Source organism: Mesorhizobium amorphae (assembly GCF_014843845.1).
Taxonomy (GTDB): domain Bacteria; phylum Pseudomonadota; class Alphaproteobacteria; order Rhizobiales; family Rhizobiaceae; genus Mesorhizobium; species Mesorhizobium amorphae_A.
Genome location: NZ_JHQS01000061.1, coordinates 165,017 through 222,687, shown reverse-complemented (window position 1 = coordinate 222,687; position 57,671 = coordinate 165,017). Strand labels below are relative to the sequence as shown.

The window sequence follows — 57,671 nt, the reverse complement described above, 5'->3', positions numbered from 1 at the left end:
TCGGCGAAATACGCGAGACGGCGGAGAGGTTCATTGGCATCGACGCCGTCCTTGTTCATGCCGACATCGGCACCGGCTATGAAGATCGCGATGCAGTGACCTCTACCTGGCTTCCCGATCTGATCGCGCGCCTGCTTCGCGTCGGCGGCATCGCGGTCAGCGGCACGCCGCTCGATCACCCGCTGTTGCAACGCCTCACGCCGCCGCCTTCGGTGCCTGCCGATCGTTATTTTATCTCCAGGCGCGTGTGAGCGGCCGAGACGACCGCAATCTTCACGGGCCAAATCGTCAGGGGATCGTATAGACTGCTATCTCCCGCTCTATGCCGCGCAGCGAGACCTCGTGGGGCACGGGCGTCAGCGCGTTCCTATGCAACAGATCGGCGGTGAGATTGTCGTCGACCACCGCACGAGTGGCGAAGATCGCCTGTGCGTTGGCAAGGTTCTGGACCCGCGAAGCAATGTTGACCGTCTGGCCGAAATAGTCCTGTCGCTCGTTCATGGACACGGCGATGCAGGGGCCGGCATGGACTCCGATCTTGAGCAGCAGATCCTCGCGCCCGCTTTTGTCATTGAGCGCACGCATGGCATCGCGCATCCTGAGGGCCGCAGCAATCGCACGATCAGGCGTCGCGAAGGTCGCCATCACCGCATCACCGATCGTCTTCACCACCGCGCCTGCCTCCGCCGCGACGATCTCGTGCAGAACCTGGAAATGCTCGCGCACGAGATCGAAGGCTGAAAGATCGCCTACCCGCTCGTAAAGCGCGGTCGATCCGCGCAGGTCGGTGAACAGGAAGGTTAGGCTGGTGATCTTCAGCCGCTGGTTGATGTCGAGCGTATCCGTGCGATAGAGATCGCGGAACGTCTGGTTAGTGAGCAGGCGCTTGGCGGTCAGGAACGGCCGGCGTTTGCCCAGGAAATCATGCAATGCCTGGCCGGCGATGAAGACCGTCGGCAGCACGCGGGTGTCGGTCCTGTTTTCCAGCGAAATGCGCAACGGGCCGGGTTGCATCTCCAGCGTCTGGTTCTGGACATGGTCGCGGTCGAAGACCAGAGAGAGGCTTCGGCGCTCCTTTGTTGGTTCGCCCTTGCCGTCGATGAACTGCGCTGAATGCGTGACCGGCTCGAAGACGATGATGAATTCGGACGGAAGCTGTATCTGCAGAACCGCCTTTTCACCGGGCGCAAGCTCGATATCCTCCAGCGAGAACGCTTCCATCTTTTTCGCGAAATCCTCTTCCGGCAGATCGACGCCGGACGCCCAGTAGATTTGGCGGAAATATTCCTTCAACGGCAGTTCGTGTGGATTGTGGGCGGCAATCCTGCGCACGCGGGGACTGACGGTGAATGTCACCTCGACCATCTCGTCGAGGGTCGGCGGATAGCCCTCGGAGCACAGCGCGCAGGTGTATTCGTCCTTCTGCAGGGTTTTCAGCGTGGCGTTGGTGTCGAGCACGCCGCCACAGCCGGGGCATAGAACATTCCAGGAAATGTCGAAGATGCCCACCCGCGCAGCATGGAGAAAGGCGCTTATGGCGCGCTCCTCGTCGAGGCCATGCTTGCTGGCGAAGGCTGGCGCATTGATGCGGCAAAGTTCGCGGTCCTTGCCCTCCGCGATGGTTCTCTTGATCGCGTCGATTGCCTGTGGATCGACATCGGTCGATTGCCGCAGAAGCGAGAACAGATCCTGAGCTTCGTTCATCGTGCAGGCTCCGGAAAATGCCCCCGAGGCGTGTTGACCGGACCTGTCTGGTCCGAGTGCTTCATCTTACTTCGAAACGGACCGTACGGCCATTCGAATGGATAAGCCTGGTGACAGTTCAATTTCCATTCGGCGGATTTTCACCAGCCGCAAGCGGCACTATGATGGGTCCATGGGGCATTCGTCTTTGGGGCTTTCTCCCGTGCCGACATCCAGCAACCCGCCATTTCCCGCGGCCCTGCGCCTTTTCTCGGTGGCGGTCATCATCGTCCTGATCGTCGGCGCCGGCCTGTTTTTCGCCCCTGCGCTGGTCAAACCGCGCTGGCCTTGGGCCGTCACGCCGTTCAATGCCCGCTTCCTCGGCGGCTTCTACACCGCCGAAATGGCCGTGATGGCCGCGCTGCTGGTCTGGAATCGCTGGTCGCCCGGCAGGCTCGTGCTGGTTATGGCCTTCATCTTCACCGTCATCGTGTCGGTGGCTTCGTTCGTCAATCTCGGCTATTTCAACTTCGAGCGCAAAGCGCCCTGGCTGTGGTTTTTGGTCTATCTTGCTTCGGTCGCGGTATCCGGGCTGTTCCTGTGGCGGGCCAGGGTCCGTCCTTCAGCAAAAGGCGTGACCTTAAACCCCGCATGGCGCGCCTACATGCCGGTGGAATCGGCGATCCTCGGGCTCTACGGCGTCGGCCTGTTGCTGTTTCCCCTGACATTCGGTGGCTTCTGGCCATGGCCGATCGATGCCTTTCACGCTCAGGTCTACAGCGCCATTTTCCTCGCCGGTGCAGGTGGTACATATCTCGTCTGGAGAAACGCGCCGCGTGAGGAACTGCTGGTGCTTGGCCTGGCGCAGTTTCTGGTTGGCCTGCTTGCCATCCTTGGCCTCGTCATCACCGACGCGGCGGTGCACCGGATCGACTGGACGGCGACCGGGACATTGTGCTGGCTCGCGCTTTTCGGCTGGATCGGCATCAGCGGTGCCTTCAAACTCTACGCCGCCTCCCGGTATTTTAGCTCGCAACCGGCATAGGGTGCAGAGACGGCTGGATTTTCAGGTGACGTCCGGTGCATCGTGCCGGACCGATTGCCTTCGCCGGGAACGCCATGACCAGCACGACCTCGCCATCCTCCGAGAAAATCCAGCCGCAGCTCCGGGCCGTCCGGCCGAGCGATGCGGAGGCGCTTTGCGCAATCTTCAATATGCCGGGCTTCCGGTGGGGCACGCTCAGGATGCCCTTCGAGATGGTGGAGCAGGTGGAGCGGCGCATCGCCAAATCCGGCCAGGAAACCACCTGGATCGTTGCCGAGCTGGACGGCAAGGTCGTCGGCCATGGCAACCTGGTCGTGCAGGGTTCGCCACGCCGTTCGCATATCGGCGAGATCAATATCGGCCTTGACGATGCCTTTGTCGGCAGGGGTGTCGGCTCTGCCATACTTGCCGCGCTGCTTGACGTGGCCGACAACTGGCGCGCCCTGAAGCGGGTCGAATTGACCGTCTATGCCGACAACGAACCGGCCGTCCGTCTCTACACAAGCCACGGCTTCGAGGTCGAAGGCCGGCATGTGAAGGCCGGTTTTACCGACGGGCAGTACCACGACCTCCTGAGCATGGCGCGGCTGCGGTTCTGATGACCGCCGTCTTTGACCCAACCCCTAGGCCTCCGGTGGAAATTCTGGCTGCGCTGTCGCTGCTCTGCCCGGAAGTCGTGCGTGACATCGAGCAGAACTGGAACGCACCGGTTTCCGATTACGCCCGCCATCTGTGGCGGCCGGTGGCAAGGCCTGCATCAGGCCCGGCGATCGCTGCCCGCTCGATCCTGCGCAAGGTCCTGCATCAGCGCCTTGGTGTGATCATGCAACCTGAAGAGATCGACAAGGCCCTCGAAGAATTCGAGCACAGACCGGTGATTCAGTCCGGCCTGCATTGCCTGCTTCTGATGGACCGGATCACCTTCGATGCCCTCCTGCTTGCCTGGCTCGGCGCGGTCGAAAACGGGCTGTCGGCCTTCATCTGCTTCATGGGAACGACAATGACCATGGAGACAATTGGCCGGGAGGGGCCGGGATGGCTCGATGTCGGCGACGATAAGGTCAATCTGTTTGGCATGGGGCGCCACAAACTGTGCCGAAAAAGCGCCTGCGCGGCCGGTCCCGTCACCCTAAACAAGCGCGCGCTCGAAGCGGTGGGCGACGAAACGGATGCCAGCCGCTGGCTGGGCATACTGCTTGCCAGCCAGGACAAAATGTTTGGAACCGCCGCCGATGCGCTGACAGCCCTCAACGAGGATCTGGTCGCCGATTGGGATCGCTCCGGCATGGCCCTGCCGGTTTTCATCGATGATCGGCTCGCCGCTTCTGCCGTGGCGCGGCATCTGGAATATGACGGCAGCCTTCTTTCCAGGCTGCTCCTTGAGCCAGCAAAGCGCGAGCGTCTCGAACGTGCCTTGCAAGAGGCCGCATCGAGCCCATTTGGCAGATTCCTGCCCAACGCCACGGCCCATTTCTGGGGCATCCGCGAGGAGCGCGTGCGCAAGCTCGTCCTCGAGAACGGGCAGTTGATCGAGCCTGACAGACCGCATGGTCTTTCCATCCCGTTCGAGGGGCCGCATCTCAAGCAGGCACTGTTGGACGGCGTGCTGCTGCCGAACTTGTTCCTGATGTTCCTCGTCCTTGCCATATTGCCGCGTGTGCGGGTTGTGGGCGGCCTGAGACAGATTGGTTATGTAGCGCTTTTCCACTCGATCCTGCTGGCTGTGCTAGATGAAAACACGCCGGAAGAGCGCGATCTGGCTGCGGAGCTGCAGGTAAGGGAAAATGCCTGGGGCGCCCGTGTCATCGATGAAAAGATCTCGGTCCGCGAGCAGCTTGCCGGCCTGCCGGAAGGGGCGCTCTTCCCGGACCTGCTCCGGCAATACCGTTTGCGGACATTTGCCGAGACGACCGACGACCTGAAACTGGTTCGCGAAAACGCCCGATGGCGCAAGATCGGCTAGGCAGAGATCAAGGCGACCTGAGCCTCGCATCAGGCCTTGTTTCAGGTCGATTTTCTGGTGCGCAACCGCAAGCGACGGCGATCTATCGGTGAGCCTCTGGCGTCTGGTCCGGCCGCTTCCTTACCCATTTGCGCTGCCGCTTGCTGGTCGACGGCTATCGGTTCATCCTTGTGTGAATACCCGGCCGTGAGGTGCGTAGCGAGATCACGCCGTCACGGCCCCTGGTGAGGTCTTGTTCGATGGACTGCTTGGGCTGCGGTTTCGAGGTTGAGGGCGGTTTCGCTTTCTGTCCGAGGTGTGGCAGGCGCCAGCCCGTGCCATGCGCCAGCTGCGGCTACTCCTGCGCACCTGATTTCGAATTCTGTCCGAAATGTGGGACAAGCGTCGGTGCGCCCGCAAAAGCCGTCGAACGGCCTGCTCCGACACCAAGCCGGACCATTGTGCCGCCTTCTCGAACTCCGTCGCTGCTTGCGAACATCGAAAGCGAAGATGGGCTGCATCCCGTCTCTGACGCCGATCGCCGGACGGTAACGGTTCTGTTCGCCGACCTTTGCGGCTTCACGACACTCAGCGAGCAACTCGACCCCGAGGTGATGCAAGCGCTGCAGAACGAACTGTTCAAGGAATTGACGGCGGCCGTGCGAAACTTTGGTGGTTTCGTCGACAAATTCATCGGCGATGCACTGCTCGCTTTGTTCGGTGCGCCGGTCGCGCACGAGGACGATCCGGAACGTGCGCTTCGCGCCGCCCTCGACATGATCGCCCGGACGGCGCGGCTCGGCGAAAGCGCCCCCCACTCCGGCACGCCTCTGTTGCTCCACATCGGCATAAACACTGGTCCGGTCGTTACTGGCGGATTGGGCATCGGCACCGCCAAATCCTATTCGGTGACCGGCGACACAGTGAATACGGCGCAACGCCTGCAATCGCTGGCCGCACCGGGTGAGGTGCTGGTCGGCGAGCTCACTCACAGGCTGACCCGGCATGCCTTCGCTTACGAGTCACTGGGTGATGTCGTGCTTCGCGGCAAGGCTGGCAGTGTGCTCGTCCATCGGCTGGATGCACCGCTTGCGGCGCCGCGTGCAGCGCGCGGGCTCGAGGCACTCGGCCTCAGCGCGCCGATGATAGGTCGTGATGCGGAGCTCAATAGAATGCTGGCGAGCCTTGACCAGGCGTGCGGCGGCTCAGCCCAACTTGTCCGCCTCGTCGGAGAAGCCGGTATCGGGAAATCGCGGCTGGTGAAGGAGTTTGTCGCCCGCGTCGGCGACGAGGATCGTTTTCGCAGCGTCGCCGTGCGGCGGGCCACGTGCTCACCGCTGGGCGAACAATCATTCGGCGCCTTGGGCGCAGTGGTGCGCAGCGCTGCCGGGATGATGCAAAACGACAATGGGGACGAAATGCGGGAGAAGCTCGCAGGCTTGCTTAACGATCTCGGCCTGCAGGGCGAGGAGGCGAAGCGGCTGATGCCTTTGCTCTACCATGTGCTTGGCCTTGGCGACCCCGAGGCCACCTTGCAGCATGTCGAGCCCGAGCAGCTGCGGCGGCAAATTCTCTACGCAGTCCGCACAATCATCGAACGGCGGCTTGCATTGTCGCCGCTGTTGATTGTCGTCGAAGACCTGCACTGGGCCGACGCCGTGTCGCTCGAGGCACTACGTTTCGTGATGGACAGGTTGGAACGCACGCGGTTGATGTTGCTGGTCACGCATCGTCCGGCGCCGGACAACGATCAGCTCGACTCAAGTCGGGTCAGTCACACAGCGCTTAGGCTTTCACCGCTCAACAGTGATGATGGACGCAGCCTGCTGGCGGCGTTTTTCGGCGAGAGCTGGGTAAACTCCGCAGGCGGGCTTCTCGACCAGATCCTCGAGCGCGCGGGCGGCAACCCCCTTTTTGTAGAGGAGATCGTTCGCGGCCTTATCGATCGTGGTGTACTGATGCGCGAGGGCCAGCGATGGCGGACTGTGGCAGGCGAAGTCGCAACCGGCATTCCCGCCACTATCCAGGCAATGTTGCTTGCTCGGGTCGACCGGCTGCCCCAAGAGGTGCGCCGGTTGGCCCAGGAAGCCGCGGTAATCGGCCCGCGCTTCGATGCCACACTTCTGAAAACCGTGACAGCCGACCCCGCCCGACTGGAAGCCGGCTGCGAACTGCTTTGCGATGCGGAAATCATCGAGGAAGTTGCCGGATCAGGCGCGGTCTCGTCGCAAACCTACCGCTTTACGCAAACATTGCTGCAGGACGTGATCTACCAGAATCTGCTCCTGCAACGCCGGACCGACATCCACGGGCGGGTCGGTGCTGCCTTGGAGCAACTGTGTGGCGACAAGCCGGAACGGCTCGAGGATTTGACCGTGCTCGGTCATCATTTCGCACAGAGCGCCGAGCGGGAGAGGGGCGCGCATTACCTGCAGGCGGCGGGCGATCGCGCTCGCATGATATACGCCAACGACGACGCCCTTCGTTTCTACGAGCGAGCACTGACAGCGCTGGGCGCGATCGGGCAAACACCGCTCAAACTGGCAATTGCAGAGCGCATTGCCGATCTGAGCGGCCCGCTAGGCCGCCGCGAGATCGCGCACCACCACTACGAGACAGTGTTGCAGGCATACCGCGAGTCAGCCAATCGTGTCGCGTCGGCGCGAGTTCTGCGGAAGATCGGTCGGCTGCTCTGGGACGTCGGCAAGCGGGACAAGGCAGAATCCCGCTATGCTGAAGCGACAGCGCTCCTCGATGGAGCGGATGCCCCGATCGAGCAGGCGAATCTCTGGCAAGAACGTGGCCGACAGGCGTTCCGTAGCGGAGATCACGCTCTCGCGGCAAAATGGGCAGACGCAGCGCTGGATTGCGTACGCTCTCTGACAACGGAGCATGTCTCCGAGGTAGGACGTGATGCCACTCTTGTGACCGCCGAGGCACTCAACACCAAGGCTGTTGCGCTGGCTCGCCTTGGGCGAAACCGTGAAGCCGTGCTTCAGGTTGAGCGTAGCATTGAATTGGCCGAAGCCGCCGGTCTGCTGGGCGCGGCCTGCCGCGGCTACACCAATCTCGGCGTGCTTTACACGACCATCGATCCGACACAGGCGATGGAGGTCTGTCGGCGCGGTCTTGAAGTGGCACGCCACATTGGTGATCTGGGATTCCAGGCGCGCCTCCTCGCCAATCTGGCGGTCGCTTGTTGTACTTTCACGGATCGCTGTCCAACGGAGGGCGTGCCTGCTGCCGAGAAGGCGATCGAGATCGACCGGGCGCTCGACCAGCGCGAGCACCTGCCGGTGCCGTTGATCGTGCTTGGGCAGATCCACCAGTGCAACGGCCGTCCGGAACTGGCGGTTGGTTTGTTCCACGAAGCACTGGACGTGGCCCGCGAAACGGGCGAGCCCCAACTGCTGTTTCCGTGCTATGATGGTCTTGCAACGCTTAATCTCGACCTCGACAATCTGGCCGAGGCCGAACGCTACTTTTCCCTGGCGCAGGATATATGCGCCCAGCACGGGCTCGACCCGGAAGCGCTTGTGGTGCTGCCTTTTCTCGACTAGCCGGGCTGGAGGTTGGAAATGTCCGAGCGTAGTGACTTGGTACCGCTTCAACCGGGTGACCGTGCGCCAAACTTGGTACTCGACGCCATTACCCAGGAAGGCAAGATCGCGCTTGACGACTTTCGCGGACAAAAACCGGTGCTGGTCGGCCTGTTTCGAGGTCTGCATTGTGCGTTTTGCCGGCGCCATATCGCAGCCCAGGCGCGACTTGATCCGGAGCTGCGCGAAAAGGGCGTGGAGAGCCTGACTGTCGTCAACACGCCGATCGAACGGGCGCGTCTCTATTTCCGCTACCACCCGATGCCGAATCTGCTTGCGGCCTCCGACCCTGAACGCGCTTCACATCGTGCTTTTGGACTGCCCAATCTCGAATTCACCCAAAACGAGACGAACTGGCCGTACAAGGTCTCGATGGCAGCGGTAAAGGATATGCTGGTCGACATACCAAGCGAGTTGCCCGGTCCTATGGATCCTATCTCGGCCGGCGAAATCCTCGACAAGAAGGACCATTACGAACTTACCGAAGCCGACGAGCAGATGATGGCAACGGGACACGGACAACTGGTCGGTCAGTTCCTGCTGGACCGGCAGGGGATCGTCCGCTGGAGCTTCACTGAGGTTCCAGAGGGTGGGCGATACATGTTTGGGGCGCCAAACCCGCAGGAGCTGATGTCAGCCGTGTCCCAAGTCGCCCAATAGACTTGGGAACGGGGTAAACGGGCGGGACACCGAACAAAAAGCGGAACCAGCGGATGCTCGATCTTGATCGGCGCCCAGAGATCGTCGGCATCGACGAACGCGATTAGGTTGGATCGCGCCGCTCGCCAACACCCGCATTGCGGGCGGCGGCCACATCGGCGTTTGCCCGCTCGATCAGTCGCACGGCGCGTGTCGATCTCCGCGTGACATCCGGTGATCGCGGCAGTCTGGTCGAGACACTGACAAGTTCACCGCTCTTCGAGCACGGCCTCGACAATGGCAACAAAGTCATCGAGCGAGCGATCCCCGCGAATCTCGATGCGCGGAAGGTCGATGGGATCGCCATCGAGGTCCGCCGGCCCGTGTCTGCCGCCGAAGCCGATCCGATAGCCGCACTCCTTGGCAAGCCGGCCAAGCCGTCGGTCGGTGACGGAGAAGGGTGCTGCGAACGCCATGGTTGGCCGGCCGGTCCACCGTTCGACGAACATGCGAGAGCGCAGGAGCTCGGCGGCCAGGTCAGAGGTCGACAGACCATCGATTGCGCGATGCGTCGCCATATGGCTGCCGAAGAACGCACCTTCGCCGGCGAGGCGTCGCACCGTCCCGGCGTCCATAAGCGGCGTCGGCGGACCGCTGTCGGCGTCCCACTGCGCACTTTTACCCACCAAGTCCGTCACCAGGAACACTTCCGCGGTCAGGTCGTTGGCGCGCAAGATCGGCCAGGCATGGTCGGCAAAGTTCTGGAAGCCGTCATCGAAGGTGATGAGCACTGGGCGGCCAGCGAAAGGCTCACCGTTGGCGATGAACCGTTCCAGCTGCTCGGACGCAATCGCGTGAAAGCCATTGGCGCGCAGCCATGCCATCTGGCTGCCGAATAGGGCGGGCGCGCACCGAAAACGGGCGAGCGCGGCCGGACCTTGATCGGCGACGCTGTGATACATGAGGACCGGGATATGCTGCCGCCGCTCGCTGCGTGCGACGTCGCGGCGCAAGGCCCGTGCCCCACCCCATACGACTTTTCGCGCGACCCCCATTTCGATGCGCGCGCGGATTGGCACATGATCAATCATCGGTTCCGTCGCCACCTCGCCTGGTGACAGGCGGCAGAAGCGGTCTATGCGATAGAGCTCCGTCTGGATCGATTGCTCGAGGACGAGGCCGTCGGTCGCTGCCAGCGTCTCCGAGATCGCTTGCGCACCGAATGTGTTCCAGTCGAAGCCCGTCCTCTCAGGATTGTCACGCAGCACGAATGCGTGTGCGCTGATGAAGCTGCCGCGAGGCGCCAACGCCTCAACGACTTTTTTGGCGATGCGCCGCAACTCGGCGAGATCGTCCAGGTAGTAGAACACTTCCGAACAGAAGATCAGATCCATCTCACCCGGCAGCGTATCCGCGGAGAAATCCAGTACGCCGAACTCGACATTCGGCTGGTCGCTGCATCGCGCTTCCGCCCGCCCGATGGCTATGGCGGAGATGTCGGTTGCGATCAAACGGCCCACTCGCGGCGCCAGCTGCCGCGTGAAGTGGCCCTCCGCGCAGGCCAGCTCAAGCGCCCGTCCGATGGGACCGGCAGGCAGAATTTCGAGTTGCCGCTCGTATTTTTCCTGCTCATAGGACGAACTGTAGTTCCAGGGATCCTCGGTCGCGAAATAGCGATTCCAGAACGAGGTGCGATCCTTGTCATGCCCATCCGCGGCCCTTGCAGGGCGCGACGCCGGAGGACGTTCCATAGGCTCGGCGCTCGACCGAACCAGGTCCCGCGCTTCCGCGGCCAATCGCGCGAGCTTGCCGAAGTGGCTGTCCCGACCAGACCGGCGTACAGGCCGCTCAGCGGGCACGACATTCTGGATCATTTCAATCCAATGACGCCTTGTCACTGTCCCGAGTGCGCCGAACTGCACGACAGCCTCGATCTGGCCATCCATCATCAGATAGGCATAAATTTGATCGATGCCTTCCGGGAGTTCGATCGAGGTCGGAGTGCGAGCGTCGACGCGAATTCCAAGTGTCCGCGCCAGCCTGCGCGGCGCGGCAAGATCGTCGGCCTCAAGAAGCATTTGCTCAAGGTGATACTGGACGCGGCGAGCCGCGACGGAGTTGTCCCAGACGTTGCCGAGTTCGATGATCAACTCGGTGAGGGAGCCGCTGAACCTGTCCCACCTGGCAGCCAATTGCGCCGGCGCCGATAGGCTCCCTACCATAAGGCCATCGACGGCTACCTTGGCGATCTCACGCGCCCACTTGCGTCCTGCCGGGAGCGCGCGCAGGGACTGCGGGTCGATCGAGCGCGAGCCGCTGCCGCAATCCGACGCGGCGTTCCACAACGCGAACCACGCGAGTGCTTCGGAAGCGGTGCGGCCGTTCGCCTCGATAGCTCCATTGGCGTGTGCCAATGCCGGGTGTTTGACCCTGGGATCAGGAGAAAAGCCGCGGGCGATCACGATTTCCGCATCTGCCAGCATCTGCGTCGAATTACGGGTGAGCGAGTTGGGGCTGGCCCGATAGAAGGCGAGCGGCTCGTCGACCATCACCCAATTCTTGCCTAGACGTGCGAGGCGCTGCCACAGATCCCAGTCTTCGCAGGTGCGCAGCGATACATCGAAACCGCCCAACTCGACAATTGTCTCCCGGTCGACGAGCAGCGCGTGAGTGCGGATGGCGCACCGGCGGGCGAATGTTTCGAAGGGCTGGATCGCAACCTCGGTTGAGATGGTCGACGGGGTGAGTTCGCCGTTGGGCATCACGCGCCGAGAGCCGCAATAGGCGGCCGCTGCATCGGGAGCGGTTTTCAGTGCGGCCAGCATTTTCGCAAGGAAGCTGGCATCGACCCAATCGTCCGCATCCAGAAACATGAGCCAGTGGCCGCGCGCTGTCGAAATCCCGCTATTGCGCGCGCCGGCGGCGCTATACGCGCAAGAGCTCAACGTCCGAAATCGGGCGTCGCGCTCCACATAACCGGCGATGATCGCGGGGGTGCGGTCCGTGGAGGCGTCGTCGACGATGATCGCCTCCCAATCCACTATTTCCTGATCGAGAAGGCAATCGAGTGCGCGCGCCAGCGTTACCTCGGCGTTGTGCGCAGGAACCACGATTGAAACCAAGGGATTATGCGCCACGCCGTCTTTACCCGCGCCTGAAGTATCCCGTGCACAACTGCAACCGCGTTACGCCGGAACAGGTGATTGATCATATGAGCGTTGACCCATTCGCACTACGAGCCTGGGATCCTGGTGCCGGGTGTTCCACGCCCAGCATCACGGATACCCAGTCCATAGAGCGGCCGGAGGCCTAGGCCGAGGTCGAAATGCCCTGCCCCCGGCGGCTAAATAAACACCGCCAAGTACCCGGCGCAACGGCCTCGCTTGGAACGATGAAGCCTTGCACCACAACATTGGCTTCTTCAAGGTAGGAGCAACGACCGACATAGACGTCGTTGCTTGCCGATTTGAGTGGAAGGTTACAGCACGATGCCACGCATGATTGGACGATTGGGAGCCAGGAAACTGGCGCGCCCGGCACGACATCCCGGATATCTGACTGCGAAGTTTGTCCTAGTTGCCAGTCCGATCGTCTTTGGGATCGCCCTGTTGTTGGCTGGTCCGGCACAGGCGCAGGCGCCGGCGACGGTCCCGCCTGAAAGGGTCAAACAGCTATTCGAGCTTCTCGACGATCCGTCGGTGAAGGCCTGGGTGGCCGAACAACGAAATCAGGGCGCCGGGTCAACGGAAGCGCCTGCCGAGGCAGGAGCTTCGCCGGCCGCCGCATCGTCCGACGCCGTGGTCGCACCAGGCCAGATGAATACGATGGCATCCTCGACGCTCGATCGGATCAAGCATCATATCGAAAGAATCGTGCGAACCTTGCCCTTGCTGCCAGGCCAGTTCGCGCGCGTTCGGGCAGAGACCATGGCGGATATGTCAAGCAAGGGGCCTGTCGGTGTACTTGTGCTGATTGCGATGTTCATCGCCGCCGGCCTGGCGCTCACTTGGGCAACGTACAAGTTGACCCGCCCATTTCGTCTTTGGATCATCGCGCAACCGAAGGATACGCCCATCGGGCGAGCCAAGAAGATTGGCGGCCGCACGCTTTATTCCAGCCTGCTGATCGTCTCGTTCGCGCTGGGCAGCGCCGGCGCGTTCATGTTGTTCGATTGGCCAATGCTCATCCGCGAGATTGTGCTGACATTTCTGATGGCTGCAGTCGCGACATGGGGTGTGCGCACGTACGTCGCAGCCCTGCTCGTCCCTTCCTTCATGCACGTCGAGAACGCCGTCGAGGTTCGTGCTTTGCCGGTCACCAACGAAACGGCTGACCATTGGTCCTATTGGATACCTCGGATCGTCGGCGTCTTCGCATTCATCGCCGCCGCGTTCATCCTTTTGCCGGGTCTCGGCATCGATCGGGACGGAATGATGGTCCTGTCGGTGGGCGCCGATTTCGTGCTGCTGCTGCTCCTGCTGCTTGCCGTTTGGCGCCGGCCAAGAACATGGCGGGACGGTGGGCACGGTCACACGGCAGCGACATGGTTGTTGACTGCTTATTTCGTCGTTCTGTTCCTACAGCGCATCGCCGGCCTGTATACATGGTTCTGGTTTACCTTCGCCGCATTCGTCCTGCCTTTGGCAATCGTGCTGACGCAGCGCGGGGTTAATTTCGTCCTGCGGCCGGGTTCGGAGGATGCTGGCCGGCCTACGATCCCGGCAGTGACGATCGCTGTCATCGATCGTGGAATCCGGATGATTTTGATCCTGGCGGCGGCTTACCTTCTCGCGCGTGTCTGGGGTCTGGACATGCAGTCCATGCGCGACAGCGATACGACCACCACGCTCATTTTGCGCGGCTTGATCAATGTCATGGTCATTGCGCTTGCCGCCGATTTCGGCTGGTCGATCATCAAAGCCTTGATCGAACGAAAGCTGGGCATCGAAATGCCGCACGCGGTCATCAGCGAGGAGGACGTCCCGACCCTCGATCCTCAGCAGGCGCGGCTGCGCACGCTCTTGCCGATCATCCAGAACATTCTGCTTGCAGTGATCGTCGTGATGGCGGTGCTGATGATGCTCGCTTCAGTGGGTATCCAGATCGGCCCGCTGATCGCCGGCGCCGGCGTCGTTGGCGTCGCCGTGGGTTTTGGCGCACAGACCATCGTCAAGGACGTGATCTCAGGCGTATTTTATCTACTCGATGATGCGTTTCGTGTCGGCGAATACATTACATCGGGCAGCTACAAGGGTACGGTGGAGAGCTTTTCGCTGCGCTCGGTCAAGCTGCGCCACCATCGTGGACCGCTCTTCACCGTACCGTTCGGCGAACTCGGGGCAGTCCAGAACCAGAGCCGTGACTGGGTTATCGATAAATTCAACATCACCGTTGGCTATGACACCGATATCGACTTCGCTCGCAGGCTGATCAAGCGAATCGGCCTCGAACTGGCGGAAGATCCCGAATTCAAACACTGGGTGCTCGAGCCGATCAAGATGCAGGGCGTACAGGAGTTCGGCGAGTACGGCATCGTATTGAGACTCAAGGCCACAACCCGACCAGGAGGCGCCTTTGGTATGAAACGCAAATTCTATGTACGCATCCGCCAAGTCTTCAAGGAGCAGGGCATCGAACTGCCGTTCCCGACTGTGCATGTTGAGGGGCTACAGAACCCACATGGGGCAGAGAATGCGCCGTTGCAGATCACACCCGCGTTAAAAATGGCCGTCGCGCAGTCGCACACCAATCGGCGCAGAAAAAAAGCCGGCACAACGGAGTAGAAAAGCTGCGACACCTGCCGGTCACGGCGCGGCTTGGCGGTCGCCCGTGGCAGGGATACTCTTTTATCTTCAAACGTTTAGGACGAAAAGTACCGTCACGAGCCTCGATGGTTTGCTCGGCATTGAACATCGGTACCACAACGCCTCCGGTAGCATTGTCCTGGATCACCGAGCTTTCGTTTTCTTCGGCAAGAGTCGGCGAATGTCAAAAACGGATGACGGCATCGGATGGCAGCACTGCTCTCTCAAGATCGGGGCGAATTGGAGGCAGGCAAAAAACTTGAAGACAGGCTTGAATGGCAAGCGCTCATGCCCGACGGCTTAAAGCTGAGGTCGATGCGCCGGGGCATTTCCGTTCGCGCATTTCTTCACCACTCGGGTGAGGATCATCTGGTTCCCGCTATTCCGCCTTATGAACAAGCCTGACCCGGCTTACAGAAGGGTTGTACTGACGCGGGCGTTGACGGTGACACCGGATGACCGCCGCGCTCGACAAGATCGCGAAAGCTTTCCAACCAGATCCGGGGGATCATGAAAACGATCGGCTTGCTCGTTCCCGCCGGTAAGGAAGGCTGATGGTCGTAGTATCCAGCCGGGTGCGAGGCAGCATGTGCGCCGCCAGACAAGCGAATTGCAATGCGTCTAACGAGTCTTCGCAACGCAATTGCGCTCCAGTAGTATAGCCTGGCATAGTATTGCTCATTTCGCTGGGGCAGATTGCGTCAAAATTGCCGATTAGATTATCCGGTTACGTTCACTATAGCGAATAGACATTAGAGTGACGCCAATCGTAACTTGCGCATTTGTTGCTAGCCCAAGAGACGCAAAAGGGGCGCACGAATCGCGCCTAGGCCAAAAGTCCGGCTTGCGGGCCGGGTATTTTGCTGACAAGTTGACCAGTTTCTAAATTAGCACTGTGGCAGCTGTTCAAATGAAGGGGCATAGGGATGGCCAAAGAATCTTCGAGTACCGCTTCTCCGGCAAATAAAGCGGACGGAAATCTGATAAGTAATGCAGAGGGAAACGGGCTGAACTTCATGGCGGGCCAGGCTCGCGAGGGCGGGGCCGCGGGCGATGCTGTAGGTGTCGACAAGATACGCGATCTGCTGTTCGGCAACCAGATGCAGGACTATGACCGCCGCTTTTCCAAGCTTGAAGAACGGGTCTTGCAGCGCTTCAAGGATGTCGAATCCGAGGCCAAGCGCAATCTTGAAATGTACGAGTCAAATGCGAAGAAGCAGGTTGATTCGCTTGCGACGCAATTGCGGCACGAAAAAGATGCACGAGCCGAGGCCGACAAGGAGATTGACCGGAATCTTCGCGAGCAAAATCAGGCACTTGAAAAGCAGGTGCGCGCGTTGTCGGATCAATTGAGCGAGCTTGAGCGCGAAGTTGCGGACCGGATAAATCGAAACGATCATTTGCTGCGTGAGGAAATCAAGCAAAAGAACGAAGGCGTTCAGATGCTGATAGAGAAGGTGTTTTCCGATCTCAGCAACGTCAAGACCGACCGAAATCTTTTGGCTGGCCTGTTTGTCGAGGTCGCAAAATGTCTGAATCAGGATCCCGTCGGCAGCAAGGGCAACTCGGAGCGTAGCTGGAAAGTGAGTTGATCGGAACTTGACGTCGACCGTCGACCCAATCAGCCTTCCTAAAAAAACAGCTTCGAACGATTCAGAGATTGATCGCGAAGCTCTGGCTCGTCTTTTGGTCGAAATTGCCCGGAACGTTGATCCGGACTATCATGCGCGTTTCGACGGAGTTCCAACCGCCGATCCTCGCATGGAAACGCTGCGCCAGTTGCTGGTCGGCCGCGAAATTTCGGAGCTTTCACGAGTTACGGACCTGCTCGATGAACCTGAGCAGCTTGCGGCTGCAGTGGGGGGCGTTCTTCCCAGTGCTGCCGCACGTGCGCCTCATGCACAACTCGGCGAGGCCCTTGCGCCAGCTGTCGAGAGGGCTGTGCAACGGTCCATCCAGAAGAGCCCGCGTACGCTTACTGATATATTGTACCCGGTATTTCTGCCGGCAATTCGCAAGTCGATCGGGGAAAAGATCGACCAGACCTTTCAGTCGCTGAATGAAACTTTAAGACATATATTTACCTGGCATGGACTAAAGTGGAGATTTGAATCTTGGAGAACAGGTGCAAGCTTTTCTGAGGTTGTTCTTAAGCATTCTCTTGTGTATCATGTAGAACATGTCTTTCTCATTCACCGCAATTCCGGGCTTTTGATAGCGCATGTAACAGCCGATAATGCAACTAGCGAAGACCCTCAACTCATTTCTTCGATGCTTAGTGCAATTCAAGATTTTGTAAAAGACTCATTTAACGAGAAAGAACAGAGCGGCCTGGACACTATCCGCTTTGGGGAGCTTCGTCTCTGGTCAGAAGTTGGACCGTTTGCGACCTTGGTTGCGGTGATCCGGGGGAATCCGCCAGAGGAATTACATGAAATAGTTCGCGATGTGTTGCTTCGCATCCATGATGAATGCTCACAGGCTTTAGAGCAGTTTGACGGCGACAGTTCGCAGTTGGTCGGCGTAGAGACGCAGTTGCAGACCTGCGTTGAACTGAAGCAGGAGGACTCAAACCAGGGATTTCCGTGGCTGGTGATGGCCGCAGTCCTGCTGATTTTGATTGCGGCAGGGGGTTGGTTCTTTCTTTCCTGGCAATCCGGGCAGCGCTGGCAGGCCTATGTGTCGCGATTGGGGACCCAGCCGGGCATCATCGTTGCCGAACAAAGGGTGCGCGATGGCCAATTCTATATTGCCGGCCTGAGAGACCCGCTTTCCGCCGACCCGCAGTCGCTGTTGTCCGGAACGCAGGTCGATCCCGCTCGCGTTCATTCACAGTGGCAATTCTATCAGAGCCTTGAGCCGGAGTTCGTGTTGAAGCGGCTGACCGCGTCGCTAGCGCCGCCGGCATCGGTACGACTTTCGGTCGTCGATAATCGCATCGTTGCCGAGGGCGAGGCTACTGCCGCGTGGATCGACCGTGCGCGGGCCGCCGCCCAGCAGCTTTCGGCGGGTGGGCCGGAATTCGATGTCGGCGGGGTCCGCAATGTGATGAGCCCCGAAGAACACGAGGCGGAACGCTGGCAGGCCTATGTGTCACGGCTGGGGACCCAGCCGGGCGTCATCGTTTCCGAACAAAAGATACGCGACGGCCAGTTCTATGTTGCTGGCCTGAGAGATCCGCTTGCGGCCGACCCGCAGTCGCTGTTGTCTGGGACGCAGGTCGATCCCGCCCGGGTTCATTCAGACTGGAAATTCTATCAGAGCCTTGAGCCGGAGTTCGTGTTGAAGCGGCTGACGGCGTCGCTGTATCCGCCGGATACAGTACGACTTTCGATCGTCAATGATCGCATCGTTGCCGAGGGCGAGGCTCCCGACACCTGGATAGATCGGGCGCGCGCAGCGGCCCGACAGCTTTCGGCAGGCGGACCGGAATTCGACATCTCCAAGGTTCGTGATGTGAGCCCCGAAGCACGCGCGGCGGAGCACTGGCAGTATTATGTGTCGCGACTTGAGGCCCAACCGGGAATCATCGTCGCCCAGCAAACGGCGAGGGGCGGACATTTCTACATTTCCGGCCTGAGAGACCCGCTTGCCGCCGACCCGCAGGCTCTGCTGTCTGGAACGGAGGTTGATCCTGCCCGCGTTCATTCCCAGTGGCAATTCTATCAGAGCCTTGATCCGAAGTTCGTGGTGAAGCGGCTGACGGCGTCGCTGACCCCGCCGAAATCGGTTCAGCTTTCGATCGTCCAGGGGCGCATCGTTGTCGTGGGTGAGGCTCCTGCCGCCTGGATCAACCGGGCGCGGGCCGCCGCCGAACAACTTTCGGAGGACGGAGTGGTTCTGGATGTCTCGCAGCTGAGTGAGCTGAACCTTCCAGAACTTAATCGTTTGAGAGAGGCCATCCAGGCGACCGATGTTTTCTTCTACTCCGGCAAAGTTGTCCCAGGACCGGAGCAGACGCCCGTGCTCGACAGATTGGCGGATCAAATAAAGGAATTCGCCCAAAGTGCCCGCAAGTCAGGCATAACAGCGCGGTTCATGCTGACCGGCCATTCGGACGGCACGGGCCGTGAGACGGCCAACGCGTCGATCAGCGCCGCTCGCGCCGAGACAGTTCGCGCGCTTCTCAACAAGCGCGGCGTCGCTCCGGAACTGCTGCTGGTTCGGGGCGCGGGAACTTTTGAGCCGGTGGTGCCTGAAAATAGTCAAACCGGGAGCTCCACCAATCGCCGGGTTTCGATTACGGTAAACCTAGACTAGTGCGGAGCCCAGGACGTTGCAAAAAAAGATCTGCATGCTAGGCGGGTTCGCTGTCGGAAAGACGAGCCTGGTACGCAGGTTTGTGCAAAGCATCTTTTCAGAAAACTACTTGACCACGGTGGGAGTGAAAATCGACAAGAAGAGCGTCGCACTCCCGGACAAAACCGTGGATCTGATATTGTGGGATCTGGCCGGCGAAGACGATATCGGCTCATTTCGCGTCAGCTATGTTCGAGGTGCAGCCGGGCTGGTGCTTGTCGTCGATGGAACCCGCGCCGCCACTCTTTCCGTGGCGCTCACGCTGCGCGAGCGGGCCGAGGCCGAATTCGGCGCTATGCCGTTTGTATTGTTATTCAACAAATCCGATCTGGCCGATCGGTGGGCAATATCGGATAGTGAGATTGACGAACTCAGGCAACGTGGATGGCAAATCTATCTAACAAGTGCGCTTTCTGGTGAATATGTTGATGATGCGTTTCGCCAGCTTGCTTCGATGGTCACTGAATAGACCATGCCTGGATTGCCAAGAGAAGTCAGAAGCTGGATTTACAATTTCTTCTACAATGAGCACTCTGTCGCATATCTGAAAATTGACGCCCAGCTTTGCCTAGCTGCGAAGGGCGGCAACGTTAAGCATTACGGACTCTCATCACTTCGCATTGGTAAGCCTGTTGCCGATCAGCTTGAATTCATGGAAGGTTTGCTGCCTTGCCCCGAGCTTCCATATCATATGGCCATGGTCGAACTGCCCAGCGGGCGTGTCGCGGACCTTCATCTTTTTGGCGACAATGCCTGCGTGTGGCTGCTCTTTCTTGACGCCACTGCCGAGCGCGACAATAGGCAGCGGCTTCAACAGAAGGCTTATGAAATGACGCTCCTGCAAGAGAGGGAGCGTCAACTCAACGAGAAATTACAATCGACAAACGAGGCGTTGAGGGAGAGCCAAGAGGGATTGTCGCGTGAATACCAGCGCGCCGAAACCCTGCTCCTCAACATTCTTCCGGCGTCGATCGCGGAGCGGTTAAAAGCACAGGAACAAATTGCAGACAACCACGCTGAGGTGAGTGTGCTTTTTGCCGACATCGTCGGTTTTACGGAAAGAGCGCGGAGCGTCGGAGCCGTGACGACGCTCGCTATTCTAAATTACTTCTTCAAGGCGGCGGATCTGCTCTCGGAACTATACGGCTGCGAAAAAATCAAGACAATCGGCGATTGTGTGATGGTGGTCGCCGGCCTGCCCACCGCGCGATCCGATCATGCGGAAGCCCTTGCGCACTATGCACTTGAACTGCGGAAGGCGGGTAAGCGCGAACGCTTCGCAGGAGAACCGCTAAGACTGAGAATTGGAATTCACTCAGGACCAATCGTCGCGGGCGTCATAGGCAATAGGCGGTTTGCCTATGACCTGTGGGGCGACACCGTTAATCTCGCCTCACGTATTCAAACTTCCGCGGAGCCCGATGAAATCCGTGTTTCGGATGCAACCCGCGAACTGCTTGGACCAAATTTTGCTTGCGACCCACTCGCGGAAACGGAATTGCGTGGTACAGGTCGTGTGCGAATGTGGCGACTCCGGGCCTGATCGGCCCGCATGGCGGCCCAACGGCCCTTCACTCCCAGCGCCGGGTATTGGGACGCGACCCAATCGAGGACAGCGACATTTTCTGTCAGCGTTTCCCCGCTATCCAGTACGAGGGCTGGAACATAACCGTTGTGCGTGACCGTCCCGGTCAGATACGCCGCCCAGTTTTCGCGTCAAACAGATGCGCTGAGGCACGGTCCATCTCGATCCGCACCGTCTCGCCCTGCTTCAACGCCAGCCGCTCGCGGAACAGGCAGGAGATCTCCTCGCCGGCGCAGTCGACCTTGGCAAAGATCTCCGAACCGGTCGCCTCCAGAAGCGTGACCGTGCCGGAGATGCCCTGGGCAGCCGCACGGATATGTTCGGGACGAATGCCGTAGATAAGTTCGCCGCCTGAAGCGTGCGCCGGGTGGATGCCTTCCGGCAGCGGCAGGGTCAATCCGCCGTTGCTGCGGAAGATGCCTTCCTCGATGCGGCCGGCAATGAAATTCATCGACGGCGAGCCGATGAAGCCGGCGACGAACAGATTGGCCGGACGGTCGTAGAGGTCGAGCGGCGCGCCGATCTGTTCGACGAGGCCGTCATGCAGCACGACGATCTTGTCGGCCATGGTCATGGCCTCGATCTGGTCATGCGTGACATAGATCGTGGTGGTGCCCAGCCGCTGGTGCAGCGCCTTGATCTCGCCGCGCATTTGGACGCGCAGCTTGGCGTCGAGATTGCTGAGCGGTTCGTCGAACAGGAACACCTGCGGGTCACGCACGATGGCGCGGCCCATGGCGACGCGCTGGCGCTGGCCGCCGGAAAGCTGGCGCGGAAAGCGATCGAGCAGCTTCTCCAGCCCGAGAATGTTTGCCGCCCTTTTGACACGCCCGGCGGTGTCGGCCGGATCGGCTTTCTTGATCTTGAGCGCGAAGCCCATATTGTCGGCCACCGTCATGTGCGGATAGAGCGCGTAGTTCTGGAACACCATGGCGATGTTGCGATCCCGCGCCCTGAGGTTGTTGACGGTGCGTTCGCCGATGGCGATCTTGCCGCCCGAGATGGTCTCCAGCCCGGCGATCATGCGCAACAGCGTCGATTTTCCACAGCCCGACGGCCCGACCAGGATGACGAACTCGCCATCGGCGATATCGACGCTGACGTCATGGATAATCCGCGTGGCTCCGAAAGCCTTCTGCACGTTGTTGATGGTTACCGATGCCATTGGATTCCTCCAGAAAGAGTAATGTCCGCTCGGGCCACGCCTCAGCCGCCCTTGACGGCGCCGGCGGTCAGCCCCGCGACGATCTGCCTTTGCGCGAACATGGTCAGCACCAGCACCGGCAGCGTCACCACCAGCGCGGCGGCGGCCAGCGGCCCCCAGCTCACCTGTTCGTAGGAAAGCATGTTGTAGACGGCGACCGGCAAGGTCCGCGTCTCACGGCTGGCGAGCACCACGCCGAAGACGAAATTGTTCCACGAGAAGATGACCGACAGGATGAAGGCGACGACGATGCCCGGCTTGGCGATCGGCAGCGCGACCAGCCGGAACACCTGCCAGGAGCTGGCGCCATCGATGTTGGCCGCTTCCTCCAGCTCCATTGGCGTCGTCTCGAAATAGCCGATCATCACCCAGACCACGATCGGCACGGTCACCACCAGATGGATGATGATCTGCGGCCAAAGCGTGCCGAGGATGCCGATCCACTGGAACAGCAGGAACAGCGGGATCAGATAGGAAAGCCCCGGCGTCATGCGGGCGATCATGATAACGACGGCCGACCTCTCGGCCTTGAGCCGGGCGATGCCATAGCCGGCCGGCACGCCGATCAGCAGCGCCAGCAGCGTCGCCGTGCCGGTCACCAGGACCGAATTCCAGAAATAGAGCAGGAAGTTGTTTTCCTCGAACACCTTTGCATAGTTCGACCAGGCGAGATGTTCAGGGATCAGGACCGGCGGATAGGCGCCGTTGTCGATCTCGAATTTCAGCGACAGCGAGATCATCCAGAGGAAGAACAGGATCGCCGGCGAGACGATGACCAGGGCCGCGAAGAACAGCCCAATCTGGTTGAGCAGTCGTGAGCTCATCTATTTGCCCTCCTGATCGATCCATTGCGAACGCTGGCGCAGCATCAACAGGATGAAGGACAGCGCCACGATGACGATGAAGAACACCACGGCCATGGCCGAGCCGTAGCCGATGTCGTAGTAGGAGAAGGCGGTGTTGTAGAGATAGATGTTGATGGTCTCCGACGCCGTGCCCGGCCCGCCCTGGGTCATGGCGTAGATGATGTCGAAGCTCTTCAGCGCATCGATGGTACGGATGATCATCGCAATCATCAGGAACGGCGCGATCATCGGCAAGGTCAGGTAGCGGAACTGCTGCCAAGCATTGGCGCCGTCGATCTCGGCACTTTCGAACGGTTCGCGCGGCACCGAGGCCAGCCCGCCCAGCACGATCAGCATCACCAGCGGCGTCCACTGCCAGGTCTCGACCGCGACCAGCGACGGGATGACGGTGTTGGCGTTGAAAATCCATTCCTGGGCCGGGATGCCGACCAGCGACAGAAGGTAGTTGAGCACGCCAAGCTGCGGATGGAACATCATCGTCCAGACCAGCGCCACGGCTACCGGCGTCGCCATCATCGGCATCACGAAGACGCCACGCAACAGGCCGCGCAGCGGAAACTTCGCGTCGAAGATCAGGGCAGCGACGGTGCCGAAGAACATCGGCGCGACGACCGACAGGAACGTGTAGGTCAAGGTGTGCCACAGCGATTCCCAGAAGCGCGGATCGCTCGCCAGGCGCAGATAGTTTTCCGCGCCGGCAAAGCTCCGCGACTGGCCGAGCGTCCAGCTGTTGACGCTCATCCATAGCGTGAAGGCCCAGGGAAAGACGATCACGGCGCCGACGACGACGAGTGCCGGCACGACGAAGGGCCAGTAGTTGGGAGCCAGCCGTACCGTCTGGCTCCCGTCCATGACTTCAATCGTCACCCCGGCCTGTTCTGGGGTGGTTGCGGACATCAGCCCTGCTCGCTCCTGTCGAGCACCGGCTGGAACTGCTCGGTGGCCTTCTTCAGCTCCTCCGCCGGATCGGCGCCGGCGATCATGTTGCTCAGCGCCACGCCATAGATGTCGCGGAACTCTGTGACCGGGATGATGACCGGCAGCGCCAGCCGGCTGACATTGCCGGAGCCGACGACGGCATCGAGCCAGCTCGCCGGCATGGTGACGCCCTCGCGCACCTTGGGATCTTCCAGCACCGATTTGCGGAACGGCACGCCGGCGCCGGCCTGTAGCAGCCGCGCGCCCATGGCCGGCGACACCGCCCACTGACAGAACAGATAGGCAGCCTCCTTCTTCTCGCTCGCCGCCGTCACGCCGATGCCGTCGCCGAAGGTGCCCGAGGCGTGCGCCTTGGGGCCCTTGGGCATGACGCCGTAGCCGACCTTGCCGACCACCCGCGATTTCTCGGGGTTCTCCATCGGCGGGGCAAAGCCGACGCCGTCGAACCACATGCCGATCTTGCCCTGCAGGAAGGCGGACTGCGCCTCGGCCCAGTTGAACCCGGTGACGCCGGGAGGAGCAGCCTTGGTCATCAGCCGCTGGTAGAGGCTGGCGGCCTCGACCGCCTCCGGCGAGGTGGTGCGAAGCTTGCCCTCGGCGTCGAGCGGCGTCATGTCGTAGCCGAGCATCAGCGACGTCCACACCGGCGTGTTGGCGTTCTTGAGCCCGCGGGCAACGAAGCCGTAGGTGTTGGTCGACGGGTCGATCAGCGCCTCGGCCGCGGCCACCAATTGCTCGAAGGTTTCGGGGTATTTGAGCCCCTTGGCTTCGAACAGTTCCTTGTTCCAGTAGAGGATCCAGTAATCGACGGAGAAAGGCAGCGAGCGCAGCGCGCCCTGCCCGTCCTTGGCGAACACCATGCCGGCATCGGCGAAGTCGCTTTCGACCAGCGCCGGATCGGTGAGCGTGGCATCCTTGAGATAGCCAGAGATGTCGGCCAGCCAGCCGCCCTTCTCGAACTGACGCTTCTGTACATGGTAGCTCAAATGCACGACATCGAAGCTCGGTCTGCCGGAGCTGAGCTCGATCACCGTCTTCTGGCGCTGCTGCTGCTCGGGCGTCGCCTCGGCATTGACCTTGATGCCGGTCAGTTCCTCGAACTCGGCGAGATACTTTATCAGCGTGTCGCTGCGCGGGCTCTTCACCAGATTGACGTCGAGCGTGGTGCCGGCAAAGCGCTTCCAGTCGACGCCGGCGGCAAATCCCGGGCGCAGGCCGGCAAGGCCGGCGGCGGCGAGTGCCGCGGTTCCTGCGAGGAGTTGCCTCCTGGTTGGGTTGAACAGATTGGACGACATTTCTTCCTCCCGTTTGCTGTCGTTGTGGGTTGCGCCGCGGTTGCGGCGCGGCTGATGTTTCCTCAGATTTGCAGCGCCAGCCGGCGTGCATTGTCGATATGCTGGCTGATCGCCTCGACCGCCTTCTGCGGATTGCGGCTTTCCATGGCTTCGATCACCGTCAGATGCTCGCGCATGACCGGCACGACGCGGCCGTCGATACGGAAACGCTCCTGGTGGATCAGCCGGATCTTCACCGAATTGACCAGATAGGCCTTGGCAATGATCTCGTTGTCGAGCGCGTCGATGAACGTGTCGTGCATGGCCCAATCGATGGTCTGCGCTTTTGCTTCCATCTCCGGCGTCGCTGCCTGTGCCAAAGCGTGGGCCAGCATCTCCTCGTGCTCGCGCCTTAGCCGGGCGAGCTCGGCATCGGGCGCGTTGACCGTGAACAGGGCGACTGCCTCGCGTTCCATGAACAGACGGAACTGGAAGGCCTCGCGGATCAGGTTGATGTCGATATGCGCGATCTGCATGCCGCGCTGCGGGATGGTCGTCAGCAGCCCTTCGGCCTCGAGGCGCGGCACGATCTCGCGAATGGCGCCAAGCGGCAGTCCGGTAAAAGCGACCAGCTCGCGCTGCGACACAAACTGTCCGGGCCTGAGGTCGCGCGCCAGAAGATGCCGCGTGAAGCTGGCATAGGCCTTTTCCCTCAGGGTTGCCGGTTCGCTGCTGTCGTCCATTCAGCGCTTCCTTTGCCGGTCAGGCCGGCTCTGTCGCAAACAGCCGGTCATAGGCGGCGGCAAGCTGATGCCGGCCCTGCGCGCCTATCGGCTCCAAGGGTGGGCGGACAGCCAGCCAGCCTTCGTCGCAAGTCTTGCGCGCCACCATCACCTTCACCGCCGGCGTGACCGGATGTTTGAGCAATTCGAGCACGAAATTCTCGACGCGGCGGTCGTCACGACCGTCCACCGCCATGGCGCGAATTTCGCCGGTGACGAAATTGGCCATACCGGAAATGGCGCCCTGCCCACCCTGGCGCACGCTTCTCGCCAGATGCCGCTCGTCGCCGATCAGGATCACCAGGTCGCCATGGGCGGCAAGCAGCGCCTCGCTGTAGCTCCAGTCGCCGCCTGAGTCCTTGATCCCCGCGACCACGGCCGGAAAGGCGGCGCGCAGCCGGCCGATCAGACCAAGCGGCAGCTGTACCATGGTGACGGAAGGGATGTTGTAGAGCAGGACATCGCGCGCCAGCGGGCCGAGCGCGGCAAAGACCGCGGCGAACCATCCGAACAGCCCGTCCTCGCCGACATTCTTGAAGTAGCTAGGCGGCGCGAGAAGGATGTTGCGGGCGCCGCGCTGCAGGGCATGACGCGCCTGTTCGGCCGCATCCTCGGCCGCGTCGACCAGTACGCCAGCGACCAGCTGGTGCGCCGGGATGCCGGCGGCGAGCATGGCCTCGATGATCGTCCGCCGCTCTTCGGTGCCCAGGGAAGCGCCCTCGCCGGTGGTGCCGAACAGCGTCGCGCTGCTGCAGCCGGCGCCAAGGCAAGCCTTGGCCTGCGCGACCATGGCGGGAACCGCGATCTGCCCGGACGCATGAAAGGGCGTTGCAAGCGCAACCGAAAGACCAAAGCGCGAAGCCACCAGAATGCTCTCCAGAAATCAATCTGCAGGCAGTGCTATCAGACTAACATGTCAATTGTAAACAGGGGCGATGCGCATTTTTCGAAACGATGCGCTGCGACGCGACGGCGAGCGCATCGACGGCCTTACAGGCAAGAGTGATGTGACGCCCTCAAGGGCCAGGCTTCACAGTGCCTGCAGCGCCAATCCAGCCAGCGCCGATCCGGCCAGCGTCGGCAGCATGCCGATCTTCAGCCTGAGCATGGCGACCATCGCTGCGGCTGCCAGCAGCGCGGCACGCCAGTCCAGCGAGGACAGCACCGGTATCTCCATCCCGAGGCCGACGCTGCGCACCTGGCCGAAGACGACATGCAGCGCGAACCACAAGGCAAGGTTCATCACCACGCCGACGACGGCCGCGGTGATCGCGCCGAGGGCTGCCGAGAGCGCCTTGTTCTGCCGCAGTTGCTCGATGTAGGGCGCGCCGAGGAAAATCCAGAAGAAGCAGGGCACGAAAGTCACCCACAGCGTCAGCAGCGATCCGAGCGATCCGGCGATGAGCGGGCTCATCGCGCCGGCGTGGCGGTAGGCGGCGACGAAGCCGACGAACTGCAGCACCAGGATGAGCGGCCCGGGCGTCGTTTCGGCGAGGCCGAGACCGTCGACCATCTCGCCGGGCGCCAGCCAGCCGAAAGAAGTGACGGCCGCTTGCGCGACATAGGCGAGAACCGCGTAGGCGCCGCCGAAGGTGACGACCGCCATGACGCTGAAGAAACTGCCAAGCTGCGTCCAGACGCTGGTCGAGCCGGTCAGAGCCGCGATCAGCGCCACCGGCCCGAGCCAGATCGGCAACCAGGTTGCGACGGTGCGCGGCGCGTGCCATCTCGTTGGCCTTGTATGGTCGAGTTCGCCGCGCTCGAACATCAGGTCGACCACTCCCCGAATGTCAGGCGCGTTGCCCTTGCCGTGCGCCGCTCCGGAAAACGGCACCGGCGCAAAGCGATTGCCGATCCAGCCGGTCAGCCCGGCTGCCAGGATGATGAGCGGAAACGGCAGCTTGACCACATAGATGGCAAGGAAGGCGGCGACCGCGATCGCCACCATCACCCGGTTCTTCAGTGCCCGCTTGCCGATGCGGATGACGGCCTCGACGACGACGGCCAGCACCGCCGCCTTGACGCCGAAGAACAGCGCCTCGACGACCGGCGCGTCATTGTAGAGCATGTAGAAGCTGCTGAGGCAGAGCATGACGATGGCGCCCGGCAGCACGAACAAGGTGCCGGCGACAAGGCCGCCGAGGGTCCGGTGCAGCAGCCAGCCGATATAGATGGCGAGCTGCTGCGCCTCCGGACCGGGCAGCAGCATGCAGTAGTTGAGCGCATGCAGGAAGCGCTGCTCGCCGATCCAGCGGCGCTCCTCGACCAGTTCCTTGTGCATCAGGGCGATCTGGCCGGCCGGCCCGCCAAAGGAGAGCAGGCCGATCTTCGCCCACAGCCGCACTGCTTCCCTGAAGGTCGGCATGGCCGGGGGCTGCACGGCCTCGATCTCATCGTCCGCGGCAAGGGAGTTCATGGCGCTTTGCTCCCGCTCGGCCAGTTGTGCGTTTCATCGGTAGCGTCGCGGCACCACCGGAAGAACGCATCGTAGAGCAGCATGCCGGCCTCGAGCTGTTCGAGATCGTCGCGGAACATGCGCGACAGGCCGAGCGACGCGGCGAGGAAGCCCGCTGCCTGCGGAACGAGATCGAGGCGCGCTGTGTCGGCGGCGCGCACGATCAGAGCGAGGCGATCAAGCGCCTCGGAGCGCAGTCCGAACTCCTCGATCATGGTGTCGAAGGTGCAGCGCTCGCCGCGATGGCTCCAGAACACGTCGTCTATATCGAAGGGAACCGCCGAAAAACGATCGGCAGCCGCCAGCACCTCGGACGGTTCGACGAACAGGAACACGGCCGAAGGATCGACGAAACGGCGGATCAGCCACGGACAGGCTATACGGTCGACCTTGGGGCGCGCGCGTGTCACCCACACCGTGCGGCCCTTGTCGTCGCGCGGCGGCATCGCATCTGCCTTGAACAGAGGCCCCTTGGCCGCGACCCAGGCCTCGAAGCCGCCTTCCAGCGATTCAGCAGCGATACCTTCATGGCGCAGCCATGCGGCGACGCCTTGCGAGAGCTTTTGCCCTCTTTGACAGATGACGACGACGCGGCGCCCGGCGAAGTCGGCCGCCCAGGTCGAGACGGTCCTGAAATCGCGCCGGCACGACGCCGGCAGCAGGCGCGGATCGGCTTCAAAATCCTCATCGATACGCACGTCGACGAGATCGGGCGCGTCGGGCAGGCCGACGAGACGGGAGAGTTGCGCTACGGTGATTGCGGTTGTTGACGGCATGGCGTCCACCTCCAGGAAAAGAGAGCTTGGACGCGATCGTTGGGCTGACGCCTCACGGGGTCATCGCGATGAACCCCTTGCCACAATGCTGGAACGATCGCCGGCCTTTGTCAAGAAAGCAGCAGCTGGCGGCGGCCATGCGCGTCATTCCCGAACGCCGTCACAATAGAGTTATGCTGCAGCGATACCCAGTGCCTTCAGCTGGCGCTCGTGGGCCGGTTCTCTCTTTCTCTGGAGCTTTCCATGCACAAGATCATTTTCGCCGCCATGATGCTGGCATCGGCCGTCACAGGTGCTTCGGCTGCCGATGGCAAGCTCGTGCTCTACACCAGCCAGCCCAATACCGACGCCCAGCAGACCGTCGATGCCTTCATGGCCAAGAACCCCGGCATCAAGGTCGAGTGGGTGCGTGATGGAACGCCGAAAATCCTGGCCAAGCTGCGCGCCGAGATCGAAGCCGGCCAGCCGCAGGCCGACGTGCTCCTGATCGCCGACGTCGTGACCATGGAAGGGCTGAAGAAGGAAGGGCGCCTGCTCGCCTACCCCGGCGCCGGTGTCTCCGGCATCGATACCGCCCTCTACGACAAGGACAAGACCTATTTCTCGACCAAGCTGATCACCACCGGCATTGTCTACAACACCAAGGCGCCCTTCGTGCCGACGAGCTGGGAAGATTTGACCAAGCCGGAGGCGAAAGGCCTTGTCGCGATGCCGAGCCCGCTGACCTCGGGTGCCGCGATGATCCACGCGGTGACGCTGACCGGCAATTTGCCGGAAGGCTGGGACTATTACGGCGCGCTGGCCAAGAACGGCGCCCAGGCGAGCGGCGGCAATGGCGATGTGCTGAAGGCCGTCAGCGGCGGCGACAAGCTGTTCGGCATGATCGTCGACTACATGCCGATACGCGAGAAGGCCAAGGGCGCTCCGGTCGAATTCGTCTTCCCGAAGGAAGGCGTTTCGGCCGTCACCGAGCCGGTGGCCATCCTGTCCACGGCCAAGGACACCGACGCCGCCAAGGCCTTCGTCGATTTCCTGCTGTCCAAGGACGGCCAGGAAGTTGCTGCCAAGATGGGCTACATCCCGGCGCGCGCCGACGTCGCTTTGCCGGCCGGCTATCCCGATCGCGGCTCGATCAAGGTGCTCGGCTACGATGCGGCCGCCGCACTTGCCAACGATGCCGCCAACAAGGAAAAGTTCGGCGCCGTGATGAGCCAGTAGGCGGCCCGGCAGCCAGCCCAATGACCAGCAATGTCATCTGCTGAGCATATCCTGCCCGGGCGGTCCGTGCCGGCAAGGCGCCGGCACATCTCCGCAGGGCGAGCGACATCAGGCTTTCGCGCTTCGGCGCTGGCCGTTCTGCTGATCATCGCGCTGCTCAGCCTGTTGCCGATGGCGAGGCTAGTCGTCGCGGCCGTCGCGCCGGGTGGCGAACTCGATTTCGGCGCCTTCGCCGATCGCCTCGCCAGGCCTGCCGCCTTGCGGGCGATGGGGCACACGCTGGACACCGCCTTCTTCGGCGCCGTGTTTGCCGTCTGCCTCGGTGGCCCCTTCGCCGTCGCGGTGACCATGACCGACCTGCCCGGGCGCAAGGCGCTCGGCTTCCTGCTGCTATTGCCGTTGATGATCGCGCCACAGGTCACGGCGCTGTCGTGGCTGCATTTGTTCGGTCCGTCCAGCACGCTGCTCGGCATGGTTGGCCTGGCGCCGCCACCAGGCACGCCCAATCCGATGCTTGGCCGCAACGGCATCATCCTGCTTTACGCCGTCCAGCACGCGCCGATCGTGTTCATCACGCTGCGAGCAGGGCTTTCCCGGGTGCCGCGTGATCTCATCGAGGCCGCGAGGGCCTCGGGCGCCACGCCCCTTTACGCGCTGCGAACCATCGCGCTGCCGGTCGTGCGACCGTATGTCGTCGCCGCGGCCGCGCTCGCCTTCGTCTCTGGCGTCGGCAATTTCGGCATCCCGGCCCTGCTCGGAATGCCGGTCAACTATTTGACGCTGCCGACACTGATCTATCAGGATCTGTCGAGCTTCGGCCCCGGCGTGCTGCCGCAGATCGCGGCGTTGTCGGTGCTGGTCGGCGTGCTGGCGCTGGCCGGCGTCGCCTGCCAGTCGCTGGCCTTGCGCGGTGCGGCCCATCGTTTCACCGGCGGCACGCCGGCTCGTTTCGAACTTGGCGCCTGGTGCCTGCCGCTCGCGGGGCTCGCCTGGCTGGTGATCGGCGTCATCCTCGTCCTGCCGGCTTGCGCGCTTTTGACGACCTCGCTCATCCCCTCCTTCGGCGTGCCGCTTGGCTGGGACACGATCACCGCTTCCAATTATGCGGAGGTGCTGGCCCGGCAGGCCTCGACCGTTCGCGCCTTCCGCAATTCCGCTCTCTTTGCCGGCAGCGCGGCGCTGATCCTGGCGATCGGCGTCATTCCGGTGAGCGTCGTGCTCGACCGCTTCGGCCGGCGCTGGCAGCGTCTCCTCAGTGGCATCGTCGACCTGCCCTATGCGGTTCCCGGCGTCGTCCTTGCCATCGCCTGCATCCTGCTTTTCCTGCGCCCCCTGCCGCTGATCGGCAGCCTCTACGCAACCGCATCGATCATCGTCATCGCTTACGCGATGCGGTTTTTCACCCTCGCCATGAAGCCGGTGGCGACCGCCGTCGGGCAGATTTCACGCGATCTCGACGAGGCCGCCGCGGTCTCTGGAGCCGGCCCGCTTCGCCGGCTTGCAACGATTGCCGCGCCGCTCGCCGCGCCGGCGGCGGTCGCCGGCGGGCTGCTCGTCTTCATGAGCGCCTTCAACGAACTGACGGTCTCGGCCCTGCTCTGGTCGAGCGGCAACGAGACGCTCGGAGTTGTGCTGTTCAGCCTGGAGGAAGCCGGATTGGGCACGCAGGCTTCGGCCATAGCCGTGTCGACAATCGCCGTCGTCATCGCCCTGCTGCTGGTCCTAGACCGGTTCGGGCGCCGGCTTCCGGCGGGCGTATTGCCCTGGAGGTAGAGCAACTCCAGGAAAAGTGTTTGCGGTTTTCGGTCCGGAATTGCGTAAAACAAATTCCCGGACTCAGGCCCTCGGGATCACCCAGGCGTCGGAAACCGCCACATGCACCTGCTGGCCGACCGCCAGCGCATCGGCGCTGTCGATCAGCAATTCCTGTCCCGGCGCCGGCAAGGCCAGCCTGACCTCGTGGACCGGGCCGCGATAGATGCTGTCGAGCACCGTTGCCGGCAGGCCTTCGGAGGCAAGCCGCAGCGCTTCCGGCCGAAGCAATACCTTGACCGCGCCGGCGCCGCCCCCGGTGCTACGCGCCGTGACCCGATGCCCCGCTATGTCGATCCTCGCGCTCGTTGCGTCATGATCGACCGCCGTCGCCGAGACGACGCTGCCACGCCCGACGAAGCCGGCGACCATGGTGTCGGCGGGCGCGCGATAGACTTCCTGCGGCGGCGCCACCTGCAGCACCTTGCCCTCGTTCATGATGGCGACGCGATCGGCCAGGGCGAGCGCTTCGGCCTGGTCGTGGGTGACGTAAACGATGGTGGCGCCGGTGCGGCGATGGATATCGCGAAACGCTTCGACCATCGAGGCGCGCAGATGCATGTCGAGATTGGCAAGCGGTTCGTCGAACAGGATGATCCTGGCGTCGGCCACCAGGCAGCGCGCCAGCGCCACGCGCTGACGCTGGCCGCCGGATAGTTCCTCGATGCGGCGGCCCTCGAAACCGGCGAGCCCGACGATATCGAGCACCGCGCCGACACGGCCGGCGATCTCGCCGGCTTTGACATGCCTGGCTTTCAGCGGATAGGCGACGTTTGCGGCCACGTCCATATGCGGCCACAGCGCGTAGGACTGGAAGACGACGCCGATGCCGCGCGCTTCCGGCGCGACCTGCCGTTGCGGATCGGCCATCAGTTCTTCGACGAAGAACACGCGGCCATCGCTGGGCGCCTCGAAGCCGGCGATCAGCCTCAGCATCGTGGTCTTGCCGCATCCCGACGGCCCGAGCAGCGCCGTGAAGGTGCCGGCCGGGAAATCCAGCGAAACGGCGTCCAGCGCGACCGTTTCGTTGAACCGCTTGGTGAGACGATCCACCCTGATTTCGCTCATGCCTGGCTCATCCGCGCGTCGTTTCGCTAGTCGGTGCAGGCATAGCCGCTACGGCATCGAGCCGGCAATAGGCTGAACCTTGCTGCCGCTAGCGCTTACTGCGCCGTCCAGCCGCCATCCATCGGCAAGGTCGTGCCGGTGATCTGCCTGGCCGCGTCCGAGCACAGGAACAGCGCCAGCGCCGCAAGCTCCTCGACGGTGACGAACTCCTTGGTCGGCTGGGCCGCGAGCAGCACGTCGTGCTTAACCTGTTCCTCGGTCATGCCGCGCGCCTTCATCGTGTCGGGAATCTGCTTTTCGACCAGCGGCGTCCAGACATAGCCGGGAGCGATCGCATTGACGGTGACGCCGTCCTGCGCCGCTTCCAGCGCCACGGTCTTGGTCAGACCGGCTATGCCGTGCTTGGCCGAGACGTAGGCCGACTTGAACGGCGAGGCGACCAGCGCATGCGCGGAAGCGGTGTTGATGATGCGGCCCCATTTGCGCGCCTTCATGCCGGGTAGTGCTGCCTTGATCGCATAGAAGGCCGCAAGCAGGTTGATGCGGATGATGGCTTCCCATTTGTCGTCGGGAAACTCCTCGATCGGCGCGACATGCTGGATGCCGGCATTGTTGACCAGTATGTCGAGGCTGCCGAAGGCTTCCTCGGCCTCGCGCACCATGGCGCTCACCGCCGCGCCGTCCATCATGTTGGCGTCGGAATAGCGGCACTTGACGCCGAAATCCCGCTCGATGCCGGCGCGCTCCTGTTCGATTGCCGCGTCGTCGCCCAGCCCGTTGATGGTGACGTTGGCGCCTTCGGCGGCAAAGGCGCGGGCTATGGCCAGGCCGATACCGCTGGTCGAGCCGGTGACGAGGGCGTTTTTCGAAGACAGCAAACCCATGGGGGATCTCGCGAGAAGTGGGAGGGAGGTACGATCATATATTTGTGCATTGCAGCACGACAATGCCAGAGCCATATGTCGATGCGATTACAGCCAGATTGCGGCCCGACCCGGTCCGCGATTGACCTTGCGGCCGTGGTCGCCCGGCCGACACGGCGCTGTCATGGTGCCGTGCAACATAATTGCCTGCGCATTCGCGCGGTCATCCCGAATGAAAGGGCACAGACTTGGAAATCGCCGATGTCGTGAAACGCGCCTATGCGATGCCGCTCACCAACCCGTCCTTCCCGCCCGGTCCCTATCGTTTCTTCGACCGCGAATACGTCATCATCACCTACCGCACGACGCGCGAGGCGCTCGAGGCCGTCGTCCCGGCGCCGCTGGAGATCGACGAGCCGCTGGTCAAATACGAGTTCATCCGCATGCCGGATTCGACCGGCTTCGGCGACTATACCGAGACCGGCCAGGTCATCCCGGTGCGCTACAAGGGCCAGCACGGCGGCTATGTCCATTCCATGTACCTCGATGACGACGCGCCGATCGCCGGTGGCCGCGAGCTCTGGGGTTTTCCGAAGAAGCTCGCCAGCCCCAAGATTGCACATGAGGGCGAGGTCGTGGTCGGCACCTTGCACTATGGCAGCGTGCTGTGCGCCACCGGCACGATGGGCTACAAGCACAGGGAGGCCGACCACGATCAGGTGCTGGCCTCGCTCGCCGCGCCCAACTTCCTGATCAAGATCATCCCGCATGTCGACGGAAGCCCGCGCATTTGCGAGCTGGTTCGCTATTACCTCACCGACGTGACGCTGAAGGAGGCATGGACCGCACCGGCCGCGCTCGATCTCAGGCCTCATGTCATGGCCGACGTGGCAAAGCTGCCGGTGCTCGACATCGTGTCCGCCGTCCATTTCACCGCCGATTTGACGCTCGGGTTGGGCGAAGTCGTCCACGATTACCTCGCCGGCCACAGTCAGACCGCTGCCAGCGCATCCCAGCCGGAGAAAGCTCGTGCTTGAACGCACCCGCAACAAGGCGCCCGCCGTTACCATTGCGGAGATCACGGCGCAATATGACCGCATCGCTCTGGTGTTCCAGGGCGGCGGTGCGCTCGGCGCCTATCAGGCCGGCGTCTATCAGGCGCTGGCCGAAGCCGGCTGCGAGCCGAGCTGGCTCTCCGGCGTCTCGATCGGCGCCATCAACGCCTCGATCATCGCCGGCAATGAGCCGAGCCGCCGGCAGCAGCGTCTCGAGCAATTCTGGCAGACGATTTCGGGGCGCAAGATCTGGGCCTATACGCCCGAAGGCGACATCTACCGCGACATCCGCAACCGCACGTCCTCATGGATGACGATGGCCATGGGTCAGCCCGGCTTCTTCAAGCCGCGCAATCCCAATCCCTGGTTCGAACAGCCGGGGGCCGACGGCGCCACCAGCTTCTACGACACCGCCGAATTGAAGGACACGCTGGAAAGCCTGATCGACTTCGACATCCTCAACGACGGCAGGAAGCGGCTCAGCGTCGGCGCGGTCAATGTCAGGACCGGCAACTTCGTCTATTTCGACACCGACAATGTGCGCATCGGCCCGGAGCACATCATGGCCAGCGGCGCGCTGCCGCCGGCCTTCCCGTCGGTCCGCATCGAGGGCGAGTATTACTGGGACGGTGGCATCGTCTCCAACACGCCGCTGCAATATCTGCTCGACCAGGAAGAGGACTGCTCGTCGCTGGTGTTCCAGGTCGACCTGTTCAGCGCCCGCGGCGCACTCCCGCGCGGCATGGCCGACGTGCTGTCGCGCCACAAGGACATCATGTATTCCAGCCGCACGCGCCAGAACACCGACAATTTCCAGCGCATCCATGCGCTGAAGATGAAGCTGCTCGACGCGCTGAACCGCGTCCCGCCCGAACTGCTGAAGGACGGCGAGAAAGAGCTGATCGCCGATTATTCGGATGCAGGCGTGGTCAACATCGTCCACCTCATCTACCAGCACAAGGGCTATGAGGGACACGCCAAGGACTACGAATTCTCGGGAACCTCGATGCGCGAACATTGGGAGATGGGCCTCGAGGACACGCAGCGCACGCTCCGCCATCGCCAGTGGCTGACCCTGCCGACCGATGTCGAGGGCGTCGCCATCCACGATCTGCACCGCGAAGATCCCACCTAAACCAGGCCTTCGCTCAGAACACCTGGCGAAAGACGATGAACAACACGAATGCCAAGGCAATCGAGCATGGCAGCGTCAGCACCCAGGCAAGCAGCAGGTTGCGCACCGTCGACCATTGCAGCCCAGAGCCGTTCGCGGCCATCGTGCCCGCGACGCCGCAAGACAGCAAATGCGTCGTCGACACTGGCAGGCCCAGCCGGTCGGCCATGCCGATGGTACCATGGCGACGATCTGATGCAGCGGATGATCCGGTCTCGGAATACCCCCTTCGCTTGAAACAACGTCCACCATCGTCCCACTCCGTTTGCACTGCAGCAAGACGGGAAGACGCTATGTCCGGACGATGAAGCTGGCGTGACGATTTCGGCCGACGGTTGCGTTCGGTTGAACCTGAGCCCGACCTCAGTGGGCGCGGCAACTCATTTTGCAATCTCCAGCAGCGACGCCACCAGCAGCCGGCGCTCGTCCTGCGAGAGCACGTCGGAATCAAAGAGATTCATGCTGCGAAGCCCTTCGATGGCGAGAAAGCAGACCAGCAGCGCCTTGATATCAGGCGTCTCATCCTTCAGCCGCTCGAACAGCTGCTGCTTGAAGGTTTTTATCGGCGTCATGAAATCGGGATCCTCGGCGATTGCCGAAAAGATCCAGGACGCCGAAGGTTTCGGCTCCTCGCAATCATCGGCCGAAAGCCTGATATAGGCCGCAAGCCGGCTTTCGCTGCCGTTGTCGGCCGCGCGGGACTCCAACGCCTGCTCGAATTCGCGCAGATAGTCCTCCACCAGGCCCTGCATCAGTTTCGCCTTGGTCGGGAAATTGTGGAGCAGGCCGCCCTTCGACACGCCGGCGCGGCTGGCGACAGCGTCAAGCGACATGCTGCCGGGACCGGTCTCCCGCGCCACCTCGGCGGCGGCGGCGAGGATCTTGTCGCGGGAATTTGCTCTGCGGGTTTTCATCGGCGCCTCCCCTTACATTAGCCTATGTGGAATTGACAAGACCGTCCAGACGGTACAGTAAGACCGCCATCATTTTGAAATCAGGACCTATCGTCGATTAGTGTCCTGCCATTGACCGATATGCCGGTTTCCGGCCGAGGGGACTGTCCGTGAAGCGCTTCATCATCATCACCGCAATCCTGCTGTTGCTCGCCGTGGTGTGCGGCGGCATCGTCGGCTTTAACTTCCTGCGCGACAACGGGATCAAGCAGTACTTCGCCACCATGAAGCCGCCGGCGGCGACCGTGTCGACGACCATCGTCAAGCCGTCGAGCTGGACGCCGGGCGTCGAGGCCATCGGCACGGTCAGTGCCGTGCGCGGTGTTGACCTCACCGTCGAAACCGCCGGCATCGTCAGGGAGATCCTCTTTCACGCCAACCAGAAGGTTGCGGACGGCGCGATCCTGCTGCAGCTCGACGATGCCGTCGAGCGCGCCGATCTCGAAGCGACGAAGGCGCAAGTGGCGGTCGTCCAGACGGCGCTGGAGCGCGCCATCGAACTGCAGAAGCGCGGCGTCAATCCGGAAGCCACGCTCGACACGGCACGTGCAACCGCAACAGCCACCGAAGCCCAAGTGGCCAAGCTGCAGGCGGTGCTCGACCAGAAGCGGCTGACGGCACCTTTCAGCGGCACGGTGGGTATCCCGAAAATCGACCTCGGCCAGTATCTGGCGCCCGGCACCGCGGTGGTGACCTTGCAGGACCTGGACACGATGCGGGTCGACTTCTCGGTCCCCGAGCAGCAGCTGCCGCTGCTGAAGATCGATCAGACGGTGCGGCTGGGCATTGGCGGCGGTGAGATGCCGTTCGCTGGCAAGATCCGCGGCATCGACCCCAAGATTGATCCCGCGAGCCGGCTTGTCACCATCCGGGCAGAGGTCGCCAACACCGAAGGCAAGCTGACGCCTGGCCAGTTCGTGCAGGTGCGCGTCGAACTGCCCGAGGAAAACAACGTGCTGGCGGTGCCGCAGACGGCGCTGACGTCCAGCCTCTATGGCGACTTCGTCTTCGTCGTGCGTCCGGCCAAGGCTGCCGAAGCCGCTCCGGCCCCGGCAGCCAAGCCGGAAGAAAAGCCAGCCGACAAACCTGCGGCGGATGCGATGAAACCCGCTGCCGAAGGTGCTGCGGCAAAGCCAGCCGACAAGGCGGCTGCAGACCCGGCCAAGCCTGCAACGGAAGCGCCGAAGCCGGAGCTTGTCCTTTCCCAGGTGTTCGTCAAGCCGGGCCGCCGCAACAACGGCATGGTTGAGATTCTGGAAGGCATCGCCGCCGGCGACGAGGTCGTCACCGCCGGTCAGAACCGGCTCTACAACGGCATGTCCGTTGCCGTCGACAACACCATCGACCCGACCAAATCGGCTAACAACCAGGCCGCCCAGCAATGAACATTTCCGACATCTTCATCCGCCGCCCGGTCCTGTCGACCGTTCTGGCCTGCATGATCCTGCTCCTGGGTTTTCAGGGCATCTTCAACCTGTCGATCCGGCAATACCCGAAGGTCGATGAAACGGCGATCACGATCACGACCGCCTATCCCGGCGCCAGCGCCGACCTGATCCAGGGCTTCATCTCCGCGCCGATCGCGCGCGCCGTCGCCTCGACCGAAAACATCGACTACGTCACCTCGGCAAGCCGGCCGTCTTCCAGCACCGTGACGGTGCAGATGAAACTCGGTTCCAATCCGGATGTCGCGCTGACCGAAGTGCTGTCGAAGGTGCAAGGCGTGCGCGGCACCTTGCCGGACGCGTCCAAGGACCCTGTGATCGTCAAAGGCACCGGTGATCAGTTCGCGATGATGTACATCTCGATGCAGAATCCGAACATGACGAAGGAGCAGCTGACCGAATATATCGAGCGCGTCATCCGGCCCCGTATCTCGACGGTGGAAGGCGTTGCCGACGTGCAGATCTTCGGCGCCCAGGAATATTCGATGCGCGTCTGGATCGACCCGGTCAAGCTTGCCGCGCGTGGCGTCACCGCGTCGGACGTGCTGACCGCCATCAATGACTCCAACTTCCTCTCCGCGCCCGGCAATACCCAGAACGAGTATGTCGTCTCCTCGATCACAGTGCGCTCTACATTGCAGACCCCGGAGGCTTTCGCCGAGCTTCCTCTTCGCTCGAAAGACGGCAACGTGGTGCGGTTGCGCGACGTTGCGCGCGTGGAACTGGGCGCGGAGAATACCGACACCAGGGTCAGCTTCAACGGCAAGCCCGGCACCTTCCTCGCCATCTTCCCGACGCCGGCGGCGAACCCGCTGACGACGGCGGCGGCGATCCACAAGATCGTGCCGACGATCCAGGACACGCTGCCGAAAGGCATGACGATCGAGATCGTCTATGATTCCACCGAACAGATCAGCGCCTCGATCGAGGAGGTGTTCAAGACCATCGCCGAGGCGGTCGCCATCGTCATCGTCGTCATCCTGCTCTTCCTCGGTTCGTTCCGCTCGGTGATGATGCCGATCGTCACCATTCCGCTATCGCTGATCGGCGTCTGCTTCCTGCTGTTTTCGGTCGGCTATTCGATCAACCTCCTGTCGTTGCTGGCCATGGTGCTGGCGATCGGCCTAGTCGTCGACGACGCCATCGTGGTGGTGGAGAACATTCACCGCCACATGGAAGAAGACCACATGTCGCCGATGCAGGCGGCCTTCAACGGCATGCGGGAAATCTTTTCCGCCATCGTCGCCATGACGATCACGCTGGCCGCAGTGTTCGCGCCGCTGGCTTTCACCGGCGGCCTGACCGGGGCGCTGTTTCGCGAATTCGCGGTCACCCTTGCCGGTTCGGTGGTGCTGTCGGGCATCATCGCCGTCACCATCACGCCGATGATGTCGGCGCGCCTGCTGAAGGCCGGCGCGCCCGGCCGTTTCCAGCGCACTGTCGACGGCGCCTTCGGATGGGTCGAGCGCGTCTATGAGAAGGCGGTCAAAGGCTCGCTGAATTATCGCCCGGTGACACTGATCATCGTCCTTGCGCTGGTCGGCGTCACCGGCTTCGCCTTCACAAAGACCTCGAGCGAACTGGCGCCGGAAGAAGACCAGGGCTTCCTGCTGTCGATCGTGACCGGGCCGCGCTACGCGACCTCGGACTATACCGAGACCTACGTCAATCAGATCCTGGGCCTGGTCAAGGATATCCCGGAAACGCGGGCGCAGTTTTCGGCGGTCGCCTTCGGCGGCCAGACCAACGGCGCCTTCGTCGGCTTCGCGTTCAAGGACTGGGCCGAGCGCGCCCGCAGTTCGAAGGAGCTCCAGGCCGACATACAGGGGCGTCTCGGCCAGGTCGCTGGCGTCGAGGCCTTCGTCTTCGCGCCGCCGACGCTGCCGGGCTCCGGTGGCGGCCTGCCTATCTCGATGGTGGTGCGCTCGACCGGCGCTGCTTCAGAGGTCTACGAGGCGGCGGAGCAGATCAAGAACAAGGCGCAGGCCTCCGGCCGTTTCATCGTCGTGCAGAACTCGATGTCCTACGACGCGCCACAGGTGACGGTGACCATCGATCGCGATCGCGCCGCGGCCCTCAACCTGCCGATCGCCGACATCGGCCGCACCTTGACCTTGCTGGTCGGCGGCGCCGAAGTGGCGCAGTTCGACCGCGACTCCAACAGCTACGACATCATCCCGCAGGTGCCGCAGGAATTCCGCGACAATCCCGAGAAGCTGGCCGAGTATTTCGTGCGCAGCGCCTCGGGCGAGATGGTGCCGCTTTCTTCCGTGGTGACGATTTCGACCAATGCGTCGCCGGCGGCCATTGAGCAGTTCAACCAGCTGAACTCGGCGACGATTTCCGCGCTGCCGCTGCCTGGCGTCACCACTGGTGACGGACTGAAGGCCCTGGAGGACATCGCCAAGGAGAGCCTGCCCGAAACCTTCTTCGTCGACTATTCCGGTCAGTCCAGGCAGGAGAAGGAACAGGGCAACACGATCCTGATTGCCTTTGCGGCCGCCGTGCTTGTCATCTATTTGGTGCTGGCGGCGCAGTTCGAAAGCTTCCGCGATCCGCTGATCATCATGATGGCGGTGCCGCTGTCGATCTTCGGCGCCATCGTACCGCTCAATCTGGGTCTCGGAACGCTGAACATCTACACCCAGGTCGGTTTGATCACGCTGATCGGCCTGATCACCAAGCACGGCATCCTTTTGGTCGAGTTCGCCAATCAGCAGCGGGAGAAGCACCGGATGTCGCGGCGCGAAGCAATCGTCGCCTCTGCCAAGGTCCGGTTGCGGCCGATCCTGATGACGACGGCGGCGATGGCGCTGGGCGTGGTGCCGCTGATCGTCTCCAGCGGTGCCGGCGCCGCAGCCCGTTACTCGATGGGCCTGGTGATCTTCACCGGCATCCTGGTCGGAACCATGTTCACGCTGTTCGTGGTGCCGATGTTCTACACCTTCATCGCCAGCAAGGACCTGCCGCACCATGCCGAGAAGCCGGATCCGAAGCTGATGCCGGTGCCGGTGGACTGACAAAGACAAGCGACAAAAAAAGAGGCCGAAAATTTCCGGCCTCTTTTTTGACTGAGTTGATTTACCGCGGAAACCGCTTACAGCGCCTTCCGGCGGGAGCCTGAAACGGTGAAGGCGCGGCAGCTTGCCGAAGCTTCACAGCCGGCTCCAACCACAGCCTGCTACTTGACGATGACGATGCTGGTGTTGGCCGGGCCGAAGGCCTCGACCAGCTGGTAGAAATCGGCGGCATTGTCGGGATGCAGCCGCACGCAGCCATGCGAGGCAGGCCGGCCGAGATTCTTGATGGCATAGGTCGCATGCACCGCATAGCCGCCGCTGAAGAACACCGAATGCGGCATCGGGGCATTGTCGTATTTCTTCGAGTACCACATCTCATGCATGCGGGTCGGCTTGAACGAGCCGGTCGGCGTGACATACCCCCTGCCGCCGGTCGACACCTTCCAGGCGAAGGTCGGGCGGCCGTCGACCAGCACTTCCATGGTCTGCTGCGAAAGCGAGACACGGGCCAGGATCTGGTTGGCATGGGCGGCGCCACTGCCGAAGAGCAAGGCCGCGCCGGTAAGCACAGCAGCGGTGATGTTGATAAGCTTGGCGGAAATGGTGGTGTGCATGATGTCCCCTCTCTCTGCCGGTCCGGCCGGCTCCAATTCGATGGCGGACTTATCGCTGCGTCATGTTTCAGGCTGACTTCGCTTGATGCTCGCTTATGTTTCGAATCTGTTTCCTAAGATTAACAGGAATGGTTACCCGACCCGGCCGGTTCAGGCCACTATGGTCTGGCGGCTCTACAACCCGACACAACCGAACTCTTGCGCTTTTGCGAAACGAAGGCGCGATTTTCCTTTACAAGAAAGGCACTTAAGCCGCCTCGAAACCAATCTGCAACAAAGCGTCGCCCGCGCGGCATGATCTGGATACAGCTCGGCCGCACAGTTGACGCAACGAAAAGCAGTCGGCACCAAACGAAAATGAGCAGCAAAACGAACATCCCGTCCTGGATCCTCAGGATAAGCATCGCGGCGGTCATCGTCGGCAGCGTCGGCACAGTTGCCGGAAGCCCGATGACGACGCTTGCGGCGATGAACACGGGTGAGGTTTCGACGCTGCATGCCGCACTGTTCATCGCCACGGTCTGGATCGTCTCCAGCCTGCGCATTAACCGGCTCAAGGCCCTCTGGCGGGTCGGCCTTGGGCTGAAGTGGATGCGCGGCGCCTCCGGCTACTTGCTGCCGAGAGGACCGAAGGCCCGCGCCGCGACGGGGGCTCCGTGGGCGGCGCGGGCACTTCGGGGGTTTCCTGAAGCGCCAACATAAGTTTGGGCTGATCTGAACTAAGGATGGGAAAAATGAACACGAAATCAGCTGCCGCGGTGCTTTCCGCATTGCTCTATGCACAAGCCCTGCTGGGCTTTGCCGGCCTTGCCGCGGTGCTCCTGCGCGATCGTGCCCAGACCTACGAGGTCAGCCTCGCCAGCGACATGCCATCAGGGCCTTCCGCACTCGTGGTGCGCTGAGCGATTGCATCGGACCCAGGAGATGGAAACCGGTCCGGTGCCAAAACAAAAAAACAGGATGACCATACGGTTCTCAGTCGGCGCGCTGCGTCGGCGGGTCGAACCGGTACCCGGCTCCCCTTATCGTGGTAATGGTTTCGGTGTCGAGCTTGCGGCGCAGCCGCACGATGCGCGAATCGATCGAGCGGTCGAAGGCATCGGCGTTTTCGGCAGGCGCCGCGGCAATGATGTCGTCGCGCGTCAGCACCTTGCGCGGGCTGGCCAGAAACAGTCTGAGCAGCGCCACCTGGCCCGGCGAGAGCTGGTCCTCGGTGCCCGAGCGATGCATGACCATGGCCGACCTCAGATCGACGGTCGCATTCTCCAGCACGACCAGTTCCCCCGCACCTCTGCCGCGCCGCGCCAACAGGCCGCCGATGCGCGCGGCAAGCTCGCGGACATTGAGCGGACTTTCGACGACGTCGGCGGCGCCGAGCTCGAGCGCCAGAACCTTGTCGACAAGGTCGGCCGGCCGGCAGATCAGGATGAAATCAGGCCCGCCCTCGCCGCCATGGCGCCTCAAGAGATCGCGCCCCTCGGCCTGGCTCAGGCTGTCGCCGACAACCACCACGTCGATACCCTTGGCCGAAAGCAGCGACTCTGCTTCCCAGGGCTGGCGCGCTTCGCGCACGTCGTGGCCACGCCGCTCAAGATGGTCGGCGAGATCGCTCGCAACCACTTGCGCCACGGATACGAGCGCGATGACCGATCGTGCCATGTTTTTTCCACCTCGCGACAGACATCTCAAGATGAGTGCTGGACATGATGTTTATACCCAATCTACTTTCCGCTGAAAGCGGGAGCGAGAGCATAGTGCGGGCAAGGATTGTAGTCGTCGAGGACGAGCCTGACCTGAGGGAGGCGGTCGCCGAGTATCTTGGCGCCAGCGGCTATGAGGTGGCGATGGCCGAAAGTGCCGCCGAGGCGCGGACCTTGCTGGAAACGCAATCCTTCCATCTGGCCATTCTCGACATCGCCATGCCCGGCGAGGACGGTCTGTCGTTCGGCCGCTGGCTGCGCTCCAAAACCCCGATCGGCATCATCTATGCCACCGCCGCCGGCACCGCGCTCGACCGCATCGTCGGACTGGAGCTCGGCGCCGACGACTACATCGTCAAGCCGTATGAATTGCGCGAGGTTCTGGCCAGGGTCCGCAGCGTGCTGCGCCGCGTTCCGCAGCCGACCGTGCCGCAGGCCGCCAAGGCCGAGACGGGCGCCGGGCGCCGCCTGAGCTTCGGCTCCTTCCAGGCCGATCTCGACGGCAGGCTCGTCACCGGCGCCAACGGCGCGGTCATCGATATGGCCAAGAGCGAGTTCGACGTGCTTGAGGTCTTCCTGACCCGCGCCAACCGTCTTTTGACGCGCGCCGCGATCTCAGAAGCGATCGGGTTTGTCGAAGATCCGGAATCCTCGCGCGCGGTCGATATCCGCATCATGCGGCTGCGCAAGAAGATCGAGGCCGATCCCGCCAATCCGAAATTCCTGCGCACGGTGCGCGGCGAAGGCTATATCTTCTCGCTGCCGAACGGCGACGGCAACTGAGCCGTACAGCCCGGCGTCGTGGATTTGAAATTCTCGCTGTTTCGGCGATAGCGTTCGCCAATTTCAGGATTCAAAACCGTACGACGGCGCCGCGCGTCCTTTCGAACACGCAACGGAAGCTGTAGCATTCTGATTTTGCGCATGATGCTTCCGGAAATCGGCATCGACTTTCGGGCTTATGCGCTGAATTCCGTAGTCTATCAGATGTGGCATTTGGATAATTGCTGATCATGACTGCCGACGAAGCAAACACGGACATAAAGGGCGACCGCCAGGGCGCCGCGATGGCGGCAGTCCGCGTCGTTCGCCGGCTGCGCGAGGCCGGCGACTGGCAGCGCGAGATGGAGACCATCCTGGAGACGCTGTGCCACGCCATGGATTGCCAGCGCGGCATCCTGTTCCGGTTGCGCGAGCTGCCTGGCCAGGGCTTTGCCCAGTCGGTCTCGGCTTACTGGATCGACCCCGACTTCGGCGGCGAACTGGCATCGCCGACGGTCATCATGCAATCGGTCGTCAATTCGGATCCGCTGCTGGAGCGACTGGCCGAGGACGAGCGCCAGGGCAAGGTCTTTGCCGGGCATACGCGCAATCTGGAAGGCTTTCTCAGAACCGACTTCGAAAAGCAGAACATCAAGTCGTTCCTGTCGGTTTCCGTCTTCGCGCACGGCCATCTGTGGGGCACGCTCGCGGTTAACGACTGCGTCGACGAGCGCGGCTGGACCGACGAGGAAGAGGCGACACTGCATATCATCGCGCTCGCCATCGGCGATGCCATCGAGCGCTCGCCCTCGGACGCCCATGCCAGCGAAGTCATCCGCCGTACCATGCTGCAGGCCTCGCTCGACGCCATCATCGTCATCGACGAGACCGGCTCGATCATCGAATTCAATCCGGCCGCCGAAAAGATGTTCGGCTTCCAGCGCTCCGACATACTCGGCAAGGACCTGCTCGATACGGTGGTTCCGGCATATTATCGCAAGGGCTATGCGTCGGGCGCCGACTACATGTCGGGCCGCGGCTCGCCGATGGTCGGCCAGCGGCTCGAAACGGTCACCCAGAATGCGGCCGGCGAGGTTTTTCCGATCGAATTGACGGCGACCGAGATGCGGGTCGCCGATCGCCGTCTCATCTTCGGCTCGATCCGCGACCTGCGCGACAAGCTGCGCGCGGAGGAGGAGATAGGTCGTCAGCGCGAGAAACTGCACCAGAACGAGAAGATGGCGGCGATGGGTTCGCTGCTGGCAGGTGTCTCGCATGAGTTGAACAACCCGCTTGCCGTGGTCGTCGCGCAGTCGACGCTCCTGCACGAATTCGCCACCGACCCGCAGACCAAGGTGCGCGCCGAAAAGGTCCGCGCCGCCGCGGAGCGCTGCGGCCGCATCGTCAAGAGCTTCCTGTCGATGGTGCGCCTACATCCGGCGGCACAGGCCGAGACCGATCTCAACCAGGTAATCCGCGCGGCACTCGAAGTGACCGCCTATGGCGCGCGGTCGAGCGGCATAATCATCGACACCGATTTCGCCGCCGGCCCGCTACTGGCCATGGCCGATGCCGACCACGTGACACAGGTGGCGGCCAATTTCCTGATCAACAGCCAGCATGCTTTGGCCGGCGTCGCGGGCGACCGGCTGATCAAGGTGCGCACATTTCGCAGCGACCGCGGCAATCCCGGCTTTTCGATCGAGGACAACGGACCCGGTGTGCCAGAACCGATCCGTGCGCGCATCTTCGAATCCTATTTCACCACCAAGCCGGTCGGCGTCGGCACCGGCATCGGCCTGTCGATCTCGAAATCGATCATCGAACGGCACAACGGCAACATCTGGTTCGAGGAAGTCCTGCCGAGGGGTGCCCGCTTCGTCGTCCAGTTGCCGGCGATCGCCGCCGGTGCAGCCGCGGCCGGCGAAAGCCCGGCGCGCTCGAGCGGCCTGCGCCATGCGCTGATCATCGACGACGAGCCCGATGTCGCCGGCTCGCTGTCCGACATTCTGGAACTGATGGGCTTGAAGTCGAGGGTGGTGGCGGCCTGGACATCGGCAGCCGGGATCCTCGCAGGGCATATGCCGCCCGACATCGTCTTTTCCGACCTGCGCATGCCCGGCACCAGCGGCATCGCCATCTATCGCGAACTGCTTGCCGAACGGCCTGACCTGGCGCAGCGCTTCGTGCTCGTCACCGGCGACCTGATCGGTGCCAAGGCCGAGATCGAGGCGTTGCCGGCGCCACAGCGCCCGCAAATCCTCGAGAAGCCTTTCAGCACGCTGGACGTCCGCGGCGTGCTCTCGGCCATTGCCGAGCAGGTCGCCGTGGCCGCCGGCTGACTCCCTCCCTGGGTCTGTTGAGATCAGGTCAGGCCGGCCTGACCTGAATATCAATAGACCCAAAAAAAGAGACTCCCGACCGACGTGCGGCGGGAGCCTGACTGGAGCGCTGGAGGTGCGCTCTGGGAGGTCCAAGCATGACCCGAAGACGAGATACCTACTGTCGGATCATGCCTAGCAGAACTCAAAAAACATTCGGCGTGTTGCTCACTGGCGCGGCATTGGCGATCATGCGGACTGCGCGGTCTCTATGCACGCCGGACTGGGCGGCAATGACGCGCAGGCAATCCGCGCTCTCGGCACCCCAGGCCTGGCCCTTGCAGGCAAAATCGATCTCCGGCATCGGCAGCCGTGCTGTCTTGACCGTGGTCGAGGCGCCGTCGATGACGTTGGCTGGCGGATTGAACGAAGCGAAGGCCGGACCGGCCGCCGGCGTGAATGCCATGATTGCGAAGGCGCAGGCGCCCATCATCATGAACATCACCATCGGATGATCGCTGGCGCGCTGGCGCAGTGCCAGCTTCGGACGCCTGTCATTGCGCTCCGGCGCTTGCCTGCCGCGGTCGCTGTTGGCGTGAACCTTCGTAAACATCGCCTTTCCCTTCGTTATTTTTGTCTTTGCTATAAAACGAACTTAATCGCGCCTGGTAACGGACGAACGACGCGCAAAGGTTGCCCGTGTAACAGGCAGGAAACAAGAAAATCGGGCATATCCGGGCACAACCGGGCAAGCGCCGATGGTCTGTTTCGTTTGCGAAGCTGTTTCATGTGCATGACCAGGGTGTTGCCTAGACGGTGATAGCGTTGAGCTATGCCCGGACCTGCCCGGCCAGACTATGAGCAAGATCACACTCCGGGCGGCAGTCTGCCGGCACCGGGGGCTTTTTCCTCGGAAATGCGTTCATTTTTCCAGGCGCGGCGCCCGCGAATCTCCGCGCCAGGCGCATCTTCCACAACCGGCGCTAAGGCCCGGATTTTCCGGGATTTTCTCCCGCCGGGCCAGATCCAGGCCTGCCCAATTCAGTCAGCTCGCAATCTTTGTATTTCCACAAGCCATTGCATTTCAAAGAAAAATATGATTTTATTGAATGAGTATTCAACAAATGAAGAGCCTTTGATGAACCCGCACCTCCGTGACGTGGCGATCCCCAACAATTGGGACCGGCGGGGTCTGCCGGGCTGGAGTTACCACTCCAACGCCCTTCTCGAACTTGAGAGGGAATACGTCTTCCGCAACCACTGGCAGATCGCCGGCCATGTCTCCGACGTGCCGAATGCCGGCGACTATCTGACCATGGATGTGGTCGGCGAGCGCGCCCTGATCGTGCGCGGCAAGGACGGCGTCGTTCGCGCCTTCAACAACATGTGCCGGCACCGCGGCAGCCGCGTCGTCGCCGACAGCCAGGGCACCTGCAAGAACGCGCTCGTCTGCCCCTTCCATGGCTGGGTGTACAATCTCGACGGCACGCTGCGCGGTGCTGCCCGTCCGCGCTCCTTCCCCGATCTCGACAAGACCGAGTTCGGCCTGATGCCGCTCGACCTCGAAATCTGGATGGGCTTCATCTTCATCCGCTTCCGCAAGGGTGGCCCGCAGTCGTCGGTGGCCGAGCTGCTGAAGCCGATCGAGGCCGAGATGGCTCACTACAACGTTGCCGAGATGGTACCGTCCTGGGGCATCTGGACGCAGAAGTCGCCCGTCAACTGGAAGTCGGTACGCGATGTCGACAATGAAGGCTACCACGTCGCCATGGCGCATCCGGCGCTGCAGGATCTCTACGGCGCGACCTATTTCGACGAGCCGTTCATCAACGGCGTGTCGCGCTCCTTCGCCACCTACAATCCGCATGCCGGGCGGCGCTGGAGCGTGCGGGAATACATCAAGCTCACCCCCGACGCGTCGCATCTGCCGGAGCACCTGCGCAGAGCCTGGATCTATTACGGCATCTTCCCCAACAACGCCCTGTCGATTATGCCGGAATCGGTGCAGTTCTATCAGGAGTTCCCGCTGTCTACCGGCGAGACGCTGCTGCGCGGCGCGATCTACCGCTATCCCGATGAGACCAGGGAGCAGGCGGCGGCACGCTATCTCGCCTACCGCATCGACCGTGACACGATGAACGAGGACGTGCAGCTTTCGGTATGGTCGAACGAATCCATGCTGTCGGAGGCGTTCGAAGGTTTTTACCTCTCCGACCTCGAATACGGCGTGCGCACCCACCACGACCATTTACGCAAGCAGATCCCGGTGCTCGGGCTCGAGACCGCGCCGGAGGAGAAGGACATGTGGGGATTGAACGACGCGCTGAGGTCGAGGGGGTAGCATCCTCTCCCCGTTCTACGGGGAGAGGATGCCGGCAGGCAGGTGAGGGGCAGCGCCGGCTTTTGAGATTATCGCTTTAATCGGACGATAGCTTATGGCGTCGAAGGCCACAGCCAATCACTAGGTTCAGCGCCGCCCCTCATCCGCCCTTCGGGCACCTTCTCCCCGTGGAACGGGGAGAAGGAAGAACTTCACCCTCCCCAAACCCCTTCCTTCCTCAGAACTTCCATCGTGCGCGAAATGCCTTCGCGCAGGATCGCGACCATGTCGTCGATCTGCTCCCGCGAAATGATCAGCGGCGGCGACATCACGCACATGTTGATCAGCGGCCGGACCAGCAAGCCGAGCTCATGGCAATGTACGTCGAGGCGCTTGCCGACGTCCTTGTCGAGCTTCAGCGGATCCTTGCTCTCGCGATCGGCGACGCATTCGACGCAGCCCATCAGCCCAATGCCGCGCACCTCCCCGACCAAAGGAAGTTCCTCCAACGTCTTCAGCTGCGCCTGGAAATAGGGCGCGACCTCGCGCGTGTGGGCAAGCACGCTCTCCTCGAGGATATCGAGGTTCTTCAGCGCCACCGCGCAGCCGATCGGATGGCTGGTATAGGTCAGACCATGGCCGAACAGCGCGTCGGGGTGGTTCGAGCGGCGCAGTTCCTGCAAAATCCGCTCCGAGATGATGACGCCGCCGAGCGGGAAATAGCCTGATGTGACGCCCTTGGCGAAGGTGATCATGTCGGGATCGATGCCGAACATTTCGCCGGAGGCAAAGACGTGGCCGAGCCTGCCGAAGCCAGTCACCACCTCGTCGGAGATGTAGAGGATGCCGTTGTAGCGGCAGATTTCGCGGATGCGCTTCAGGTAGCCATCCGGCGGCACCACGACGCCGCCCGAGGCCTGCACCGGCTCGCCGACGAAGGCGCCGATCCTGTCGGCGCCGATGCGCGCGACCGTGTCGCGGAACTGATCGACCAGGAAATCGGTGAACGCCTCTATGCTCATGCCTTGCGGCCGGCGGAACGGGTCCGGCGAAGAGAGCTTCACGACCAGTTCGTCGGCGCCATCCATCCAGTGGCGGTCGCGCGGGCGGCCATTGAGCGAGGCCGACAGATAGGTCGAGCCGTGATAGGCGCCGCCGCGGCTGAGGATCAGCTTCTTTTCAGGCCGCCCCCGCACATTGTTGTAGAACTGCATGAAGCGCAGTGCCGTCTCCACCGCCGAGGACCCGCCGGTGGTGAAGAAGACATGGCTGAGATCGCCCGGCGCATGACCGGCGATGCGCATGGCAAGCTCCGCCGATGGCGCGTTCATCGTGTACCACGGCGTGTTGTAGGACAGCGCCATCGCCTGGTCGTACATCACCTTGGCCAGTTCCTCGCGGCGGTGGCCGACATTGATGCACCACATGCCGGCCGGTCCGTCGATCAGCCTTTTGCCCGATGCGTCGGTGATGTAGATGCCCTCGCCCTCGCCGATCAGCGCGCGCGCCTCGGTGCCGACCGAGCCGGCGAACGGCCAGGGTTGGACGAGATGGCGCTTGGCCAGTTCGACGGCGTCGACATCGGCACCGGCCGTTTCCTTCGCCTTCAGGTCTCTTGCAGCCGCCATCTTCGCCTCACATGCTCTCGTGACAATTTTCAGCGGACACGAAGTCAAGCTCCAAGCCTTGGGAAAAGCAGCTTTCTTCACTTCATTTTGAATGTCCGTTCAATCAATATTACAGAAATAGCGCTTGATTTCAATCGCCGGATGCGCGCATGATGAAAGAAAGCCGGCAAGCAAGGAGCGCGCCGAAAATCGTGCTCCTTGCATAAAATTGGGAACAGGCGACCGGCGCCAACAATGGGATGAGCATGGCAGGACAGTCCGAGCCAGCAACCGAGATCACGCCGGGGGCGCTGCAATGACGGCGGCTGCCGAGGGGTCGCCTGCACGGCGCATGACACGGGCCAGGCGAAACGCCCTTCTGCAGTCCGAACCCGTCCAGGGCTTTGCCCTGATCAGCCCCACCTTCCTCTATGCCGTCATTCTTCTGGTCCTGCCGATCCTGGTGGTCATCGCCCACTCCTTCTGGACGCAGAACTATCTCACCATCGACCGAACCTTCACGCTGGAGAACTACCGGATCGCGCTGACCGAGCCGATCTATCGCGACCTGCTCTGGCGCTCTCTCTACATCTCGCTGATGGTGAGCTTCTTCACGGTCGTGCTCGCCTACCCGATCGCCTACTTCATCTCGTTCCATGGCGGCCGTCACAAGAGCCTGTGGCTGTTCCTGATCACCATTCCGTTCTGGACCAGCTATCTGCTGCGCGTGATGTCGTGGAAGGTCATCCTCGGCTACAATGGCGTGCTCAATTCCGGCCTGATGGGCCTCGGCATCATCGACGAGCCGTCGACAGCGCTGCTCTACAATTCGACCGCCGTCATCATCACGCTGACCCATGCCTGGGCGGCCTTCGCCATCCTGCCGATCTTTGTGTCACTGGAAAAAGTCGACCGCACGCTGGTCGAGGCGGCCAAGGACCTCGGCGACGGTCCGCTCCGTTCCTTCCTGCGCGTGACGCTGCCGCTGTCGGTGCCAGGTATCATCTCGGCGGCACTCATCGTCATGATCCCGACGGTCGGCGACTATGTCACGCCGAAGCTTGTCGGCGGCAAGGACGGCGTCATGATCGCCAACGCCATCCAGGCGCAGTTCGGCAAGGCGTCCAACTGGCCGCTGGGCGCCGCACTTTCCGTCACCACCATGCTGATCGTGACGCTGATCGCCGGCGCCATGGTGCTGATCATCCGCGCCGCGCAGAGGCTGGCGCGATGACGGCGTTGCGGCGTTTCCGGCCGGGCGCTGGCTGGCTGTCGGCCTATGCCTTCCTTTATGTGGTGTTCCTCTATCTGCCGGTTATCTTCCTGCCGATCTTCTCGATCAACACCGCGGCAACGCCGAAATTCCCGCTCTCCGGCTTCACCCTCAAATGGTACGAGGACCTGCCGCGCACGCCGGCACTGCTCGACGCCGCCTGGAACAGCCTGGTCGTCGGCGTCTCGGCGTCCATCCTCGCCACCGTCTTCGGCATCCTCGCCGCCCGCTCCATCACCCGCTACCGCTACCCCGGCCGCCGCGCCATCAACGGCCTGATCATGGCGCCCCTGGTGCTGCCGGAAGTCATCGTCGCCATCTCGATGCTGCTGGTGATGCTGCAGCTCGGCCTCAGCCTGTCGCTGTTCACCGTCGTGCTCGGCCATGTCCTGGTCTGCATCCCCTATTCGATGACGGTGCTGACTTCCGGCTTCGAGGGCTTCGACCGCAGCCTGGAAGAGGCCTCCGCCGATCTCGGCGAGAGCGCCTTCGGCACCTTCCGGCGGGTGACGCTGCCGATGGTGGCGCCAGCGATCATCTCCAGCCTGCTGGTCTGCTTCACCATCTCGCTCGACGAGTTCATCATCGCCTTCTTCCTGACCGGCACCGATGCGACGCTGCCGATCTACATCTGGGGCCAGCTGCGTTTTGCATCGAAGCTGCCCGGCGTGCTGGCGTTGGGCACGCTTCTGCTGGTCGCCTCTTTCCTGCTGATGACCGTTGCCGAAATCCTGCGCCGCCGCGCGGCCAGGCGCACACAGAACGAGGGAGGCCTCTATGCCTGAGCAGTCCCAGGCCGCCCGGCCTCATCAATCCGAACGGCCCCCGCTTTCCGAACGACCCATGATCGAGATCCGCAACGTCACCCGCAGCTATGGCGCCTTCAAGGCGTTGGACGATGCCACGCTGACCATCAAGGAAGGCGAGTTCTTCTCGCTGCTCGGCCCATCCGGCTGCGGCAAGACCACGCTGCTGCGCATGATCGCCGGCTTCGACAATCCGACCACCGGCTCGATCGCCGTCGGCGGCCAGCCGATGGAAGGCATCCCGGCCAACCGCCGGCCGACCAACATGGTGTTCCAGAGCTATGCGATCTTTCCGCACCTCAATGTCGAGCAGAATGTCGCCTACGGGCTGAAGCGGCTGAGGCTAGAGGGGACGGAGGAAAAGCGCCGCGTCGAGGAGGCGCTGGCGCAGGTGTCGCTGACCGGCCTCGGCAAGCGTCTGGCCACCGAACTCTCCGGCGGCCAGCGCCAGCGCGTGGCACTTGCTCGCGCCTTGGTGATGCGGCCCAAAGTGCTGCTGCTCGACGAGCCGCTGTCGGCGCTGGACAAGAAACTGCGCGAGCAGATGCAGGTCGAGCTGCGCCGCCTGCAGCAGGCGGTCGGCATCACCTTCGTGCTGGTCACGCATGACCAGTATGAGGCGCTGGCCATGTCGGATCGCATCGCCGTGATGTTCGGCGGCAAGATCGCGCAGATCGCCTCGCCCAAGGAGATCTACCAGCGGCCGGTCAATCGCCAGGTGGCCGACTTCCTCGGCGGCATGAATTTCGTCAAGGCCGAGATCGTCGAGGAGGACGGCGCCTCCTTGGTCGTCGACACGCTGGGCTTCGGCCGCGTCAAAACCGACAAGCCGAAGGCCTTTGTCCGCAATGGTGGAGCCGCCACGCTCGGCATAAGGCCGGAGCGCCTGCGCGTGCTGTGGGACAATGCCACGGCGAAATTCGAAGTCGCCGGCAAGGTGGTCGAGCGCCACTATTTCGGCGAGATCACCCATCTTATCGTCGAGATCCCCGGGCTGGAAAAGCCGCTCTCGGTGACCGAGACCAATGATTTCGGCGCCGACGACATCCCGGTCGGCACCTCGATCCGCCTGGCTTACGATCCCGAAGCCCTGGTGGCGATGGCGGATTGAAACTCTCCGATAATCCTTCGCGCTGCGATGCGGCCCGCGACGATCGCGCCCTCGACATAGCCAGGAAATGACGGCGACACTTCCGACGCTGCGAAATGGACGGGCGGCGCGCCGGCCAGGATCGTGCGTTCGGCATCCGTCTCCGCAACGTCGACAATGAGATCGCTGTAGGCGCCACCGCTCCAGCGATCATGCGTCCAGTCGCGCTGGTTGAAATCGAGGATATCGGACGCGTCCGGGCCGAGCGCTTCCTCCAGCCTTGCCGTCACTTCGGCGCGCAGCGCTGCATCGCTGAACTCGCGCCAGCGCAGCGCAAGCGGTCCGCCGACGAAGACGACGAGCGCGGCATGGTCCGCATCCTTGCTGGTGTCACAGGCAAACAGTCCCGGCCGGTCGCGCCACATCACCATGCCGCTCAAGCCGCGGTCGCGCCAGAATGGAGTTGCGTAGCGCACGAGGATCTTGATCACCGCGCCGCTCTCCCAAACGTCCAGCGCCCTCTTCAAGTTGACCGGCAGAGATGGTGCGAAATCGAGTTTCGCAGCTGTCGCCGGCGGCAGCGCGACCAGGACCTGGCGCGCTTCGATCGCGCCGCTGGCCGAGATAACACGGACGCCTTTCGGCCCGTGCCCGATCTGCGTCACAGGCTCATTCAGCCGCAGCCGGCCGCCGAGGTCGCCGGCCAGATCATCGGCCAGCGATTGCATGGTTTCACGCAAGGAATACTGCAGCTCCGGCACCTCGTTGGTGATCCGGCGGTCATTGTCGATCAGATGCCAGAGCGGGACCTTCTCCAGCGCCAGGCACCACAGGCCTTCGATCATCGAGCGGAAGGCTGCCTTGGCATCGGCTGTATCGTTCTGGCGGTCGAGCCAGGCTGCAACGGTCAGGCCGGCAATCGCGAGATCGCCAGGCGCGATGGCATTCATTCGCTCGCGGATCGCCATCGCAGCGAAATAGGTCCGCTCGGCCTCCTGCGGCGACATTAACGGCCGCGCGATGAAATCGCCCTCGACATAGGTGGCGGCCAGCGTCTTGCCGCGCGCCTCGACCAAAGCCATTAGTTCCGGCATGTCCTCGCACAGGAACTGGCCGCCGCTGTCGATGCGTTCGCCAAGGCCATTCAGGCTCGATTCCACACGGCCGCCGACGCGGTCGCGTGCCTCGAGCAGCACGAAACCGATGCCGGCTTTTTGCAGCTCATGCGCGGCCGACAGACCGGTGAAGCCGGCGCCGACGATGACGACGCCGATTCTTTCGATTTCCTTGCTCAATAGCCGGCCTTGATCTTCTCGAACTCGGCAACCATGCGCTGCTTGAGCTCCGCCGCCACCGGCTGCTGGAACAGCGTCTTGTCGAGAAACTTGTCGAGATTGTCGAAGCCGCGCTCGACCAGGATGCCGTGGTCGATCGCCGCCATGCCGGCGCCATTGCCGTGGCCGTAGCCGAAGGTCTTGACCATATAGTCCGACACGTCAGGCGCATTGACCGCGTTGAGGAAATCATAGGCCTGGTCGAGCTTGCCGGGCGCATCCTTCATCAGCACATAGCCGCACACCCAGGTCGACAGGCCTTCCTTGGTGTCGCGGTTCATTTCGATCGGCACGCCCTGGCCCTTCAGCGTTACGAAGGTCTCGTTCCAGCCCCAGGCAAGATCGACCTCGTTGCCGGAAAAGGCCTGGTTGATGTCGGTGTCGTCGGTCCAGTAGAAGCGGACGTTCTTATGCACCGCGCGCAGGAAATCGGACGCCTCTTTGAACTGCGCGTCCGTCATCTTGGTCCAGTCCTTCAGCCCGATGACCAGGCTTGCCAGAGCATAGGCGTCGTCGACATTGTCGCCGATGGTGACGCGACCCTTGAATTTCGGATCGGCGAATATCTTGAGCGACTGCGCCTCTTCCTTGGTGACATTGTCGGTCCGGTAGAGCAGCGAGGTGTTGCCCCAGTCGAAGGGCATGAACCAGGCCTTGCCGTCGGCGGTGACCGCCAGATCCTTCATCGCCATGATGCCGGGATTAAGGTCCTTCCAGCCTGATATTTTCGACGTGTCGAGCGGCTGCAGCATGCCGGCATCCCGCCACTTGACCACGCTCTGCGAGCAGGGATGCGCGATGTCGGCCTTGAAGCCGGCACGCATCTTCTCGAACGCCTCGTCCTCGTCGCCGAAGAAGGCAAAGATCGGCTCTGCGCCGTATTTGGCGGCGTATTCGGGATGCAGCAACGGATCCTCGTAGCCCGACCAGTCGAACACGACGAGATCGCCGCCGCCTTCGGCAAGCGCGTAGGCCGCACCCGCGCCGATGGTGCAGGCGGCGGCCAAGGCAAGGCGGCGAAGCATGGATTTCATGGCGCGAACCTCCCCCATCGCGAAAACGGCACGGCGACGTTAGGAGAATTTCCGCGCTTTGGCGAGCCCGTCGGCCCTGCCATGTCGGCGGGCGGACGGGCCCGTCGGAGCAGCCTCAATAGCCGGCTTTGATCTTCTCGAACTCGGCGATCATCTTGAGCTTGAGATCGGAGGGCACAGGCGACTGGAACAGCGTCTTGTCGACGAATTTCTGCACGTCGTCATAGCCCTTTTCCTTCAGGAGCGCCTGGTCGACGCCGGCCATGCCCTTGGCGTTAGCCTGGCCATAGCCCCAATCCTTGACCAGCACCTTGGCGGTTTCCGGATCGTTGATGGCGTTCAGATAGTCATAGGCCTTGTCGACATTGTCGGGCGCATCCTTGAACAGCACATAGCCGCAGACCCAGGTCGAGATACCCTCGGCGGTGTCCTTCTTGGCCTTGATCGGCACGCCGGCGGCGACCGACTGCACCGTGGCGTCATTCCAAGCCCAGGCGAGATCGACCTCGCCACCGCTCAGCTGCTGGACGATGTCGGTGGTATCGGTCCAGTAGGAACGGATATTCTTGTGCACCTGGCGCAGGAAGTCGGATGCCTGCTTGAACTGGTCGTCCGTCATCTTGGTCCAGTCCTTGAGGCCGATGGCGAGGCTGGCCAGCGCGTAGGCGTCGTCGACATTGTCGCCGATCGAAACCCTGCCCTGGAACTTGGGATCGGCGAATGCCTTCAGCGACTGCACGTCCTTCTCGTCGACCTTGTCGGAATTGTAGGTCAGCTGCGTGTTGCCCCAATCCCAGGGCATGAACCAGGCCTTGCCGTCGGCGGTGGTGGCAAGATCCTTCATCGCCATGATGCCGGGATTGAGGTCCTTCCAGCCCGTTATCTTCGAGGTGTCGAGCGGCTGCAGCAGCCCTGCCTCGCGCCATTTCACCACGCTCTGCGAACAGGGATGACCAAGGTCGGCCTTGAAGCCGGAGCGGACCTTCTCGAACGCCTCGTCCTCGTCGCCGAAGAAGGTGAATGTCGGCGAGTCGCCGTTCTTCTCGACATATTTCGGGTGGAAGCTGGGGTCTTCGTAACCGGACCAGTCGAACACGATCAGGTCCTTGTCGGCGGCAACGGCGAGCGCCGCCGCCGAAGCCGCCAGCGTTGCACCCAGTGCCAATGTCAGTGTCAGGCGTCGGCTGAGTATCTTCATTGCTGTTCCATCCTCTTTTTGGTTGTTGATGCCGGCTTGATGCCGCCGGCTTTCTCACGGGTAATGCTTTGGAAATGCCGCCGACAGGAACGCGTTCGCCGCCTGCAGCGCG

Annotated in this window: 47 protein-coding genes and 1 pseudogene (2 of these 48 running past the window's edge); 26 read left to right on the top strand and 22 right to left on the bottom strand. The window is 62.4% G+C overall.

The window, feature by feature from the left end; all coding sequences use genetic code 11:
• Positions 1–251 carry the 3' portion of a class I SAM-dependent methyltransferase gene (locus DH08_RS27560; protein WP_192182582.1) on the top strand. The gene continues 229 nt to the left of window position 1, outside the view, so the window shows 251 of its 480 coding nt (coding positions 230–480); the start codon falls outside the window, past its left edge; it ends in the stop codon at positions 249–251.
• A gap of 37 nt (positions 252–288) precedes the next feature.
• On the opposite strand, the gene DH08_RS27555 is transcribed toward DH08_RS27560, so the two are convergent.
• On the bottom strand, positions 289–1,704 hold the full coding sequence (locus DH08_RS27555; RefSeq protein WP_192182385.1) for an adenylate/guanylate cyclase domain-containing protein: 1,416 nt from the start codon (positions 1,702–1,704) through the stop codon (positions 289–291).
• Between the two features lie 202 nt (positions 1,705–1,906).
• On the opposite strand from DH08_RS27555, the gene DH08_RS27550 reads away from it, so the two are divergent.
• The 5 genes from DH08_RS27550 to DH08_RS27530 all read left to right on the top strand — a co-directional run bounded on the left by DH08_RS27550 (position 1,907) and on the right by DH08_RS27530 (position 8,929).
• Entirely contained in the window at positions 1,907–2,728 is an 822-nt protein-coding gene (locus DH08_RS27550; protein ID WP_192182383.1) for a hypothetical protein, read from the top strand.
• A 74-nt stretch (positions 2,729–2,802) separates the two neighbouring features.
• Positions 2,803–3,327 (top strand): GNAT family N-acetyltransferase, encoded by a 525-nt coding sequence (locus tag DH08_RS27545; RefSeq protein ID WP_192182380.1) that lies wholly within the window; start codon positions 2,803–2,805, stop codon positions 3,325–3,327.
• On the top strand, positions 3,327–4,691 hold the full coding sequence (locus tag DH08_RS27540; RefSeq protein WP_192182378.1) for a hypothetical protein: 1,365 nt from the start codon (positions 3,327–3,329) through the stop codon (positions 4,689–4,691). The genes DH08_RS27545 and DH08_RS27540 overlap by 1 nt, the downstream gene beginning before the upstream one ends.
• Positions 4,692–4,930: 239 nt before the next feature.
• Positions 4,931–8,230: an adenylate/guanylate cyclase domain-containing protein gene (locus DH08_RS27535; protein WP_192182376.1), complete on the top strand. Its 3,300-nt coding sequence runs from the start codon at positions 4,931–4,933 to the stop codon at positions 8,228–8,230.
• A gap of 18 nt (positions 8,231–8,248) precedes the next feature.
• Positions 8,249–8,929: a peroxiredoxin-like family protein gene (locus DH08_RS27530; RefSeq protein ID WP_192182374.1), complete on the top strand. Its 681-nt coding sequence runs from the start codon at positions 8,249–8,251 to the stop codon at positions 8,927–8,929.
• Between the two features lie 248 nt (positions 8,930–9,177).
• Here the strand turns inward: DH08_RS27530 and DH08_RS27525 are convergent, their stop codons facing one another.
• Positions 9,178–12,045, bottom strand: a complete 2,868-nt coding sequence (locus DH08_RS27525) for a glycosyltransferase (RefSeq protein ID WP_192182372.1) — start codon at positions 12,043–12,045, stop codon at positions 9,178–9,180.
• Between the two features lie 351 nt (positions 12,046–12,396).
• On the opposite strand from DH08_RS27525, the gene DH08_RS27520 reads away from it, so the two are divergent.
• The 6 genes from DH08_RS27520 (at position 12,397) to DH08_RS27495 (ending at position 20,554) form a co-directional block, all read left to right on the top strand.
• Positions 12,397–14,691 carry a mechanosensitive ion channel family protein gene (locus tag DH08_RS27520; protein WP_246801015.1) on the top strand — a complete coding sequence of 765 codons (2,295 nt, stop codon included), beginning with the start codon at positions 12,397–12,399 and terminating at the stop codon, positions 14,689–14,691.
• A gap of 228 nt (positions 14,692–14,919) precedes the next feature.
• Positions 14,920–15,117: a hypothetical protein gene (locus tag DH08_RS27515; protein WP_192182370.1), complete on the top strand. Its 198-nt coding sequence runs from the start codon at positions 14,920–14,922 to the stop codon at positions 15,115–15,117.
• Between the two features lie 521 nt (positions 15,118–15,638).
• Complete coding sequence (locus DH08_RS27510; protein WP_192182368.1) at positions 15,639–16,304, top strand: coiled-coil domain-containing protein; 666 nt, start codon at positions 15,639–15,641, stop codon at positions 16,302–16,304.
• Between the two features lie 7 nt (positions 16,305–16,311).
• Positions 16,312–18,972 carry an OmpA family protein gene (locus DH08_RS27505; protein WP_192182366.1) on the top strand — a complete coding sequence of 887 codons (2,661 nt, stop codon included), beginning with the start codon at positions 16,312–16,314 and terminating at the stop codon, positions 18,970–18,972.
• 16 nt (positions 18,973–18,988) lie between these two features.
• Positions 18,989–19,480: a Rab family GTPase gene (locus DH08_RS27500; protein ID WP_246801014.1), complete on the top strand. Its 492-nt coding sequence runs from the start codon at positions 18,989–18,991 to the stop codon at positions 19,478–19,480.
• A gap of 3 nt (positions 19,481–19,483) precedes the next feature.
• Positions 19,484–20,554: an adenylate/guanylate cyclase domain-containing protein gene (locus tag DH08_RS27495; protein ID WP_192182364.1), complete on the top strand. Its 1,071-nt coding sequence runs from the start codon at positions 19,484–19,486 to the stop codon at positions 20,552–20,554.
• A gap of 148 nt (positions 20,555–20,702) precedes the next feature.
• Here the strand turns inward: DH08_RS27495 and DH08_RS27490 are convergent, their stop codons facing one another.
• The 8 genes from DH08_RS27490 to DH08_RS27455 all read right to left on the bottom strand — a co-directional run bounded on the left by DH08_RS27490 (position 20,703) and on the right by DH08_RS27455 (position 28,892).
• Entirely contained in the window at positions 20,703–21,761 is a 1,059-nt protein-coding gene (locus tag DH08_RS27490) for an ABC transporter ATP-binding protein (protein ID WP_192182362.1), read from the bottom strand.
• Between the two features lie 41 nt (positions 21,762–21,802).
• Positions 21,803–22,624 carry a carbohydrate ABC transporter permease gene (locus tag DH08_RS27485; protein WP_192182360.1) on the bottom strand — a complete coding sequence of 274 codons (822 nt, stop codon included), beginning with the start codon at positions 22,622–22,624 and terminating at the stop codon, positions 21,803–21,805.
• On the bottom strand, positions 22,625–23,518 hold the full coding sequence (locus DH08_RS27480) for a carbohydrate ABC transporter permease (protein WP_404283730.1): 894 nt from the start codon (positions 23,516–23,518) through the stop codon (positions 22,625–22,627).
• A 44-nt stretch (positions 23,519–23,562) separates the two neighbouring features.
• On the bottom strand, positions 23,563–24,900 hold the full coding sequence (locus DH08_RS27475) for an ABC transporter substrate-binding protein (protein ID WP_192182356.1): 1,338 nt from the start codon (positions 24,898–24,900) through the stop codon (positions 23,563–23,565).
• A gap of 62 nt (positions 24,901–24,962) precedes the next feature.
• Positions 24,963–25,622, bottom strand: a complete 660-nt coding sequence (locus DH08_RS27470) for a GntR family transcriptional regulator (protein ID WP_192182354.1) — start codon at positions 25,620–25,622, stop codon at positions 24,963–24,965.
• Positions 25,623–25,641: 19 nt separating this feature from the next.
• On the bottom strand, positions 25,642–26,526 hold the full coding sequence (locus DH08_RS27465; RefSeq protein WP_192182352.1) for a dihydrodipicolinate synthase family protein: 885 nt from the start codon (positions 26,524–26,526) through the stop codon (positions 25,642–25,644).
• Between the two features lie 165 nt (positions 26,527–26,691).
• Positions 26,692–28,077 (bottom strand): chromate efflux transporter, encoded by a 1,386-nt coding sequence (gene chrA / locus DH08_RS27460; RefSeq protein WP_192182350.1) that lies wholly within the window; start codon positions 28,075–28,077, stop codon positions 26,692–26,694.
• Positions 28,074–28,892: a chromate resistance protein ChrB domain-containing protein gene (locus tag DH08_RS27455; RefSeq protein WP_192182347.1), complete on the bottom strand. Its 819-nt coding sequence runs from the start codon at positions 28,890–28,892 to the stop codon at positions 28,074–28,076. The genes chrA and DH08_RS27455 overlap by 4 nt, the downstream gene beginning before the upstream one ends.
• Before the next feature lie 243 nt (positions 28,893–29,135).
• On the opposite strand from DH08_RS27455, the gene DH08_RS27450 reads away from it, so the two are divergent.
• A complete protein-coding gene (locus DH08_RS27450; protein WP_192182345.1) occupies positions 29,136–30,110 on the top strand; it encodes an ABC transporter substrate-binding protein in 975 nt (324 codons plus the stop codon).
• 30 nt (positions 30,111–30,140) lie between these two features.
• On the top strand, positions 30,141–31,883 hold the full coding sequence (locus DH08_RS27445; protein ID WP_246801013.1) for an ABC transporter permease: 1,743 nt from the start codon (positions 30,141–30,143) through the stop codon (positions 31,881–31,883).
• Positions 31,884–31,946: 63 nt separating this feature from the next.
• On the opposite strand, the gene DH08_RS27440 is transcribed toward DH08_RS27445, so the two are convergent.
• Both DH08_RS27440 and DH08_RS27435 read right to left on the bottom strand, forming a co-directional pair.
• Complete coding sequence (locus DH08_RS27440) at positions 31,947–32,990, bottom strand: ABC transporter ATP-binding protein (RefSeq protein WP_192182343.1); 1,044 nt, start codon at positions 32,988–32,990, stop codon at positions 31,947–31,949.
• A 95-nt stretch (positions 32,991–33,085) separates the two neighbouring features.
• Complete coding sequence (locus DH08_RS27435) at positions 33,086–33,874, bottom strand: 3-hydroxybutyrate dehydrogenase (protein ID WP_192182341.1); 789 nt, start codon at positions 33,872–33,874, stop codon at positions 33,086–33,088.
• A gap of 227 nt (positions 33,875–34,101) precedes the next feature.
• Here DH08_RS27435 and DH08_RS27430 point away from each other — a divergent pair, with 227 nt between their 5' ends.
• Both DH08_RS27430 and DH08_RS27425 read left to right on the top strand, forming a co-directional pair.
• On the top strand, positions 34,102–34,890 hold the full coding sequence (locus DH08_RS27430) for an acetoacetate decarboxylase (protein ID WP_192182339.1): 789 nt from the start codon (positions 34,102–34,104) through the stop codon (positions 34,888–34,890).
• A complete protein-coding gene (locus DH08_RS27425; RefSeq protein ID WP_192182337.1) occupies positions 34,883–36,043 on the top strand; it encodes a patatin-like phospholipase family protein in 1,161 nt (386 codons plus the stop codon). Before DH08_RS27430 ends, DH08_RS27425 begins: the two co-directional genes overlap by 8 nt.
• Positions 36,044–36,056: 13 nt before the next feature.
• Here the strand turns inward: DH08_RS27425 and DH08_RS27420 are convergent.
• Positions 36,057–36,260, bottom strand: a pseudogene (locus DH08_RS27420) (inorganic phosphate transporter); the annotation flags it as partial.
• Between the two features lie 202 nt (positions 36,261–36,462).
• Positions 36,463–36,996, bottom strand: coding sequence for a TetR/AcrR family transcriptional regulator (locus DH08_RS27415; protein WP_192182336.1), 534 nt, complete (start codon positions 36,994–36,996; stop codon positions 36,463–36,465).
• 149 nt (positions 36,997–37,145) lie between these two features.
• Here DH08_RS27415 and DH08_RS27410 point away from each other — a divergent pair, with 149 nt between their 5' ends.
• The gene (locus tag DH08_RS27410; protein ID WP_345892453.1) at positions 37,146–38,420 is read left to right on the top strand and encodes an efflux RND transporter periplasmic adaptor subunit; all 1,275 of its coding nucleotides are present in this window, start codon (positions 37,146–37,148) and stop codon (positions 38,418–38,420) included.
• Positions 38,417–41,500: an efflux RND transporter permease subunit gene (locus DH08_RS27405; RefSeq protein WP_192182334.1), complete on the top strand. Its 3,084-nt coding sequence runs from the start codon at positions 38,417–38,419 to the stop codon at positions 41,498–41,500. Before DH08_RS27410 ends, DH08_RS27405 begins: the two co-directional genes overlap by 4 nt.
• 161 nt (positions 41,501–41,661) lie before the next feature.
• On the opposite strand, the gene DH08_RS27400 is transcribed toward DH08_RS27405, so the two are convergent.
• On the bottom strand, positions 41,662–42,114 hold the full coding sequence (locus DH08_RS27400; RefSeq protein ID WP_192182332.1) for a L,D-transpeptidase: 453 nt from the start codon (positions 42,112–42,114) through the stop codon (positions 41,662–41,664).
• 357 nt (positions 42,115–42,471) lie between these two features.
• Here DH08_RS27400 and DH08_RS27395 point away from each other — a divergent pair, with 357 nt between their 5' ends.
• Together DH08_RS27395 and DH08_RS27390 are read left to right on the top strand one after the other, a co-directional pair.
• Positions 42,472–42,816: a hypothetical protein gene (locus DH08_RS27395; protein ID WP_246801012.1), complete on the top strand. Its 345-nt coding sequence runs from the start codon at positions 42,472–42,474 to the stop codon at positions 42,814–42,816.
• Positions 42,817–42,848: 32 nt separating this feature from the next.
• Positions 42,849–43,016 carry a hypothetical protein gene (locus DH08_RS27390; protein ID WP_192182330.1) on the top strand — a complete coding sequence of 56 codons (168 nt, stop codon included), beginning with the start codon at positions 42,849–42,851 and terminating at the stop codon, positions 43,014–43,016.
• Positions 43,017–43,089: 73 nt separating this feature from the next.
• Here the strand turns inward: DH08_RS27390 and DH08_RS27385 are convergent, their stop codons facing one another.
• Positions 43,090–43,773 (bottom strand): response regulator transcription factor, encoded by a 684-nt coding sequence (locus DH08_RS27385; RefSeq protein ID WP_192182329.1) that lies wholly within the window; start codon positions 43,771–43,773, stop codon positions 43,090–43,092.
• A 47-nt stretch (positions 43,774–43,820) separates the two neighbouring features.
• Here DH08_RS27385 and DH08_RS27380 point away from each other — a divergent pair, with 47 nt between their 5' ends.
• Together DH08_RS27380 and DH08_RS27375 are read left to right on the top strand one after the other, a co-directional pair.
• A complete protein-coding gene (locus tag DH08_RS27380; RefSeq protein WP_192182577.1) occupies positions 43,821–44,597 on the top strand; it encodes a response regulator in 777 nt (258 codons plus the stop codon).
• Positions 44,598–44,827: 230 nt separating this feature from the next.
• On the top strand, positions 44,828–46,918 hold the full coding sequence (locus tag DH08_RS27375) for a sensor histidine kinase (RefSeq protein ID WP_192182327.1): 2,091 nt from the start codon (positions 44,828–44,830) through the stop codon (positions 46,916–46,918).
• A 184-nt stretch (positions 46,919–47,102) separates the two neighbouring features.
• On the opposite strand, the gene DH08_RS27370 is transcribed toward DH08_RS27375, so the two are convergent.
• The gene (locus DH08_RS27370) at positions 47,103–47,510 is read right to left on the bottom strand and encodes a hypothetical protein (protein WP_192182325.1); all 408 of its coding nucleotides are present in this window, start codon (positions 47,508–47,510) and stop codon (positions 47,103–47,105) included.
• A gap of 525 nt (positions 47,511–48,035) precedes the next feature.
• Between DH08_RS27370 and DH08_RS27365 the strand changes: the two genes are divergently transcribed.
• Positions 48,036–49,238, top strand: coding sequence for an aromatic ring-hydroxylating oxygenase subunit alpha (locus DH08_RS27365; protein WP_192182323.1), 1,203 nt, complete (start codon positions 48,036–48,038; stop codon positions 49,236–49,238).
• Positions 49,239–49,429: 191 nt separating this feature from the next.
• On the opposite strand, the gene DH08_RS27360 is transcribed toward DH08_RS27365, so the two are convergent.
• The gene (locus DH08_RS27360) at positions 49,430–50,845 is read right to left on the bottom strand and encodes an aminotransferase (protein ID WP_192182321.1); all 1,416 of its coding nucleotides are present in this window, start codon (positions 50,843–50,845) and stop codon (positions 49,430–49,432) included.
• Positions 50,846–51,140: 295 nt separating this feature from the next.
• Between DH08_RS27360 and DH08_RS27355 the strand changes: the two genes are divergently transcribed.
• Genes DH08_RS27355 through DH08_RS27345 form a run of 3 tightly spaced genes read left to right on the top strand, consistent with a single transcriptional unit; the run spans position 51,141 to position 54,014 of the window.
• Entirely contained in the window at positions 51,141–52,058 is a 918-nt protein-coding gene (locus DH08_RS27355) for an ABC transporter permease (protein ID WP_192182319.1), read from the top strand.
• Positions 52,055–52,882, top strand: coding sequence for an ABC transporter permease (locus DH08_RS27350; protein WP_192182317.1), 828 nt, complete (start codon positions 52,055–52,057; stop codon positions 52,880–52,882). Before DH08_RS27355 ends, DH08_RS27350 begins: the two co-directional genes overlap by 4 nt.
• 58 nt (positions 52,883–52,940) lie before the next feature.
• Positions 52,941–54,014, top strand: coding sequence for an ABC transporter ATP-binding protein (locus DH08_RS27345; protein WP_192182315.1), 1,074 nt, complete (start codon positions 52,941–52,943; stop codon positions 54,012–54,014).
• Here the strand turns inward: DH08_RS27345 and DH08_RS27340 are convergent.
• The 4 genes from DH08_RS27340 to betI all read right to left on the bottom strand — a co-directional run.
• A complete protein-coding gene (locus tag DH08_RS27340) occupies positions 53,978–55,288 on the bottom strand; it encodes a flavin monoamine oxidase family protein (protein ID WP_192182313.1) in 1,311 nt (436 codons plus the stop codon). The genes DH08_RS27345 and DH08_RS27340 overlap by 37 nt on opposite strands.
• A complete protein-coding gene (locus DH08_RS27335; protein ID WP_192182311.1) occupies positions 55,285–56,361 on the bottom strand; it encodes an extracellular solute-binding protein in 1,077 nt (358 codons plus the stop codon). The genes DH08_RS27340 and DH08_RS27335 overlap by 4 nt, the downstream gene beginning before the upstream one ends.
• A gap of 115 nt (positions 56,362–56,476) precedes the next feature.
• Complete coding sequence (locus DH08_RS27330; protein ID WP_192182309.1) at positions 56,477–57,559, bottom strand: ABC transporter substrate-binding protein; 1,083 nt, start codon at positions 57,557–57,559, stop codon at positions 56,477–56,479.
• A gap of 54 nt (positions 57,560–57,613) precedes the next feature.
• A protein-coding gene (gene betI, locus DH08_RS27325; protein WP_192182308.1) for a transcriptional regulator BetI crosses the window boundary here: on the bottom strand, positions 57,614–57,671 show its end. It continues 629 nt past the right edge of the window; only the last 58 of its 687 coding nucleotides appear in the window; its start codon lies beyond the right edge, outside the window — the gene reads right to left on this strand; its stop codon occupies positions 57,614–57,616.

What these genes read in the sequence shown, in the direction of transcription:
- DH08_RS27555 (WP_192182385.1), bottom strand. Translation starts at nt 1,704, where the DNA reads ATGAACGAAGCTCAGGATCTGTTCTCGCTTCTGCGGCAATCGACCGAT.
- DH08_RS27545 (WP_192182380.1), top strand. Translation starts at nt 2,803, where the DNA reads ATGACCAGCACGACCTCGCCATCCTCCGAGAAAATCCAGCCGCAGCTC.
- DH08_RS27540 (WP_192182378.1), top strand. Translation starts at nt 3,327, where the DNA reads ATGACCGCCGTCTTTGACCCAACCCCTAGGCCTCCGGTGGAAATTCTG.
- DH08_RS27535 (WP_192182376.1), top strand. Translation starts at nt 4,931, where the DNA reads ATGGACTGCTTGGGCTGCGGTTTCGAGGTTGAGGGCGGTTTCGCTTTC.
- DH08_RS27530 (WP_192182374.1), top strand. Translation starts at nt 8,249, where the DNA reads ATGTCCGAGCGTAGTGACTTGGTACCGCTTCAACCGGGTGACCGTGCG.
- DH08_RS27520 (WP_246801015.1), top strand. Translation starts at nt 12,397, where the DNA reads ATGCCACGCATGATTGGACGATTGGGAGCCAGGAAACTGGCGCGCCCG.
- DH08_RS27515 (WP_192182370.1), top strand. Translation starts at nt 14,920, where the DNA reads ATGGCAGCACTGCTCTCTCAAGATCGGGGCGAATTGGAGGCAGGCAAA.
- DH08_RS27510 (WP_192182368.1), top strand. Translation starts at nt 15,639, where the DNA reads ATGGCCAAAGAATCTTCGAGTACCGCTTCTCCGGCAAATAAAGCGGAC.
- DH08_RS27495 (WP_192182364.1), top strand. Translation starts at nt 19,484, where the DNA reads ATGCCTGGATTGCCAAGAGAAGTCAGAAGCTGGATTTACAATTTCTTC.
- DH08_RS27490 (WP_192182362.1), bottom strand. Translation starts at nt 21,761, where the DNA reads ATGGCATCGGTAACCATCAACAACGTGCAGAAGGCTTTCGGAGCCACG.
- DH08_RS27485 (WP_192182360.1), bottom strand. Translation starts at nt 22,624, where the DNA reads ATGAGCTCACGACTGCTCAACCAGATTGGGCTGTTCTTCGCGGCCCTG.
- DH08_RS27480 (WP_404283730.1), bottom strand. Translation starts at nt 23,518, where the DNA reads ATGGACGGGAGCCAGACGGTACGGCTGGCTCCCAACTACTGGCCCTTC.
- DH08_RS27475 (WP_192182356.1), bottom strand. Translation starts at nt 24,900, where the DNA reads ATGTCGTCCAATCTGTTCAACCCAACCAGGAGGCAACTCCTCGCAGGA.
- DH08_RS27470 (WP_192182354.1), bottom strand. Translation starts at nt 25,622, where the DNA reads ATGGACGACAGCAGCGAACCGGCAACCCTGAGGGAAAAGGCCTATGCC.
- chrA (WP_192182350.1), bottom strand. Translation starts at nt 28,077, where the DNA reads ATGAACTCCCTTGCCGCGGACGATGAGATCGAGGCCGTGCAGCCCCCG.
- DH08_RS27455 (WP_192182347.1), bottom strand. Translation starts at nt 28,892, where the DNA reads ATGCCGTCAACAACCGCAATCACCGTAGCGCAACTCTCCCGTCTCGTC.
- DH08_RS27450 (WP_192182345.1), top strand. Translation starts at nt 29,136, where the DNA reads ATGCACAAGATCATTTTCGCCGCCATGATGCTGGCATCGGCCGTCACA.
- DH08_RS27445 (WP_246801013.1), top strand. Translation starts at nt 30,141, where the DNA reads ATGTCATCTGCTGAGCATATCCTGCCCGGGCGGTCCGTGCCGGCAAGG.
- DH08_RS27440 (WP_192182343.1), bottom strand. Translation starts at nt 32,990, where the DNA reads ATGAGCGAAATCAGGGTGGATCGTCTCACCAAGCGGTTCAACGAAACG.
- DH08_RS27435 (WP_192182341.1), bottom strand. Translation starts at nt 33,874, where the DNA reads ATGGGTTTGCTGTCTTCGAAAAACGCCCTCGTCACCGGCTCGACCAGC.
- DH08_RS27415 (WP_192182336.1), bottom strand. Translation starts at nt 36,996, where the DNA reads ATGAAAACCCGCAGAGCAAATTCCCGCGACAAGATCCTCGCCGCCGCC.
- DH08_RS27405 (WP_192182334.1), top strand. Translation starts at nt 38,417, where the DNA reads ATGAACATTTCCGACATCTTCATCCGCCGCCCGGTCCTGTCGACCGTT.
- DH08_RS27400 (WP_192182332.1), bottom strand. Translation starts at nt 42,114, where the DNA reads ATGCACACCACCATTTCCGCCAAGCTTATCAACATCACCGCTGCTGTG.
- DH08_RS27395 (WP_246801012.1), top strand. Translation starts at nt 42,472, where the DNA reads ATGAGCAGCAAAACGAACATCCCGTCCTGGATCCTCAGGATAAGCATC.
- DH08_RS27390 (WP_192182330.1), top strand. Translation starts at nt 42,849, where the DNA reads ATGAACACGAAATCAGCTGCCGCGGTGCTTTCCGCATTGCTCTATGCA.
- DH08_RS27385 (WP_192182329.1), bottom strand. Translation starts at nt 43,773, where the DNA reads ATGGCACGATCGGTCATCGCGCTCGTATCCGTGGCGCAAGTGGTTGCG.
- DH08_RS27380 (WP_192182577.1), top strand. Translation starts at nt 43,821, where the DNA reads ATGTTTATACCCAATCTACTTTCCGCTGAAAGCGGGAGCGAGAGCATA.
- DH08_RS27375 (WP_192182327.1), top strand. Translation starts at nt 44,828, where the DNA reads ATGACTGCCGACGAAGCAAACACGGACATAAAGGGCGACCGCCAGGGC.
- DH08_RS27370 (WP_192182325.1), bottom strand. Translation starts at nt 47,510, where the DNA reads ATGTTTACGAAGGTTCACGCCAACAGCGACCGCGGCAGGCAAGCGCCG.
- DH08_RS27365 (WP_192182323.1), top strand. Translation starts at nt 48,036, where the DNA reads ATGAACCCGCACCTCCGTGACGTGGCGATCCCCAACAATTGGGACCGG.
- DH08_RS27360 (WP_192182321.1), bottom strand. Translation starts at nt 50,845, where the DNA reads ATGGCGGCTGCAAGAGACCTGAAGGCGAAGGAAACGGCCGGTGCCGAT.
- DH08_RS27355 (WP_192182319.1), top strand. Translation starts at nt 51,141, where the DNA reads ATGACGGCGGCTGCCGAGGGGTCGCCTGCACGGCGCATGACACGGGCC.
- DH08_RS27350 (WP_192182317.1), top strand. Translation starts at nt 52,055, where the DNA reads ATGACGGCGTTGCGGCGTTTCCGGCCGGGCGCTGGCTGGCTGTCGGCC.
- DH08_RS27345 (WP_192182315.1), top strand. Translation starts at nt 52,941, where the DNA reads ATGATCGAGATCCGCAACGTCACCCGCAGCTATGGCGCCTTCAAGGCG.
- DH08_RS27335 (WP_192182311.1), bottom strand. Translation starts at nt 56,361, where the DNA reads ATGAAATCCATGCTTCGCCGCCTTGCCTTGGCCGCCGCCTGCACCATC.
- DH08_RS27330 (WP_192182309.1), bottom strand. Translation starts at nt 57,559, where the DNA reads ATGAAGATACTCAGCCGACGCCTGACACTGACATTGGCACTGGGTGCA.